The sequence below is a fragment of the Providencia sp. PROV122 genome, assembly GCF_028482365.1.
GTDB lineage: Bacteria > Pseudomonadota > Gammaproteobacteria > Enterobacterales > Enterobacteriaceae > Providencia > Providencia stuartii.
This window is the reverse complement of the sequence record NZ_JAMPQI010000017.1, coordinates 1-57671: the sequence shown is the minus strand read 5'-3', so window position 1 is coordinate 57671 and position 57671 is coordinate 1. Positions and strand designations below refer to the sequence as shown.

The window sequence follows — 57671 nt, the reverse complement described above, 5'->3', positions numbered from 1 at the left end:
GGTGGATGAACTGAAAAAAGCACTACCAGAAAAAAACTTTGACCATCTGTTAAAACAACGCGGTATGTTTAGTTACACAGGCTTCTCGAAAGAGCAGGTTGCGCGTTTGAAAGATGAGTTTGCTGTCTACTTAGTGGGTACGGGGCGTGTTTGTATGGCTGGTGTAAACCGTCATAATGTTCAACGTATTGTTGAAGCGTTCGCTGCTGTAAGCAAATAATTCGTGAATTATTGATTAAAAAACGCGGGTTTTGCCCTAATGCTTGTCAGTTAAGTCATTAATATCGCCGTAACGGATACCGTTGCGGCTTTTTCTTTACTGCTCGGGGTAATGCCTTTGTCGCCTACTAGGTAGTACAAAACTTCCAGCCATAGCCAATATCATCATTGATGAATTTCGGTATTTTCCCCGGAGCTACTGCGGAAAGTAGGCTTAGTTGAGCACTCAGGTATAGCGCAGTTTGTTTAAATCCCATCTGATACGGTTCTGTATCTTTCAGGCTGTATGCCATCTGTGCCATCATAAATCGCAGTAAGTTATACGCGAGTACTATTCCCCATAATTCTTGATTTACCAATGCTGGCTTTTTGCTCCTCAATGTGAGTTCATTATTCAACATATGCTGTTTCATTTCCCTGAAGCCATGCTCTATTTCCCAACGATGCCTATAAAGGTCTGCAATATCGGCTTTGGGGTATCGAAGTGGCTCACTCATTGATGTTAATATCTGAACACCCTTTCCATTGATATTTTTTGTTATTAATCGGGCTCTCAATGTCATTGGGGAGTTAGCCCACTTTTTGCGTGCTTGGGGTGTAAAAGGGTTAAAGCAATCTGGCACACGGATATTTGAAGAGAGTTATACACCAATGAGAACGCAGTATCCGATCGAACGAGAAGAGGCGTTCACGGTGCCTGTTTCATTCCAGAATTATTTGGATGGCAAGAAAAATAATTTTTAGAAGCTTGATGTCATTGAAGTCACAGGTGATTTCCATAAACAGTATCCAAATATCGACAATCTCACGCCATCAGATAAAGGAACTATGATTCTATTTTTTGAATTTGCCACATCGTCAGCGAAAATAGGCGGAGAGGCAACAAGTTTTGATGGTGGTGAGATGGGGGGCGGTGTCTTAGGTAGCACTTATGATAAATAGAACGTTTTTAAGATGGTTTTTGACTATTTTGTTGGTTTTATTATTTTATTTAGGCTTGGGCATTTTTGAATTCGGGTTTAGTTCAAGCTTTACATACAACTACACAGTGATAGGTAATGATGATCCAGTTACCGTTTGGTGCGCTTTCGTAGAGAGTTTGCGAATGTATCATGACACTGCAATGGCTTATGTTATTTTTGGCACTCCTATTTTGCTAATATTGTTATTTCTCATTCATAAAAAGATAAGATAGCAACTGTCATGACAGCTTTGGTGAGGGGGCACCCTCATCGGTATCGTTCGACCGCATTGAACCGTTTGACCAGGTCCGGTAACGATTCAGTAAGCCCATGATAGGCAATGGCCTTTTCACTTGCAGTTTTCCCCATTATCCCACTTTCCACAACGAGAAAAGCCACTGTTCCGCGTATATCGTTAACTGAAATGCGCAGGAATATCTCTGGAGCCGTGGAGTATGCGCTCTATGCGCACTTCAGCTTCCAGTACGCGGAAAAATAACAGGTATCGGCCATAAGCACAGCTTCTCAAGCCTGGCAAAATTTCTGGGCGTTCAGCATAGAGGGTCGGAGAGTCTGCAATAAGAAGACATTTTTGATACAGCTCTTCAATAAAACTCAGGGCCCTAATGGGATTATCCTTTGCTATCCAGTCACCGATCGATTCTAAATCCTGTACTGCCAGCGGTGATATACCCAATTTCATTTGCTACCGTTATCCTCAGCCAATGTGGCATACTTACTTGATAAACGGCTAAATACCGCGCTCGCATCTTTACTTTCACCGCTATTAATACCGTCAACTATTGCCGTTTGAAGTGCGGCAAGTTTTAATTGATTTTCCTGCTCTTCTAAAGCGCGAAGTCCTGCACGGATCACTTCACTTGTATTATTATATCGCCCGCTCTTAATCTGACTTTGGATAAATTCCTCAAAGTAAGGGCTTAAAGCTACACTCGTTGACATGGTTAAAATCCCTACTAGTTACCAACTATTATTAACTATTAGTATAAACCCGTTCTTATTTTTATCAATATCGAACAATCAACAATACCGTTCACCTGCATTATAACGGCGGATAAGATCTGGCAAGGACGTTTCCAAACCATAATAGGTGACCGTATGCGCACTGGCGGTCTGGCGCATAAAACCGTTCTCAACAGCAACGAATGCACTGATACGTGCAAAAATGGCGTTTTCGTCATGGTTAACTTCGACGAGAATGCCAGGTTCGATCAGCACACGTCGTTTCTTTCCCGTTTTACGACTCGTTGAACAGTGCTCGCCTTTAACGGTACTGGCACTCCTCGGCATAAATTGACCACCTTTGTAATACTCGCCATTGACGCCTAATTCCCCTCCTTTCTTTGCTTGGCCTTTCATTGGAACCCCCTTATTAAAGAAAGCCGGGGTTAGCCCGTAATGCTTGTCAGTTGAGTTATTAATATTGCCGTAACGGATACCGTTACGGCTTTTTCTTTACTGCTCGGGGTAATGCCTTTGTCGCCTACTAGGTAGTACAAAACTTCCAACCATAGCCAATATCTCATTGATGAATTTCGGTATTTTCCCCGGAGCTACTGCGGAAAGTAGGCTTAGACTTGAGCCATGGAAAGAGAACGAAAAAGAGAGATTTCCATTACAGCCCATACCATCATTCCCATCGGAAGACGGCGTTTTCTTATTGTAACAGCCCCAGTATCCACGAGACATTCGTCAATGAGTTCAGCGGAAAGGAGCTCAGAAAGGGCTGTAAATTATTTTGGCGAGAAAGCCTGAACAGTCTTGAGAGCTTGACTAAGTAACATAAAAAAATCCGTAATCTTGGGATGATTACGGATTTTTACAGCACTGTAGGATCGTTCAACCTATTATTGAGTTCTTAACTGACTGATCGGCATTAGGGTTTTGCCCGCGTTTTTCGATTTCAAAATAAGGCGCTGTCACGCTTGTGGTTAGTAGCCCCGTGCTAAGATGGGTTTTAAGAAACGAGCAGTATGCGATTTTTCACATTCAGCCACTTCTTCAGGTGTACCAGAAATCAAGATTTCACCGCCACCACTTCCCCCTTCAGGGCCTAAATCAACAATCCAATCAGCGGTTTTGATCACATCTAAGTTATGTTCAATGACGACAATCGTATTGCCTTGGTCACGTAATTGATGTAGTACCGTCAAGAGCTGCTGAATATCGGCAAAATGCAGCCCAGTGGTTGGCTCATCAAGGATATAGATGGTTTGCCCAGTACCGCGTTTCGATAGCTCACGAGCCAGTTTCACACGTTGTGCTTCACCACCGGATAAGGTCGTCGCTGATTGGCCTAAGCGGATATAGGATAACCCCACATCCATCAAGGTTTGCAGCTTACGAGCCAGTGCTGGCACAGCATCAAAGAAATCACGAGCCTCTTCGATAGTCATATCAAGCACTTCGTGGATACTTTTGCCTTTATATTTTATCTCTAATGTTTCGCGGTTATAGCGCTTACCTTTACATTGATCACAGGGCACATAAACGTCAGGTAAGAAGTGCATTTCAACTTTGATAACACCATCACCTTGGCAGGCTTCACAGCGCCCCCCTTTAACGTTAAAGCTAAAACGACCTGGATTGTAGCCACGAGTACGAGATTCCGGTACACCAGCAAATAACTCACGAATCGGTGTAAACACCCCTGTATAAGTCGCTGGATTTGAGCGAGGCGTTCGCCCGATAGGGCTTTGGTCGATATCGATGACTTTGTCAAAGTGTTCAAGCCCTTCAACATCAAGATAAGGTGCTGGTGTAATTGTGGTGGCACCATTCAATTGACGTTGTGCGATAGGGAATAAGGTATCGTTGATCAATGTGGATTTCCCTGAACCCGATACCCCAGTGATACAGGTAAATAGGCCAACAGGAAGCTTTAAGGTCACATTTTTCAGGTTATTCCCTTTAGCGCCAAACAGTTTGAGCATCTTGTCTTTATTGACGGGAACCCGTTTTTTAGGGATATCAATGCGCCGCTCGCCACTTAGGAACTTGCCTGTTAAAGAGTCTGTATTGGCGACAATATCTTCTAAGGTACCTTGTGCAACGATTTGACCACCATGGACGCCAGCCCCCGGACCAATATCAATGATATGATCTGCGGCGCGAATAGCATCTTCATCGTGCTCTACCACAATAACGGTATTACCTAGATTGCGTAGATGAATGAGGGTTTCCAACAAGCGATCATTATCGCGTTGATGGAGACCGATCGACGGTTCATCCAGAACATACATGACCCCGACAAGGCCTGCACCAATTTGGCTAGCGAGACGGATACGTTGCGCCTCACCGCCCGATAAAGTATCTGCCGAACGAGAAAGCGTTAAGTAATTAAGACCAACATTCACCAAAAATTTTAATCGGTCACTAATTTCTTTAAGGACTTTTTCTGCAATTTTTGCCCGTTGCCCGCTGAGTTTAAGATTTTGGAAAAACGCCATCGCATGACCAATACTGTAGTCAGCAATTTCAGGCAACGTGGTATTTTCGACAAAAACAAAACGCGCCTCTTTACGTAAACGTGTTCCGTGACATGTCACACAAGGGCGATTGCTAATGTATTTGGCGAGTTCTTCCCGTACCGCCGTTGATTCCGTTTCTTTATAGCGGCGTTCCATGTTATTGAGCACCCCTTCAAAAGGGTGGTGACGAACCGTAATATCGCCGCGATCATTACGATATTTGAACTCAATCGTCTCTTTACCTGAGCCGTACAGAATAATTTTCTGAATGGAAGGACTCAGAGAATCATAAGGGGCTTCAACATCAAATTTATAATGCTCAGCAAGGGATTGCAGCATTTGGAAGTAGTAGAAGTTCCGGCGATCCCAGCCGCGAATAGCCCCACCTGCGAGTGATATCTCGGTATTTTGGATCACCCTTTCAGGATCAAAAAATTGTTGAACACCAAGGCCATCACAGCTCGGACATGCCCCGGCGGGGTTATTAAAGGAGAATAAGCGAGGCTCTAATTCCACCATGCTATAGCCGCATACCGAGCAGGCAAAATTGGCTGAAAACACTAACTCTTCTGCGTCGGGATCATCCATATCGGCAACAATCGCGGTACCGCCGGATAGCTCAAGAGCGGTTTCGAAAGATTCAGCGAGGCGCTGTGCGATATCATCACGGATCTTAAAGCGGTCAACCACAACTTCAATGGTATGCTTCTTTTGTAACTCCAACGTTGGAGGATCGGACAGATCACACACTTCACCGTCGATACGTGCACGAATATAGCCCTGAGAGGCCAAGTTATCTAACAATTTGACATGTTCACCTTTGCGGTCTTTCACGACAGGGGCTAATAACATCATGCGACGATCAACAGGCTGTGCTAGCACGTTATCGACCATTTGACTCACGGTTTGAGCCGCTAGCGGAATATCGTGATCTGGGCAGCGTGGTTCACCTACACGGGCAAATAATAAACGTAAGTAGTCATGGATTTCGGTGATTGTGCCCACCGTTGACCTTGGGTTATGAGAGGTGGATTTTTGTTCAATCGAAATAGCGGGTGATAACCCTTCTATATGATCAACATCGGGTTTCTCCATCAGTGAGAGAAATTGCCTTGCATAGGCGGATAAGGACTCTACATAGCGCCGTTGACCTTCTGCATAGAGTGTGTCAAAAGCTAATGATGATTTCCCTGAACCTGACAACCCCGTAATAACTATCAGTTTGTCTCGGGGGATGATGAGATTGATGTTTTTCAGATTATGAGTGCGGGCACCGCGTACTTCGATATTATCCATTTACCACTTCCCGGATGATTTGATAGTGAACAATCATAAGTGAATCATTATCGCACAATTCAGACTGAATGAATATACAGTGTTTTATTAAAAAACAGATTATAATCATGTGATCTTGAGTTGTCGCGTTGTTGATTATATTCATTCGCACTGAACAAGGCTGGTGTTTGCATTGTCGAATTATTAATGTATCGCGTAGCTGCACAGTAAATTATTCAGGTTGTCAGTTTGTGAACCTTCAAGAACGATACAATTTAAATTTTCAAAGCTGCTCGCAACTTGAGCAAGCTACATCTATTTTAGTATGCAATTCGTATGCATTATGGGTTGGTCGTGCTAAACTTCACGACTAATACAGAGATTAAATTTAATGGATCAGGAGTGTTTAAATGGCCAGCAGAGGCGTAAATAAAGTAATTCTTATCGGTAACTTAGGGCAAGATCCTGAAATCCGTTACATGCCTAACGGTGGTGCTGTTGCAAACCTGACTCTGGCAACTTCTGAAAGCTGGCGCGATAAGCAAACTGGTGAAATGCGTGAGAAAACAGAATGGCATCGTGTCGTGATTTTCGGCAAATTAGCTGAAGTTGCTGGTGAATATCTGAAAAAAGGTTCTCAAGTCTATATTGAAGGTTCTTTGCAGACTCGCAAATGGCAAGACCAAAGTGGTCAAGACCGTTACACCACTGAAGTTGTGGTTAACATCGGTGGCTCAATGCAAATGTTAGGCGGTCGTGGTGGCGAATCATCAGGCCAAAGCCAAGGTGGTCAAAGCGGTTGGGGTCAGCCTCAGCAACCAGCGGCTCAGCAATTCAGTGGCGGCGGCGCCCCAGCGCGTTCACCAGCACCTGCGCCACAAAGCAGCGAACCACCAATGGACTTCGATGACGATATTCCGTTCTGATTGGAATAAAAATCGAATTAAAGTAGATCTGAGGTTTTTTTAGCCGTCTGATTTACAAAGTGCAGAAAACAAACTTCAGCCTTCTAAGTGTGAGAGCATTTAGAAGGTTTTTTGTTTTAGACAAATGTTGGGTGTTGAATAAATACTAAAAATATTATTTTTTATTTAGGTAAATAGTGGTCGTTCCCTCTCTTTTCACCAATCAGAATCATTCCATTAGACTGAAAGATAATTCCCTAAAAGAAGCTATATGTAATGGCTAACAATACGGAAAGAGTGTTTGTGCTTTTACCAAATGAATTTATTGTTTCAGAAGCATTTTAATATCAATAAATTGAACAGAAATTTGAGAACGTTCGCAGTTTTTTACCTCCGGCTGGAAAAGGTAAAATGTGGCTTTATTATGCAGTTCATGAAGCGAGAAAATAATAATGGAAGTCGTGCTATTGCCTTTAAATATAAATAATATTAATGCAGTTGATATTTTTTGTTTCCTATTAGCTTGAATGAATACACGTGATATTCAGGTTGAAAATCGATGCTCTAAATTATCAGGCTGTTTGAATATAGCGAACATTATGTAATTTCACGACTTGTTGCTACCCAAACTTATCAACGGTGAACTTACCGAATAAATTAAGGAGTAATAATGAACCGTGCCGAAGCCCTACAACTACTAAGAACCGCTCTAGCTAGCCCTACTGCCGAATTTCGAGATGGTCAGTGGGAAGCGATTGATACACTAGTAAATCATCGACAGAAGTTACTCGTTGTACAGCGAACAGGTTGGGGGAAGAGTTCGGTTTATTTTATCAGTACGAAGATTTTCCGCGATAGAGGTATGGGGCCAACGATTATTGTATCGCCATTGTTGGCCTTGATGCGCAACCAAATTGAATCAGCGGAACGTTTGGGGATTGTGGCTGAGACGATGAACTCAACTAACCAAGATGATTGGCAAAGTGTTACGCAGCGTATTCACAATAATCAAATTGATTGTTTGTTGATTTCACCTGAACGGTTAGCTAATGATAGTTTTATTGAAACAGTACTTCAGCCTATTGCAGATCGTATCGCTTTGATGGTGATTGATGAAACTCATTGTATTTCCGATTGGGGGCATGATTTCCGCCCTGACTACCGTCGCATTGTGAATATTTTGCGTCAGTTACCTGCAAACACCCCAGTATTAGGCACCACTGCGACGGCTAATAATCGTGTTGTCGATGATATTCAGGCCTTACTTGGTCATATCCGGATCCAGCGTGGTTCATTGATCCGAGAGAGCCTTGCATTGCAAACCATGGTTCTGCCCGATCAAAGTTCTCGTCTAGCATGGCTAGCTCAGGTAATTCCCAATTTGCCGGGTACAGGCATCGTTTACACATTAACAGTACGTGATGCTGAACAAGTTGCTGAATGGCTAAATCGTAACGGTATCGATGCGAAGGCTTATCATAGCAGCGTTGAAAGTGATGATTTTGAAAATAGTAATGTTTACCGTCAACATTTAGAGGAATTACTATTTAATAATCAATTAAAGGTGTTGGTGGCGACGACCGCGTTAGGCATGGGTTATGATAAACCCGACCTAAGTTTCGTCATTCACTATCAAGCTCCGGGGTCTATTGTCGCTTATTATCAGCAAGTAGGGCGTGCTGGCCGTGGTATTGACCATGCAGTAGGCGTATTAATGTCTGGTGTAGAGGATCGGGACATTCATGAATTTTTCTGGGGCTCAGCGTTTCCATCTGAAATGCAAGTCAATGAGGTTTTACAGGCGCTAGAACAGGGTGATGGTTTATCAATACGTAATATCGAGGAGAAAACTAACCTGCGCTACGGGCAGATTGAGAAGGTACTTAAATTATTGAGCGTGGAAAACCCGGCGCCCGTCATTAAAAATGGCAGCCGCTGGGTAAGGACGCCTGTACATTACCAAATGGATCATGCGCGTATTGAACATTTAACAGGACAGCGTGTTCAAGAGTGGCAAGAAGTACAGGCCTATTTGAAAGACAGTGGATGCAAGATGACCTTTCTGCGCAAAGCTCTAGACGACCATGATCCGACTCCTTGCGGTAAGTGTGCATCCTGTATAGCACGCCCAGTTGTCAACCAAGCCATCGACCCCGCTTTGGTTCATCGGGCGGGAACTTTTCTTAAGCACGCCGAGATGGCGATTAAACCTAAAGCACAGGTTGCCGCTAATGCTTTCTTGGAGTATGGCTTTAAAGGTAGTCTGCCACAAAATCTCCGTGCTCAAGAAGGACGGGTTTTATCACGTTGGGGGGATGCTGGTTGGGGGCGTTTAGTTGCAAACAACAAATATGCTGGGTATTTTAGTGATGAATTAGTCGAAGCGATGGCAGAAATGATCCAAAACCGCTGGAAACCAACCCCTGCACCACAATGGGTCTGTTGTGTACCATCGCGAAACCATCCAGAATTAGTACCAAGTTTTGCTCGCCGTTTAGCCTCGCGACTAGGCTTGCCATTTGTGAATTCTGTGAGCAAAATTAAAGATAACCAGCCACAAAAAAGTCAGCAAAATCGTTTCCACCAGTGCCAGAATTTGGATGGCGCATTTGCTATTACAGAATTATTATGTGGGCAGCCCGTACTTTTGGTCGATGACATTGTGGACTCCGGCTGGACGCTAACAGTCATCGCGGCATTATTACAGCAGGCAGGTAGTGGTATGGTATATCCAGTTGCACTTGCCTCTTCTTCGGTAAAAGACTCATGAATGTATCTAGCTCATTGTCACCAACAGCGCAAGCGACTTTATTACTAACTAGCTATTTTTCCAAGGCGAGTAGTGAAGCCGTCAAGCCGCTCACTAATACGGAGTGGGGGCGGTTTGCGTTATGGTTGAAAGAAAAATCAACGACACCAGCAGACCTTTTAGTCTCTGATCCGAAGGCACTACTCAGTGGGTGGCACGATGCTCGTATTAGTACAGAACGGATTGTGGAGCTATTGAACCGTGGGCATAGCCTTGCTCTTGCCATAGAGAAATGGCAACGAGCGGGTTTGTGGGTGGTTACGCGTTCTGATCCTGAATACCCAAAACGTTTAAAACAGCGGTTAAAAACAGATTCTCCCCCCGTGTTATTTGGTTGTGGGAATAAAGCGTTATTGAATATGGGGGGATTAGCCGTTATTGGTTCACGTAATGCAAGTGTGTCTGATCTCACTTATACAGACCAAATTGGTGCTAAAGCAGCATCCGATAATGTCGCGATTATTTCAGGGGCAGCACGTGGTGTCGATGAAACGGCAATGTTAGGCGCTATGCGGCAAGGTGGCGTAATTATTGGTGTGGTGGCGGATAATTTACTAAAAGCCGCAACGAGTAGTAAATGGCGTAAAGGGCTAATGGAGGGGCATGCGGTATTAGTATCACCTTTTTATCCAGAAGCGGGTTTTAGCACCGGTAATGCGATGGCTCGCAATAAGTATATTTACTGTTTAGCAGATAGCGCTCTTGTGATCCATTCAGGTAAAAAAGGGGGTACGTTAAGTGGTGCTGAAGAAAATCTAAAAAAAATGTGGGTGCCTCTATGGGTCAAGCCGACAATTGACAAAAGTGCTGCTAATGCTGATTTGGTCGCTAAAGGCGCGCGCTGGTTAACGGATGATGTGCAACACTCTAATATTGCAGAACTTATTAGAAATGACGTCAATAGTGTTGAGCAGGTAAAAGAAGAACAGCCTGATCTTTTTTCATCTGCCGTTCCTGAACAACCAGAATTATTTGCAGAGCCTAATCCAATATTAGAAGCCAACCTGCCAGAGATAGAGAGCAATGTATCAAGTGGTGTGGAGCAAACAGACAGTTTGGTCGTTTCAAAGCAGTCTATAGAGATTGAGGAGCTGCGTTCAACCCCTGTGGATTTTTATCAATTATTCACAATGGAACTTCAAGGGTTGGCTAAAGAACCAATTTCACTTGATGAACTTATTGCAAAGACAGAATTACACAAATCACAATTAAATGAGTGGTTGAAGCGCGCAGAAAAAGATGGCTTAGTAAAAAAACTCAAACGGCCAGTCCGTTATCAAGCGGTAATTGAGAAAGAGCAGGGCTAAATACCACGTAGTGGAACAAGGATGTTTTACTTAATTGGTAACAATTGAACGAGTGATGGCAGAGTAAGGGGGATTTATAGCATTGATAAACAATATCGCCTAATATGCCGATGATCCAATGGGGGAAGCTATTACAATATAGGAGATTAATACTGAATATCATATTATTGTGATTTTAATGTAGAAAATGACACTAATATTATCACCGTATGCAATAGGTTTAGAAAAACATCTAAATATAAAAAGTTTCTAATTAATATGGTTTTTTATTTAACCTAATAATGAAAGTTTGTCTTTTTATATCAATTATAAAATATTTATCGAGGATGAACATTAAGGGTTTCTTAATATTTAATCAAAAGGAAAAAGGATAACAAATGGATTTAAATAAAAATAAAGCTCCAGTAAGTATTATTACTAGGAGCTTATTAGTCAGTAATACAGTAATGCGTCAAATTTCGATGTTTTTTCATATTCAATGGTTAAGCGACCTTAGGCTCTAGTAACAAGAGGTCATTATAACCAGTGTCGGAAAGACGATATAAAGAAGGTGAAATACCTAAATAAGCCTTAAACCTTTTGGCAAAGGATTGCTGGGAGTCAAATTGGTATTTCAAAGCAATATCAATTACTTGAAGGTTTGTGGTTTGTAGCTCTTTCGCCGCTTCACAGATCCGTCGACGGCGTATATATTCCCCTAAAGGCATACCGACAATTTTACGAAATACCCGTTGTAAGTGCCATTTGGTATATCCAGAATGTTGTGCAATATCATCTAATGATAATCGATTAGTAAGGTTCCCTTCTATCCAAACTAGGATTTCAGAGATAATAGAGGACTGAAATTGAGTATGTTTTCTGCTATATGAAATGGGTAATTTATTATACATAATACATTTCCTATTTGTTAGATTATAAGCATATTACTCATCGGATAGCTTTTGAATAAATAAAACTTAAACAGGTTATAATACAGTGTATTCCACTATGGCAGACGACGATTACACCTGTATATATAAAATTAAATACCTATCTTATTGTTTAATTCATTGCGTAATATGTTTTTTTAAAGCAATACAAAAAACAAGAATGAAAATTGAAATGACCATTGACAGGACATTCATCAATTGCCAACCGAGCGAGAAAAATAACACACCGGCTGCAAGGCTACCTAAAGCACCAAAAGAATAAATAAGAAAATCTGTCATACCTTGCACTTTTGCTCTTTCGTGATCTTCATAGCCGAGAGGTAATAGTTGGGTGGTACTGATTAAAATAAAATTCCACGCGACACCAACGAATATGCCTGATAGTAGATAGTGATAAAATTGGCTTCCCAGCAGGTTTATTGTGGCAGAGAGAAACAGCAACAAAATACCGATAACGATGATCTTTTTTGTTCCAATACGATGAATAAGGTGCCCTGTAAAAAAAGAGGGTGCGAACATACCGAGTACATGGCACTGGAATACAAGAGCTATTAAAGAGAAGGGGAAATTGTGTTGTTTCATAGAGAGTGGAATGGAAGCGAAAGTCAATACCACTAACGCATAGCCAACCGCACTTACGATAGTAATTAATTTTAATATCGGTTGTGAATACAGTTGTTTATAACTACGTTTCGCTTTGCTATGGTTTTGCCTTTGTTGTTCGACTTTTTTCAAAGGCACTCTTAATAATAAAATAAAAGCGATAACATAGATGAGCGTTAATGCACTAAAGGGGCCAGCAAAAGGGTATTCAGTGAAAAAGCGCTGTGTCATAACGGCCAACGTTGGGCCGATTAAGGCGGCTGCAATTCCTCCACTCATCACTAACCCAACCGCTTTAGCATGTAAAGCTTTAGGAGCTTCTTCGAGCGCTGCAAAACGAAATTGTTGTGCTGTACCAATGGCAATTCCTGTAAAGAATAGGCCAATTGAGAAATAGGTTAAGTTGTAATAAATAATACCAACAATGGATAGAATGGCTCCGATCATCCCAGAAAAACTCCCCAGTATAAAGCCGAGTTTTCTTGAGTATTTCTGCATTAAATATGCAATAGGAATGGTTGCCATAATTAAACCAATATATTGGCTCAGGAGTGGAACCGTAGAGTAAGTCGGATCTACGGAAAGTTTCTCGCCGATCACGACTGCCACTGAAAGTACAATAGCATTCCCCGTTGTAAACAGTGCTAATGCGATAGCTAACCACCAAACATTTTTAGGCATAATACCCTCTAAAAATAAAATAAACTAATAGAAATAATCAGTTAAGCTGAGTTTGCTTTGCCAATTTATTGTTGTGAAATACAGGAAATGTGCAGCTTACAACTTCAAGTCAACTTGAAGTCAAGAGGGAATATCAGTCAATTTAAGAGCCTGGTTGTTATCTCGGTTTAACGAGTGGATAAAACCAAAAAATAACTAATTGCCAGTTAAATGCTCTGGTAAGTTAGTAGTGTGATATTGATCGCGTTTTAAATGTGAGATGAATAAAAATGGAAAAAATGATTGTCATTGTGAACAAGATGTGTTTTCTTAAATGCACTTACACAAAATAATGATTAATAATTTAAACCAAATTAATATCGACAGACAGGAATAACCCGTGAACATGACTCTTCATCATTCAAACCTACTACTAACCGCGCCACGTGCCGCGGTGGTCGTGCGTGTGGTGGTGGTCGTGGGCTTAGCGCCGTAACGGGAACAATCAACGCAGATTAAAAACCCCGCCGGCGCAAACCGAGCGGGGTTTTTTTATGAATCGCCGCTCGAATCTCACCGGCTAGTGTGAAGGATAAGATTATGAGCGAATCGGGTACAACATCATCAGATAAAACCTGCTACACAGGTGCAGAACTGATAGTCCATTTGTTAGAAAAACATGGCATTACCATTGTTTCAGGGATCCCTGGCGGTGCAGCCCTCCCTTTTTATGATGCTTTAGGTAAAAGCAAGCAAATCCGCCATATTTTGGCGCGTCATGAACAAGGTGCTGGCTTTATTGCACAAGGTATTGCGCGTACAACCGGAAAAGCGGCAGTGTGTATTTCATCGAGTGGCCCAGGGGCAACGAATTTAGTCACGGCCATTGCGGACGCTAAGCTTGACTCTATTCCACTGGTTTGTATTACAGGCCAAGTTCCTTCTTCAATGATTGGCACCGATGCTTTTCAGGAAGTTGATACTTATGGGATTTCTATTCCTGTCACAAAACACAACTATTTAGTTCGTAACATCAATGAATTACCGCAAGTAATTTGTGACGCCTTCCGAATCGCAGAGTCCGGTCGTCCCGGCCCAGTATGGATTGATATTCCTAAAGATGTGCAGACGGCAACGATCGAATTAGACGCATTGCCAGATATTCAGCCAAAAGATAAGGCGCCGAACTTTGAGATGGAAAAAGTGATCCAAGCGGCGGAAATGATTAATCAGTCGAAACGTCCTGTACTTTATTTTGGGGGCGGCGTGATTAGTTCAGGCTCCACAGAAACGGCGATTGCGTTTGCAGAGAAAGCGACATTACCAACGACGATGACACTGATGGCATTAGGGACTATTCCTATGCGCCACCCGCTCTACTTGGGAATGTTAGGAATGCATGCGGCGCGTAGCACGAATATGGTGATGGAAGAAGCTGATTTGCTAATTGTTATCGGTGCTCGCTTTGATGACCGAGCGATAGGTCGTGCAGAAAAATTCTGTCCTAATGCCAAAATTATTCATGTAGATATTGATAAAGCAGAGATCAGTAAAATTAAACGACCTGATATTGCTATCAATGCAGATGCAGGGCAAATTCTCGAGTTATTACTGCCGTTAGTTGAAAAAAATCAACGTGAAGAGTGGATGACAAGAGTTAATCAATTAAAGCAGGACTACCCATTAAATTTAAGCGAAGCCGATAATCCATTAAGCCATTACGGCTTAGTGCTTGCTGCTGCAAGAGCCGCGGGCGAAGAAGCGATAGTGACCACTGACGTTGGGCAGCATCAAATGTGGGCGGCACAGGTTTATCCGCTATCACGTCCTCGCCAGTGGTTAACATCTGGCGGTTTAGGCACGATGGGCTTTGGCCTTCCTGCCGCGATTGGTGCGGCATTGGCGAACCCAGAGCAAACCATCGTATGTTTCTCTGGTGACGGCAGCTTGATGATGAATATTCAAGAGCTTGCCACCGCAGTTGAGCACCAATTAAATATCAAAATTGTTCTGATGAATAACCAAGCATTGGGGATGGTGTATCAGCAACAAGAGCTGTTTTTTGATAACCGCATATATGCCGCAGCTTATCCATATCAAACAGATTTTATTAAAATTGCGGCGGGGTTTGGTTTGAAAACCTGTGATTTAAATACGGAAGCGGATCCTGAAATGGCATTAGAAGCGATTATGAACACGAAAGGTCCTTGCTTAATTCATGCCCTGATCGATGTGAATCAAAAGGTTTATCCAATGGTTCCACCGGGTGCAGCAAATATTGATATGATCGGAGCGTAATTATGGTTTTTGAACATCACCCAATTGCATTAGAACTTATTGTCCGCAACCATCCTGGTGTTATGTCGCATATTTGTGGCCTGTTTGCGCGTCGTGCTTTTAATGTGGACGGCATTTTATGTATGCCAATAAAAGATAAAGATGAAAGCCGAATTTGGCTATTAGTACAAAAAGATGAGCGCTTGTCACAAATGGTGAATCAAGTTGAAAAACTAGAAGATGTTAGGGAAGTCCGTTTTAGTGATGACCTAAGACTATTTGAGACAATGCAAAACTATTTGCAATAACATTGCATCGCCACTGGCTCTCTATATTCAACCTACATTTATCCTGTAGGTTGAATTTTTTATTTGGTTTGAACGCACAATTTAAGCACATTTGTTTGTTTTAGTGTTCTATTGTTTCTTAAAGTGAACAATGGTGGTATAACAAACTCAGCATTACGCTGTAAAGCATCAACAAATAAGTGGGGCATTTTATGCAGAATAATATTTATCTGACTGATACTTATCGCTATGAAATTCAAACAACTGTACTTGAAAAAGGCCAAGATGATGAGGGGCAATGGGTTGCGCTAAGGGATAATATTTTTCATCCACAAGGCGGAGGTCAACCAGCCGATGCCGGGTGGATCAATGATCAGCCTGTTCGTATTAAGAAACACCCAAATGGCTGGATAATTGCTTATTTAGCGCCGGATCAGAATTTGAATGTTGGTGATGCTGTCAGTGCGAAAATTGATAAGGTACAGCGCCAATATCATGCGGCTTTGCATACGACGGGGCACTTATTAAGTTGGGAAATGGCTTGTTTTGGATGGAAGGGGCAAAAAGGGCACCATTTTCCGAATGAGTCACGAGTAGAGTTTAGTGCAATTAGTGATAACCCCACCCCCATTGAACAACTAGATGAAAGGGAAATAGAAGCTTTAGTCAATCAACGCTTGTACAGTGACTATCCTGTATCTGTTGAACAACGAGGAGAGTTACGCCTTTGTCGCGTTTCTGAAGGTGATGAGGTGCCTTGTGGCGGCACTCATGTTGATTCACTCGGTAAAATTTGCCAGTTTGTGATTAAGTCGATGAAATATAAAAAAGGGATCTTGCGGATCAGTTATGATGCGAAGCATGTCGAAGTTTAGATACTGTCACTAAGATGCGAGTACGTCATCACGACTGTTGCATTTAATTCCCCCTCCATGCAGAGATAGGAGTGGGGAAAATCACAACTAAAGGCATAAAAATCCCCTTCTTCTAATAACACGGTTTGTTCATCTTTTAAGCGTAACATCAATGAACCAGTATGCAGCATGATATGTTCATGAGTTCCGCTCATATGTGCGGGGCTATTAATAATGGCGCCTCGTTTCATATTCAACTGCCATATTTCAGAAATATTGCCCATATTGATACGAAATTTAAATTGTTGTGAATAATCCCCTTGCTGAGGAGCTGACTTCACAAAGTAGGGGTAGGCTTCATGCTGTAATGTAAATAGATCACTCAATGGGAAGCGTAATGCGATGGCGATGGCTTCTAAGGTATCAACTCTTGGGTTTGAATCGCCAGACTCCAGTTTAGAAAGAGCCGCTTTTGAGATCCCTGATAAACGTGCTAGTTCATTCAAGGAGAGGTTCCTTGCTTGCCGGAGTAAGCGTACTTTTTGACCAATTTTAATGTTGATTTTTTTATCCACCCTGTGTCTTCCTTGAAAGTTAAATTATGCTGCTAATTCTACCATCATAACAACGTTATGTCAGAAACGTACTGATAAAGGCATAATATTTCGACAATGGAAGAAAATGAAGATGGCAACCTGATTTAATAATCAATCCGTTCACTTAGGTAATAAAAACAGGGCTTTTTTATTTATTCAGAAAAAATTATAGTGAACAAAAATACTCCCTGTAAGGGCTAATTATGCCGTTTGATTTTTTCTCGCTAGAAATGGCGATCTGTTTTTTTACACTACTGTGCGCTTATTTAGTTTTTGGGATGGCTGGGTTTGGATCCGCTTTGATAGCCACGCCTGTATTAGCAATGTATCTTCCTTTAAATATGATCGTGCCTATATTAGCACTGATTGATTTAACGGCGGCGCTGATCAATCTAGTAAAAGATGGTAAAAACGCGGATTATCAAGAAATAAAATGGATTATTCCACTCATGGTTGTGGGGAGTTTAATTGGTGCGGCTATCTTACTAAAAACACGCCCAGATATTCTGATTTTATTACTTGGTATATTTGTGATTTTTTATGTTATGAACGCCTTTTTTTCAAAGAAAGGCCAATCGCATTTTTCTAAGATATTAGTTGTTCCTTTCAGCTTGATCGGCGGTATTTTTAGTGCGTTATTTGGTAGCGGTGGCTTTATTTATGCTATGTACTTATCAAGCCGCATAGCCGATAAACAGCGCTTTCGCATCACCCAAATGACATTAATAGGCTTTAGCACGTTAACGCGTGTCACAATCTTTTTAGTGATGGGTGTCTATGTGAATGTCGATATTCTGCTGATGGCATTAGCGTTCTCACCCGCAATGTTGATTGGTATTTGGGCTGGGCGCCATATTACCTTGAAAATATCGCGAGAATCTTTCCTGAAAATTATCAATATTATTATTTTAATTTCAGGTATTGCCTTGCTATATCGTTATTTTTTTATTTTGTAACTCACGTCACTGTTAAAGATTTATCAGTATAAAATATAAAGCATGATACAATTACCTTTCGTCATCTTCGGTAATTCCAGATGATGAAGGGTTTTTATATTGTGTTTAACGTTAATAAATAGAATTTAAAATGGAAGCTTTCATTAATGAAAGCAGATTAATATCAAAATGAGCTCTGATAATCAGCGTTTACAGCATTTTCGTCGTACCCCTTCGTTCGCTATTTTTACCATTACAACCAGTATTGCTGTCATTGGTATCGTTATTGGTTTAAGTATCCCAATGGTCGCTTTGCGATTAAATAACTATGGTGTTAGCGAACTCTATATTGGCATTATTTCAGCTGCACCTGCTTTAGGGATGTTTTTAATTGCCCCTATGGTGCAACGGATTGTTCGTTGGTGTGGGAAACGACAAGCAATGCTTATCGCAACCATTATTTCTGCAATAAGTTTGCTACCGTTACTGAGTTCGTTACCATTGTGGCTGCTCTTTCCATTACGTTTGATTACAGGGTTAGCCAGCGGTGTACTGATTTGTTTAGGGGAAACATGGATTAATGAACTTAGCCCGGAAAGCAAGCGAGGCCGTATCCTCGCCATCTACACCACCGTTTTTACCGTGAGCCAACTACTCGGCCCCTCTTTTATTGCTTACTATGGCGTAGAAGATAAATCTCCATTATTGATTTGCACCTTACTTCACCTGATATCTATAGCACTCTTTTTAATTATGGAACAAAAGGTGGGTGACCGTATTTCCGCGACAGCCAGTGAATCACGTTTTTCAATTATTCAGTTTGTTAAAGTCGCTCCGGGTATTTGTGCTGGTATTCTATTTTTCGCTTTTTTTGATGGCACGATTTTATCGATGTTTCCTATTTATGGTATGGGAATGGGGCATACTGAGGCGATTGCCGCGATGATGATCAGTGCAATTTTAGCGGGGGATGCGGTGATGCAAATGCCATTTGGATGGTTAGCGGACCATATGAACCGTGAAAAACTGTATCGGATTTGCGGCGTTGTCACATTAGGAGCGAGTTGTTTATTACCTTTCTTGATAACTCACCATTATTTAATTTGGGTCTTGTTATTTGTTTTGGGGGCAACAGCCGGTGCTATTTACACCATTGCGCTCGTGCAAATTGGTCAATATTTTAAAGGCAATGACCTAATTATTGCGAATGCCGCTGCGGCTATGTTATGGGGAATTGGTAATTTGTCCGGGCCGTTATTAGCTGGCGTCGTGACATCTCTTTCGCTGGCGGGGTTACCCGTATTACTCATTTTTATTGCTACAGCATTTTTGTGGTTTACGCGTGAAAAATATAGCGCCCAAAGCACGCAACAAGCTTAACTAAAAAATAGTGTGCCAGTGGTGATAAACTGGCACAGATTTTTCATTTCTCTACTCAATGCTTTTATAAACAACTAAGTTTTCGGTGAATTCATCGGGGCGGTGGTTGCTCCAAAATAGCGTCATACCTGCGGGAGCTGGCTTGATCTGTTTTGATAACACAATTAACCAGCGGCACTGCTCTGGTTTTTCAAAGCGATCTTGCCGTTGATGTAAGATCTTTGTGTAGTAGTACAGCATAGGGGCTTCGGATTCACCGATATTATCGGATGCCATACAGTCATTAGCATGATAATGGCCTTTTAGATGTTGTTCTAAATCGACAAAGACATCTTTAAACCCTTTGGTATAGTCTATCCAGCCCAAAAATAAGCTGAATGTGATCCCCCATACGATACATATGCCTAGCGTCCAGTTTTGCATGGCACGTAAGGTAATCTGTCGGCTCAATAACACTCCGCGTAAAAACCAGATGGCGGTGAGGATTGTCGCGACTAGCAAAGCAACTATCGAAAATGGCATTTGGTAACTCATCGGTAGCCATTTACTAAAAGGTGTAAGCCACGCCTGCGTCTGACCCGAAAGGGCGATAAAATAGCAAACCCACAGGAAAATAATAAGTAGTGACCATAGCGTAGCCGCAAAGCATGAGAAACCGCGTAGCACTTTTTCAGGAAGCGCAAGCACGGTTTGGGTCCCTAAGATTGCAAGTGGGGCGATGAAAGGGAGCAAATAGAGCGCTCTACCTGTTGCTGAAATTTGTAAAAATACAATCCCAAGTAGCGGGAAAATGGTGACTAAGTACTCGTTACGGCTACGTAATCGTTTTAACGGATTTCTAATAAAATAGAGGGTAGCCAGTATGCCTGCTGGCAGTGCAAATAGCAGCACGGATGCTGGTACACGTGTTAAGTTCGCTTTGGCACCTAATTTTTCAACAGAGAAGCCTAGAAAACGACCGATATTATTTTCCCAAAACCAAGTCATAAACAGATCGGGATGTTGGCGATAGAGTAAAATAGGCCAAGGTAAAATCAAGATAAGAGCAGCGAGACCGGCGATGATTGCAGGTAGCCAAAAAAGCTTTTGGCGGCAGTGTGGTAGAAAAATCGGGGCTAGCAGTAAGCTTAACCATAACACACCCGGAATAAACACCCCTTTTGATAGCATGGTGATCACTGTGCCAAACATTAGCCATAATGCGGACATCGCAACCTTTTCTTGGCGTATTAGCCCAAGAATGCCGTACAAACCGATAGTAGCACCTGTAATGAGTGCAACATCCGTAAACATATCATGGCTATGCCTTAAAATGCCGGGGGCGCAAAGGTAGAGTGCGAATGCAATCCAAATGCGTTTATCACTAATATGGTCTGTATTGAAGGCACGGCGAGCAAGTAGAATAAAAAATGAAAAGTTAATCACTGAAAATAACAATGTCGCACTGCGCGCCGCATCATAAAGCGGCATAAAGCCAGATAGCAAATGGGCACTGATGGTGGCGACCCAATAGTACAGTGGTGGCTTCTCCATAAACGGTTCGCCAGCATTCGTTGGTACGAGCCAATTACCTGTTTCGAACATAGTTTGGATAATACCAAAGCTATAGTTTTCATCTTGCTTCCACGGAGTGTGCCCGTAAATACCAGGTAAAAGATAGATGGCGAGAAAGCCAATAAATAAAATTAATGACTTTTGATTAGGTGTTAATTTTTTTTGCATTGTTCTTGCAGTGAATATATGTCAGTAATTAATAATTTTATGTGATATTTAATTTTAACGAGATCAAATATAATTAATGTTTACACATAAAAATTGTTAACATAATGAAATTAAAGTTGATTTTTATTTAAATTCTCGTTGCCAGATTATATTTTTGCAGCATTATATTCTATGTAAGAAATGCGATTTAAAAAATAAGTTATTTGTCATCCTCTCGCTAATACCCCTCACTATTATTTAGCGAAGCAACACTTAACTCTAACAAAATATTTATTAACTGTAGCTAAACGAAAAGAAAATCCATTCACAATAGAGAGGGTTAATAAGTCGGATAGTAAGGATGCCAAATTCGGTAAAACCTCCTCACTGTGCTAGGGATAAAATCTAAAAATTTATGTTAAGTTTGCTTTGTTGTGTGCGATTGCCCCATGTAACTTGAAAACACTTGATCAATACGTCGATTTCGATTGATAATTGCCCGCTTCATAGTCTGCCATCTCTATTGTTAAAGCCAAACGATTGCGTGAGAGTGGGGAGTGAGTAAATCACTCGCTCAATCAGTTTTTTCTAAAAACGTAATCGTTTTCGTCAGTGAGATTAGGCGCTTTTTGTCATATTTAGCAGGGGTATTTCCATGTCTGGCCAACAGGCTTCAACCAATTGCAAATTGGATAAATATTTTAAAATTTCTGCGCGTGGCTCTTCGGTTCGTCGTGAAATTATTGCAGGGTTAACGACATTTTTGGCGATGGTGTATTCCGTCATTGTCGTTCCGGGAATGTTAGGGCAGGCAGGGTTCCCTCCTACAGCTGTCTTTATTGCGACCTGTTTAGTGGCGGGTTTTGGCTCACTATTGATGGGGCTGTGGGCTAACCTGCCAATGGCGATTGGTTGTGCGATTTCACTTACCGCATTTACGGCTTTTAGCTTGGTGTTAGGCCAGAAAATCAGTATCCCTGTTGCTTTAGGGGCCGTGTTTCTTATGGGGTGCCTGTTTACTATTATTTCGGTGACAGGAATTCGTAGCTGGATCCTGCGTAATATGCCTATGGGGATTGCGCACGGTACTGGGATTGGTATTGGGTTATTTTTATTACTGATAGCCGCAAATGGTGTCGGGCTGGTCGTTAAAAACCCAAATGAAGGGCTACCTGTTGCACTTGGCGATTTTACCTCTTTCCCTGTATTAATGGCATTAGCGGGTTTAGCGGTTATTTTTGGCTTAGAGAAGCGTCGCGTGCCCGGTGGTGTTCTGTTGGTGATTATTGCTATTTCAATCATAGGGTTAATTTTTGACCCTGCCGTTAAGTACCAAGGTTTCTTTAAGCTTCCTTCATTAGGTGAAGATGGTTTATCACTGATCATGAGCATGGACATTATGGGAGCCTTGCAACCTATCGTGTTACCAAGCTTATTAGCATTGGTCATGACCGCAGTCTTTGATGCGACAGGAACCATCCGTGCGGTTGCTGGTCAAGCTAACTTGCTGGATAAAGATGGGCAAATTATTAATGGTGGTAAAGCATTAACCGCGGACTCGGTAAGCAGTATCTTTGCTGGAGCGATTGGGGCTTCTCCTGCTGCGGTTTATATCGAATCTGCTGCTGGTACTGCTGCTGGTGGTCGTACGGGGCTTACTGCGGTGGTCGTTGGCCTGTTGTTCTTATTGATTCTATTTTTATCCCCCTTGTCTTATTTAGTACCTGCGTATGCGACGGCGCCAGCTTTGATGTATGTCGGTCTGTTGATGTTGAGTAATGTTTCTAAACTGAACTTTGATGACTTTGTCGATTCGATGTCCGGTTTATTATGTGCTGTGTTTATTGTTCTGACCTGTAACATTGTTACTGGCATTATGTTAGGTTTCGCCGCATTGGTGATTGGACGTATCTTTGCGGGTGAGTGGCGTAAGCTGAATATTGGAACCGTGGTTATTGCTGTTCTATTAGTGGCATTTTATGCTGCTGATTTAGCGATTTAAGATTCGTTGTTCTGTGGGGGCTGGCGCATCGGCTGCCCCCTAATGTATTATCGCGATTAATCTTAAAGTTTGAATTATTTTCCCGCCTAGTAGTTAGTTAAGGATAGAATAGACAAAAGGCGGTGAAACATGTGAAATCCGCGGGTTTTCACGAGTTGCTGGCTTTACTGAAAAATTTCATGGCCTGACGAGCTACCTAATATTCTGCTGCGACGGGTCATATTTGGGTTTGGTTCATTTCGTTAATCAGTAAGGGCAACATGGAAATTTTCTTTACTATTCTCATCTTAATTTTGGCAGTTTCTGTTTCAGGTGTGGTGACAAAAGTCATCCCTGTTCGCGTTCCATTACCCTTAATTCAAATCGCGATTGGTGCATTGCTTGCATGGCCTCAGTTTGGATTACATGTCACGTTTGACCCTGAACTCTTTATGGTTCTATTGATCCCGCCATTGCTATTCGTTGATGGCTGGAAAACGCCAACACGTGAATTTTTCCAAAATGGTCGTGAGATTTTCATCCTAGTATTAGTACTGGTATTGGTAACCGTTGTGGGTATCGGTTATCTCATTTACTGGTTAATGCCGGGTATTCCTTTGATTGCTGCATTTGCACTTGCTGCTGTCCTTTCGCCAACGGATGCGGTAGCGCTCTCTTCGATTGTCGGTAAAGGTCGTATACCTAAGCGTATGATGAGCGTGTTGGAAGGCGAAGCATTGATGAATGACGCTTCAGGTCTGGTTGCATTAAAATTTGCGGTTGCGATTGCAATGGAAACCATGATGTTCTCAGTGTCTGGCGTCACGATTGAATTTTTTAAAGTGGCGATAGGTGGTTTGCTATCCGGTATCATTGTGACTTGGGTTTACAGCAAGTCATTGCGCTTAATGAGTCGCTGGAGTGGCGATGATCCTGCAACCCAAATTGTCTTTATGTTATTGCTGCCTTTTGCCTCTTATATGATTGCGGAGCATATCGGTTTCTCAGGCATTTTGGCTGCGGTGGCTGCGGGGATGACAATCACCAAATCTGGGGTGATCCGTAATGCGCCATTAGCGATGAGACTGCGTGCTGACAGCGTATGGTCAATGTTAGAATTCGTATTTAACGGTTTGGTGTTTATCATGCTTGGCTTACAATTGCCGGGGATTTGGGAAACATCAGTACTGCAAGCGGAACTGGATCCTAGCGTAGAAACGTGGATGTTGTTTGCGGCAGTCGCCATTATCTACTTTGCCTTGCTAATTTTGCGTTTTTGTTGGTTATGGCTCATGAAAAGGTTTAGCCGCCTGTTCCTGAAAAAAAGGCCACTGCAATTTGCTAACTATACGGTACGTGAGCTGTGGCTAGCTTCTTTTGCGGGAGTTCGTGGGGCGATTACCTTAGCCGGTGTGCTTTCAGTACCCCTCTTTTTAAGTGATGGTTCACCTTTCCCAGCGCGTTATCAATTAGTCTTTATTGCGGCAGGGGTGATTTTATTCTCAATATTCGCGGGCGTCATCGCGTTACCGCTGTTGCTGCGCAACTTTAAAGTCGGTGATAAAGAAGCGGATATTAACGAAATTCGTATGGCGAAAGCCGCAATGGCTGAAGTCGCCATTGTGAGTTTAAACAAGATGGAAGAGCGTTTATCGGCGGATGTTGATGAAAAATTAGACCCAGAGGATATTAGTGAAGTGGCCTCAAGGGTTACGGGGCATTTGCGCCGACGTACCGCTAGCCAAGATGAAATCGAACATAACTTACAGATTGAAGATTTAGAGCGGCGCTTTAGGCTAACCGCATTACGTGCTGAACGTGGTGAGTTATATCACCTGCGTGCAACGCGTAAAATTAGCAATGAAACGCTGCAATCCTTACTGACGGATCTCGATTTGTTGGAAGCTGTATTGATTGAAAAAGAGCATTAATTGAGAACAATACAATAATGTGGTTACTTGTGATTACGACGCTGCTTTGGGCAGCGTCTTTTAGTCTTATTGGTGAATATCTCGCTGGGCAAGTGGATAGCTGGCTATCCGTCCTAATACGTGTTTCTTTAGCGGCATTGGTCTTCTTGCCATTTTTACGTTGGCGAGGGCTGGGATTCAAAGTGATTGTGCTGTACATGATTGTTGGTGCATGCCAACTCGGTATTATGTATTTCTTTGTGTTCCAAGCGTATCGCCATCTCACCGTCGCGGAATTTTTGTTATTTACGGTACTCACCCCTCTGTATGTGACGCTTATTTATGATCTATTGGAGCGCCAACGTTTACGGATGGGCTATTTGTTTAGCTCGCTACTTGCCGTTATTGGTGCAGCCATCATTCGTTATGACCATCTTAGTGAATCTTTCTGGGTAGGTCTGATATTTGTGCAATTAGCTAATATCTTCTTTGCTGTCGGTCAGGTGGGATATAAGCGTTTGATGGAAATATATCCTATCCCTCAGCATCAAGCTTTTTCATGGTTTTATATCGGTGCAACGCTGGTCGCACTGTTCGGATGGGGGCTATTTGGGGATAAATCGCTAGTGCCAACCACACATGTTCAATGGTGGGTTTTACTGTGGTTAGGTGTTGTGGCTTCTGGCATCGGTTACTTTATGTGGAATTATGGCGCCACAAAAGTAGACGCCGGAACCCTTGCTATCATGAATAATATGATGGTTCCAGCGGGGCTACTGGTTAATTTTGCCATCTGGCAACAGCATCCAGATTGGTTGAGTTTTACCATTGGAGCGAGCCTGATTGTCGCGTCTCTGTGGGTACATAGGCGTTGGATACTTTCACCGGTTTCACGTAAGACAGATTCTCAACGGCATGATTAGTGGCCGTTTTGGTAAAAGCTTCAATAGCGGGTTGGCGTTGCTCTCCTTCACGGCATGCAGCGTACAACCGGCTCCACAAACCACTCCCTAATGTTTTTATACTAATTAACCCCTGTTTTTCAAACGAATCCACCGCCCAATGTGGTAATGCGGCGATCCCCATTTTAGCTGCCACCATCTGTATTAAAATCAATGTATTATCAACGGCTTTCACCTTTGGTGAAACCCCGGCTGGCTGTAAGAAATGGCGCCAAACATCAAAGCGATGACGTTGTACTGGGTAAATTAGTAAGGTCTCATCGGCGAGATCATGAGGCTCGATAATCGGTTTTTTTGCTAAAGGGTGATCATTAGCCACAATTAATTTTACTTCATAATCAAACAGCGGCGTGTAGTGGATCTCTTTATCAGCCAAGATATCTGAAGTCAGTACAATATCCAGCTCTCGTGAAAGTAATTCGGGCTGCGGGTCAAAAGTCACTCCCGATTTAAAATCCACTGAAACTTGCGGCCATGTTTGCCTAAATTGCTGTAATGCAGGTGTTAGCCATTGAATGCAGCTATGGCATTCGATAGCGATACGTAGCGTCGACACGCCCGGTTCATTACAAATACGAATAGCATCTTTCACCATTGGTAATACTTGGTGTGCCAGTTGCAATAGCACTTCCCCTTGCGGTGTAAATCGTAATGGCTGGCTTTTACGAATAAATAGCTTAAAGCCCAAACGATGTTCTAAGTCACTAAATTGATGTGACAATGCTGACTGAGTCTGGTGCAGGTAAGTTGCAGCCGCTGCCAATGAGCCATGTTGGCTGAGCGCATGCAATGTTTTTAGATGTTTTAATTCGATCATGAGAAACCTTCAAGATGACAATGAATAATTTGCGCTTGTGCTTTATACAGTACCTGTTGATTATAGATGTGTAAACATCTAGACGGCTAAAAATTTTAAGGGGTCAATATGTCTGTTATAAATCATACACTTGGATTTCCTCGTGTCGGTCTGAAAAGGGAGCTAAAACGCGCACAAGAAGATTATTGGGCTGGAAAAATTGACCAAGCAGCGCTTTTAGCAACGGGTCGTGAATTACGTGCTCGTCACTGGCAACAACAAAAAGATGCCGGTGTGCAACTATTACCGGTCGGTGATTTTGCTTGGTATGACCAAGTATTAACGACGAGCTTATTGCTGGGGAATGTACCTCCACGTCATCAAAACGAAGATGGCTCAATTGATTTAGATACACTATTTAGAGTGGCTCGTGGCCGCGCGCCAACAGGAAAGCCAGCAGCGGCAGGCGAGATGACTAAGTGGTTCAATACCAATTACCACTACATCGTACCTGAGTTCCAAAAAGGGCAGAAATTCAGCTTATCATGGACACAACTGTTTGAGGAAGTCGATGAAGCGTTAGCACTAGGCCATACTATCAAACCTGTTGTAATTGGTCCGTTGACTTACCTATGGTTAGGCAAAGTAAAAGGTGAATCATTCGATCGTTTATCATTATTGAATGATCTGCTACCGGTCTATCAAGAAATTCTTGCACGTTTAGCGCAAAAAGGAATTGAGTGGGTACAAATTGATGAACCAGCACTGGTGTTAGATTTACCAACAGAGTGGCAGCAGGCGTATCAAACGGCTTATCAAGCGTTAGCTGGGAAAACCAAACTGTTGCTGACAACCTATTTTGATGGCATCAGTCACCATCTGGATCTGATTAAACAGCTACCAGTACAGGGATTGCATGTTGATGTTGTCGCTGGGCAAGATGACATCGAAAAATTACACCAAGCGCTACCACAAGATTGGGTGCTCTCATTAGGCATTATCAATGGTCGTAACGTATGGAAAGCTGACTTAGGTGAAAAGTTTGCACGTATTAAGCCGTTGTTAGGCCAACGTAATTTGTGGGTCGGCTCATCGTGTTCACTACTCCATAGCCCTATCGATCTCAACGATGAGACTCGCTTAGATGAAGAAGTGAAAAGTTGGTTTGCTTTTGCGCTACAAAAATGTGCGGAATTAGCATTACTAAGCCAAGCGTTAAATGAGCCAACGGCAGAGCATCTTGCTGGATTAGAACAATACAGCGCTCCGGTTCGTGCTCGTAAGACATCAACTCGTGTCAATAATGCGGCGGTCAATCAGCGTTTGCAAGGGATCCGTAAAGGGGATGCTGAACGTAATAGCCCATATGAAATACGCGCTCAACGTCAACGTGAACGCTTTAATTTGCCATTATGGCCAACCACAACAATTGGTTCGTTTCCACAAACGAGTGAAATTAGAACACTGCGCCTTGATTTCAAAAAAGGTAACTTAGATAAAACGCACTATCGTACCAGTATCAGTGAACACATTAAGCAGGCGATTAAAGAGCAAGAACTGCTTGATATTGATGTGTTAGTGCATGGTGAAGCCGAACGTAACGACATGGTTGAATACTTTGGTGAGCATTTTGACGGTTATGTCTTTACACAAAATGGCTGGGTACAAAGCTATGGTTCGCGCTGTGTGAAACCTCCCGTCATTATTGGAGATATTAGCCGACCAGAAGCTATCACGGTAGAGTGGGCGAAATACGCACAATCGCTGACTGAAAAGCCAGTCAAAGGGATGTTAACGGGGCCTGTGACTATCCTATGTTGGTCATTCCCGCGTGAAGACATTAGTCGTGAAACAATTGCCAAACAAATTGCTTTGGCGCTACGCGATGAAGTGGATGATCTACAAAAAGCGGGGATTGGCATTATTCAAATCGATGAGCCTGCACTTCGCGAAGGCTTGCCATTACGTAAGGATGAGTGGGCTGAATATTTAAATTGGGCAGTAGAAGCATTTAAACTCAGTGCGGCAATTGCCGATGATGACACTCAGATCCACACCCATATGTGTTATTGCGAGTTCAATGACATCATGGATTCGATTGCTGCGCTGGATGCTGATGTGATCACGATTGAGACTTCGCGCTCTGACATGGAATTGTTGGATGCTTTCGAAGACTTCCATTATCCCAATGAAATTGGCCCAGGTGTATATGATATTCACTCACCAAACGTGCCAAATGTTGAGTGGATTGTGGCGCTACTGAGAAAAGCTGCTAAACGTGTTCCGGTTGAACGTCTGTGGGTGAACCCTGACTGTGGCTTGAAAACCCGTGGTTGGACAGAGACACGTCAATCATTGGCTAACATGGTGGAAGCTGCTAAAAGGTTAAGAAGCGAATACTAAGCTAAATATTGGTGAGTGGTAGGTTAGCATGTTGGTTAACCTACCACTTTTGCTTTGATGAGGCAGTATTAACCAAACAACTTTTCTTTCAGCATATTCATGCCAACTGCAGACAAATCAACGTGTTCTGGCAGAACACCTTCTGGTGTAGCTTGATTAACGAGTTTTGGGAGATATTTGGCGATCAATTCTGTCGTTTCTTGCGGGTCAATACCCACTTTTTGAGCTAATTGTTGGATATCTAAGTTACCAAAAACTTGAATTAATTGGTTAACGCTCACAGGTAGGTTCTCAGAGTTACTGATCCATGATTGAATAATGTCACCTAAGCCTTGTTGGTTAAATTTATCAACAACCCCTGCTAACCCACCTTGTTTATCAATCCATTCAATTACGGATTGAAACTGGCTCATTTTATCACCGGCAACCATGGTGATCAGTTGATCGAACAAACCCATTTAATGCTCCTCATTATTTCTCAAACTGTGGGCTTCAACAGCGTGTTCAGTGCGTTAAAGGATCCCTAAAAATTAAGTAATCGGCTATTTTGGTCAATTTCAGCGAGGCGTCAATCAAAAATGATGCTATTGCGATTTAACTGAACGGAAAAGCGGAAAAGTTTTATTTTTTACACTTGATAGGTATAAACCACGCTCTCATCACATTTTTTATCACATTGCGATGTGAATTGTTTTGTGAATTACCAAAAATTAAAAATACATTAAAAACAATAAATTAAAATAATATTGGTGATTTTTTATATTATTAATAATGTGATATCCATCATGTGTTTGTGAATTTTGTTATGTGAGAATTCACATCAATAACAAAGATTAACAACATCAGGGGTTGTTATGGGAAATTTCGTTAAGAACGTCGGTGTTATTGGCTTAGGCTCAATGGGTATGGGGATCGCTAAATCCCTAATAAAAAATAATATTCCTACCTATGGCTTTGACCTAAACCAAGATGCCTGCCAAACCTTAAAGCAAGCCGGTGCTGTCGCAGTAGGCCAAAATGCGGCGGAGTACGCTCAACATCTGCAAGCTTTACTGTTAGTTGTCGTCAATGGTCGCCAAGTCGAGGCAATCCTATTTGGTGGCGATAAGCCTCTGGTAGAGCAGTTGCAGCCAGGCACTATTATTATGTTGCATAGTACGCTATCTGCTGAGCAAACAAAACAGATTGCTCAGCGTTTGGCGCAATATCAGTTACCACTGATGGATGCACCTATTTCAGGCGGCGCGCTGAAAGCGGCAGAAGGCAAACTAACGGTGATGGCATCTGGCGCTCCGATCTTGTTTGAACAGCTTAACGAAGTTTTTGAGGCGATAGCTGAGCGTTTATATCGTGTCGGTGATGAGGTGGGGTTGGGGTCGACAGTAAAAACCATCCATCAACTACTTGCTGGGGTTCATATTGCGGTTGCTGCCGAAAGCATGGCATTAGCCGCCAAAGCGGGTATCGACCTGAATATGATGTATGACATCGTGACACATGCAGCGGGTAACTCGTGGATGTTTGAGAACCGTATGCAGCATGTTCTTGATGGTGATTATACGCCCAAATCGTCCGTTGATATTTTTGTGAAAGACTTAGGGTTGGTCATGGAAACAGGGAAAGCCTTGAACTTCCCATTACCTATCGCGGCCACTGCTCATCAAATGTTTATCTCTGCAAGTAACGAAGGTTTTGGCCTTCAAGATGACAGTGCTGTGATCAAAACTTTCAAAGGCATTGCTTTACCGGAGAAAAAAGTATGACTGTGAAATTAGGTGTGATTGCCGATGATTTTACTGGTGCAACCGACATCGCAGGATTTATGGTCCAGAACGGCTGGCGAGTCGTTCAATTATTGAATGAACCAGATGACAATACAGTCGTACCACACGATGTTGATGCGATTGTTATCAGCCTAAAAAGCCGTTCTTGTCCTGTAGATGAAGCAATTAACGCATCGTTAAACGCATGTCGTTGGTTAAAGCAACAAGCACACTGCCAACAAATTTTCTTTAAATATTGCTCCACATTTGATTCCACTGACAAAGGCAATATTGGCCCAGTGACTGACGCGTTGATGAAGCAGCTTGATACTCAAGTTGCACTGATTTGTCCTGCACTGCCCATTAATGGCAGAACCGTGGTTCACGGGCATTTATTTGTCAATGGTCAGCTGCTCAATGAAAGTGGTATGCAGCATCACCCCGTGACGCCAATGACGGATGCTAACTTGATGAGGGTGATGGAAAAGCAATCTGAAGGTAAAGCTGGGCTGATCCCATTATCTGATATTCAGCAAGGCAGCACGCTAATTAAACAGCGTTTAGCAACCTTAGCCGAGCAAGGTGCGAGTTACATCGTTGTTGATTCATTAACAATGAATGATTTGTTACCGATCGCCAAAGCGGTAAAAGAGATGCCTTTACTGACAGGCGGTTCTGGGCTTGGGGCGGCATTAGCCAATGTGGATACCGGATGTGAATGGGGGGCAGGTGGTAGCCGTGGTGAAACGCCTAGCCGCCAAGGCCGTCAGACCGTGATTTTATCTGGCAGTTGCTCAGCAATGACCAACAAACAAGTGCAAAACTACCAACAAATTGCACCAGCTAAAGTCGTGGATGTCGGGGAGTGCATTGATAACCCTCTCTATGCCCAACAATTAGCAACGTGGGTTCAAGAGCAAAAATTAACAGGACTCGCACCACTATTATATGCGACCCAACCACCTGAAATTCTGAGAAAAATTCAAGAGACGTATGGGGCAGATATAGCGAGTAGCGCAGTGGAAAATGTGTTTGGGGAAGTGGTAAAACTCTTACAAGCACAAGGTTATAACACCTTTATTATTGCGGGTGGCGAAACATCCGGCAAAGTCGTTCAAAGCCTAGGAACCGAGCAATTAAGCATTGGTGCGCCAATCGCACCGGGCGTTCCATGGGTTCAAGATTTAACAAGCGGTCACTGGTTGGCACTCAAATCGGGTAATTTCGGCCAAGAGAATTTCTTCCAGTACGCACAGGAGATGTTTAATGAGTGAAGAAAAGGCACTACGCCAAGAGCTGGCTGATTGGGCTAAATCGATGTTTAACCGTGGCTATAGTAGTGGCGGAGCTGGAAACATCAGTGCCAAACTTCCGGATGGGAACATTATCGTCACGCCAACTAACTCCAGCTTTGGGGATTTAGATCCTGAAAGACTAAGTAAGTTGGATGCAGAAGGGAACTGGATCGATGGCGATAAGCCCACTAAAGAAGTCTCTATGCATATGGCGATGTATCGACAGCGTCCTGATTGCCGAGCGGTGGTTCACTTACACTCCCCTTGGCTAACCGCACTGTCGTGTTTATCAGGGCTTGATAGCAGCAATTGCTTGCCGCCAATCACGCCTTATTACGTGATGCGAGTCGGCAAATTGCCATTAATTCAATACTTGCCACCGGGGGATGACCGTATTGGTGAAGAAATTGAAAAATTGGCTCCTAACCATAACGCAGTACTGCTATCGAATCATGGACCCGTAGTTGGCGGTAAAACCTTAAGGCAAGCTTTCTTCAATGCTGAAGAGTTGGAAGATACGGCGCGTTTATATATCACATTACGCCAGCAAGGTTTTACAACACTCACTGAAGAGCAAGTTAACGAGCTAGAAAGCCGTTATCCAAAGAAATGAGGCACCTGATATGGCTAAATTTGCAGCAAACCTCAGTATGATGTTTAACGAAGTTCCTTTTATTCAGCGCTTTGAACGCGCTGCACAAGCGGGCTTTACTGGCGTTGAATATCTTTTCCCCTATGAAGAACAACCTGAAGCGATAGCTGAACAGTTGGAAAAATATGGTTTAACTCAAGCGCTGTTCAACATGCCAGCGGGCGATTGGGCGGCGGGTGAACGCGGCATGGCATCTATTCCGGGTCGTGAAGATGAGTTCGCACAAGGCGTACAGACGGCACTGAAATATGCCAAAGCGTTGGGTTGTAAGCAGGTGCATGCGATGGCAGGTAAATTGGATGCCCGATTTACCCCTGAACAGCAGCAAGCGTGTTTTATTAAAAATATTCAATATGCCGCAGATATTATGGCTGAGCATGGCATTCGTGTATTAATTGAGCCTATCAATACGCGTGATATGCCGGGTTACTTTTTGACTACGCAAAAGCAAGCTGAGGCATTGCTACCAAAGATCGCACGTGAAAATGTGTTTATTCAATTGGATCTCTATCACTGCCAAATTATGGAAGGTGATTTATTGAAAACAATTGAGCGTTTATGGGGTAAATTTAGTCATATTCAGATAGCTTCAGTTCCTTATCGTCATGAGCCTGATAGTGGTGAAGTCAATTACCCATGGATTTTCAAACAATTAGATGAAATGGGATATCAAGGTTGGCTTGGATGTGAATATCACCCCGCAGGTCGTACCGAAGACGGTTTAGGTTGGCTGAAGCAAGCACAGTCTTAAGCAGGAGAGCCTATGATCCCTTCAGAGCGTCGTGATTTTATTTACCGTTACGTCCATGAGTACCAAACCGTGTCGATTAACGACTTGGTGGAGCTAATGAATGTGTCGCATATGACGGTAAGACGTGATATCCGCATGCTAGAAGAGGAAGGGAAAGTCGTTGCAATAAGCGGTGGTGTTCGGTTAAACGATGCGTTACGCCAAGAGCTTCCTTGGAGTGAGAAAGCGCGTTTACATCACCGAAGCAAACGTGAAATAGGTAAATTTGCCTCATCGCTCGTTGAAGATGGGCAAGTGGTTTATCTCGATGCGGGAACAACGACATTTGAGATAGCCCGTGTGCTGGGTGAACGGTTTAATTTGACGATTGTGACTAATGATTTTTCTATCATGCAATATTTGATGAACAAATCACAACTCAATCTGTATCACACGGGGGGGCAAGTGGATAAACGTAACCATTCGTGTGTTGGCAATACCGCCGCAATGATGCTGAAAACCCTAAATGTTGATGTGGCATTTATTAGCACTAGCTCTTGGGATTTACTGCATGGGGTTTCCACGCCTCATGAAGAAAAAGTACAAATAAAACAAACATTACTGGATGTTGCTCGGCGCTGTGTGCTGGTTTCTGACAGTAGCAAATTTGGTAAATATGGCATGTTCCGTGTTTGCCCACTAAATCAATTGCACGACATTATTTGTGATGATCAGCTACCAAACGATGCTGTGCAGCGGATAACAGAACAAAATATAAAACTTCATTTAATAAAGACATAAATAATCTTACCTAATGATGAATAGCTCAAATTAGGGCTATTCAAGGAGAATAACAATGAAAGTTATCATTACAGGCGGCGCTGGCTTTTTGGGTCAGCAGCTAGCCGCTGCTTTACTTAAAAACAGCCAGGGTTTTAAATTTGACCAACTCGTTTTAGCGGATATTCAGTGCCCTACATCGCCAATTGAAGACGCTAGAGTGAGTTGTGTTGCAACAGATTTAACTCAGCCGGGTGCCGCTGATAAGCTGATTGATGCGCAAACCGACATCGTTTATCACCTCGCTGCTATTGTGAGTAGTCATGCTGAAAGCGATTTTGATTTAGGCATGAAAGTAAATTTCGAAGCGACTCGCCAATTATTGGAAGTGGCTCGTGCTAAAAACCCTGCAATGAAGTTTATCTTTACCAGTTCATTAGCAGTATTTGGCGGTGAACTACCTGACGTTATCACCGACCTTTGTGTGGTTAACCCGCAATCATCGTATGGTGCACAAAAAGCGATGTGCGAATTGATGGTTAATGACTATTCACGTAAAGGCTATGTTGATGGACGTGTGTTACGCCTACCAACAATCAGTGTGCGCCCTGGCGTTCCGAACAAAGCCGCTTCTTCATTTGCCAGTGGCATCATTCGTGAGCCATTAAATGGGGTTGAGAGTGTTTGCCCTGTTTCACCTGAACTTGCGTTGTGGCTCTCGAGTCCAGAAACGGTTGTCAGTAATTTCATTCATGCTGCAACCATTTCAGCAGAGCAATTTGGCTTGTCTCGTACGGTTAACTTACCGGGGATCACTGTGACAGTTCAAGGGATGATTGATGCTCTACGTGATGTCGCAGGCCAAAAAGCGGTTGATCTGATCCGTTTTGAACCGGATGAAGCCATTAACCGTATTGTCGCAAGTTGGCCGGGTAAATTCGATATTAGCCGTGCTTTAGGCCTTGGTTTCCGTGCAGATGGTTCGTTTGCTGATGCAATTCGTTCATTCATCACTCACCACGGCTCACAGCAATAGGGGATAAGCTATGTCCTATATTCCTATTATTGGCCTCGCGGTGGCCATATTTGTCCTGATCTTCTTGGTATTGCGAACGCGTATTCATGCGTTACTTGCCATGTTGATTGCAGCAGCTATTGCAGGTATCTCAGGTGGGTTAACCGCCGCAGAAACCGTCTCTGTAATTACAAAAGGTTTTGGTAGCACACTCGGTGGTATCGGTATTGTTATCGGTCTCGGGGTAATGATGGGAAGGGTACTAGAAGTTTCTGGTGCCGCTGAACAAATAGCGTATAGCTTTATTCGTTGGTTAGGGAAAAAACGCGAAGAATGGGCGCTGGCTATCACAGGTTATATCGTCAGTATTCCAATTTTCGTTGACTCCGCATTCGTGATCCTCTACCCATTAGCGAAGGCATTAGCGAAAAATGGTAAGCGTAGTCTGCTGACACTTGGTGTCGCATTAGCTGGTGGCTTAGTGGTTACTCACCACACTGTGCCGCCGACTCCGGGTCCTTTAGGAGTTGCTGGGATCTTCGGTGTGGATATTGGTGCCATGATCTTAACGGGGATGACCCTTGCTATCCCTTGCGTTATTGGGATCGTATTTTACGCGAAGTGGTTAGCTGTTAAATACCCTGAGTTTATGCCCGATGAAAGCAACAACGCAGATCTGAAAGAAATTCACGACCGCTATATGGAAGAAAAGGCGAACAAGCCGTTACCAAGCCTCTTCTTATCTGTATTACCTATCGTAACACCGATCTTGTTGATCTTTATCAATGCGGTCAACGGGTTATTGCTAAAAACCGACGCCTTTCAAGGGATGGAGAATAATTGGTATTTCCAAACCTTTGAATTCCTTGGTGCACCAATAATTGCTCTGTCTATCAGTGTGTTGATTGCCGTTTATACGCTGATGCCAAAAGCGACGAAAGAAGAAGTCATCGACCGCATGGAAGAAGGCTTACAGTCAGCCGGGATCATCTTACTGGTAACAGGTGCGGGTGGTGCGTTAGGTGCGGTTTTACGTGACAGTGGTACGGGGAATATTTTAGCGGAGCATGTGGCGAGTTTACCAATCACTCCAGTGTTGATCCCATTTATTATCGCCACATTGGTACGTTTAATTCAGGGTTCGGGCACCGTCGCGATGATCACAGCGGCATCGATTTCTGCTCCCATTATTAGCCAGATCCCTGATATCAATCTGCTTGTTGCGGCTCAAGCTGCGACAATGGGGTCACTGTTCTTTGGTTATTTCAACGACAGCCTCTACTGGGTTGTTAACCGAATGATGGGTATTAAGGACGTTAGACAACAGATGATGGTTTGGTCTATCCCAACAACGATAGCTTGGGCCATTGGTCTAGTAGGCGTTCTGATCCTTGATGTAGTTCTCTGATAGATAAACTATCTTTTATTTCTGCCAATAATTCAAAGCGCCTTCGGGCGCTTTTTCGTGACTTTCTTTCATATCGTCTATACTGATTGCATATTTGTATTTAAAACAATTAATTTGTGATCTAAATCACCATTTAATGAAATCTAGATAAAATCATTTCCATTAAAAGTGACTATGGTCACTAAATTGACATGGGTTTACCGCTATATTAATCACAACGTATAAATTCAATGATGCCATTGTGTAAAGGAGTTTGATATGTCTGACGTATTCCACTTAGGTCTAAAAAAGAGCGACTTACAGGGTGCAACCGTTGCAATTGTTCCCGGTGATCCAAATCGTGTCGAGAAAATCGCACGCCTGATGGATAATCCGGTACATCTCGCTTCTTTACGTGAGTTCACCTCTTGGCGTGGTGAGCTTGATGGTAAAGCAGTCATTATTTGTTCAACGGGAATTGGTGGTCCTTCAACCTCTATTGCTGTAGAAGAACTTGCGCAGCTAGGTATTCGTACTTTCTTGCGTATTGGTACTACAGGGGCTATTCAAGAAAATATTAATGTTGGTGATGTGTTAGTGACAACCGCAGCCGTAAGATTAGACGGTGCGAGCCAACATTTTGCGCCATTGGAATACCCAGCCGTTGCTAACTTTACTTGTACGAATGCACTCTATGATGCAGCGAAAGAAGCGGGTGCAACAGTCCATGTGGGTGTGACTGCTTCATCGGATACCTTCTATCCAGGCCAAGAGCGTTATGACACCTATACTGGTCGTGTGATGCGCCATTTCAGAGGTTCAATGAAAGAATGGCAAGATATGGGCGTGATGAACTATGAGATGGAATCAGCGACGTTGCTGACCATGTGCTCAAGCCAAGGCCTACGTGCGGGTATGGTTGCAGGTGTGATTGTTAACCGTACTCAACAAGAAATTCCAGACGAAGCACTGTTGAAGAAAACAGAAAGCAATGTATTAAGCATTGTTGTTGAAGCTGCGCGTCGTCTACTTTAATTTCTCCTATTACTGGCTCGTTTACTTTGATGTTCGCTCGGTTGTGAATAAACCGTAGACGAGCCCAGTTTTCTTTCTCTTTTTCGATATTGATTACATTTCAATGCACTCTTTTATGAATACCTGCTTAACGGCGGGTATTTTTTCTGATTTTTTTCCGGTCATAATCTGTTATGGTTTTAGTCATAATCAATATCATAGGTAGCGATAATTATGACAAAAACACCTTATTTACACCCTTCAGTATTACCGTTAAAAGGTGGAATTAACTTCCGTGACCTCGGCGGAAAAAAATTAGCCAATGGCAACAAAATAAAATCAGGCGTGCTATTTCGTTCAGGAGCTTTGAACCATTTAACGACAGAGGATTTGGCCGTTTTACAATCACAAAACCTTTATCAAATCTTGGATTACCGTGATGTGGCGGAAACAAAAGCAAAACCAGATATGATTTGGGATGGTGCTCATTATGTTAATGCCCCAGCGAACCCTATGGCAAAGGAGGTCAGTGCCGACTTAGGTCAACTGACACCAGAGTCACTTGAACAGTTTGACCCTAAAATATTTATGGGGCGCCTTTACGAGCTATTGCCTTTAAATAATCCTGCTTACCATCAACTTGTGAGTATGTTAAAGCAGCCTGAAAAAGGGGGGATCGTTCAGCATTGTGCGGTCGGTAAAGATCGTACTGGTGTTGGCGCCGCTTTGGTACTATTTGCGCTGGGTGCAGACTTAGATACCGTCATGGAAGATTACCTACTGACAAATGAAACCCTCGCGCCATTCCGTAAGCATTTATTGGAAGAGCATGCACAAAGGATGAGTGACAGTGTGGTGAAAAAGTTTGAGTATGTCTATTCTGTGCGTGAAGAATTTCTTATGACAGCCATAAATAGCATAAAAACACATTATGGTAGTATTGATAAATGGCTGGAGAGTGATTTTGGACTGGATAATGCTGGCAGAAGCTTACTTCAAAGTTATTTTCTCGAATAATTAGTTTAAGATTGGTTTATTACATATTAGTTAATGTATTAAACCAATCCATTATAAGGGAGAAAGGCTGTGACGTTGAATGAAATCGTCCATACCGTGACCGAATTTACCCGTGAACATGAAATATGGGCGCTGCCAATCATCTTCTTTCTAGCATTTGGTGAATCTTTAGCCTTTTTATCTTTGCTGTTGCCTGCAACTGTCATCCTGTTAGGTTTAGGTGCCCTCATCGGCGAAAGTGGTATTACATTCTGGCCTGTATGGCTTGCGGCAACGTTAGGGGCATTTTTTGGTGATTGGCTCTCTTATTGGTTTGGTTTTCACTATAAAGATAACGTCCGTAAAATGTGGCCGATTTCTCGCAAACCTCAAATGATTGATAGAGGGCAGCACTTTTTCAATCGTTGGGGCATATGGAGTGTCTTTTTAGGGCGTTTCTTCGGGCCATTCAGAGCTGTCGTACCTTTAGTGGCTGGGATTTGTAAAATGCCTAAACGCTATTTTCAGGCGGCAAACCTAGTGTCTGCGATGATTTGGGCATTTGGTATATTAGCGCCAGGTGCATTTGGATTACGTTGGCTAGCTCAGTGGATGGGCTAAGCTGCGAATCGTCTCGCAATTTAGGGCTTGTTTTAAATTACTTCTGGACTGATATACAGTATCCGATTACCTTACCCTAGATCTCGTCATGTAAGGATTTAACAGTGGATACCTCTCTTTTATATGGGGTTATTGGCGCCCTTGGCGGTATATTAATTGGCGGCTTAGCCGTTTGGCTGTTTATTGCGCAAAAACTTAATCAAAAAGAGCAAGAACTCCAACACATTAATCGTCAACTTGCGGCCAGTGATGAAAAAAACATCCATCTTTCTGAGTGGAAAATGGAATATGAACGTCTCGATCAAGAGTTGCGAACACTCAGAGATATTAATCGTGAGCAAGAAGCTGAATTACGAGAAATCACAACACGTTTTGAGCAAAGCCAGCTAGCCAATGAAGAGAAACAGCGCCTGCTGCAAAACAGTGAGCAGCGGTTAACGATTCAATTTGAAAATTTAGCCAACCGAATTTTTGAGCAGAATGAGCGTAGGGCATCAGAGCAGCAGCAAAAAAGCTTGATTGCCATGCTATCCCCATTTCGTGAACAGCTTGAGGGGTTCCGCCAACAGGTACAGCAAAGCTTTGGTGAAGAAGCCAAAGAGCGGCATACACTGGCGTATGAAATCCGTCAGTTACAGCAGCTAAATACTCAAATGACCAAAGAAGCGGTTAACCTGACTCGAGCCCTTAAAGGAGATAACAAGATCCAAGGAAACTGGGGAGAAACCATTCTGACGCGGATCTTGGAAGCTTCTGGTTTACGCAAAGGGAGTGAGTTTGAAACACAAGTCAGTATTAATACCAGCTATAACAGCCGTTATCAGCCTGATGTGATTATCCGCTTGCCTGAAGGTAAAGACGTGATTGTTGATGCAAAAATGTCACTGGTCGCTTATGAAAGATATTTCAATAGTGAAGACCCTGACGAACAAACTCAGGCTATCAAAAACCATGTAGCTTCAATTCGTAATCACATGCGTATGCTAAGTCATAAGGACTATCATCAACTACCGGGGATACGCTCTTTAGATTATGTATTGATGTTTATTCCAATTGAACCGGCTTACTTATTGGCTTTAAAAGAATCGCCTGAGCTACTTGATGAAGGTATAAAACAGAATATCATGTTAGTTTGCCCTTCCACATTATTAGTGGCGGTGCGAACAATTAACAATTTGTGGCGCTATGAACGCCAAGGGCAAAATGCGCAAGAAATTGCCGCAAAAGCCGCAAAAATGTACGACAAATTACGCCTTTTTGTTGATGACATGCAACTTTTAGGGGCAAGCCTTGATAAAGCGGATAATGCTTACCAATCCGCAATGAAAAGGTTGGCTGAGGGGCGTGGTAATTTAATTAGTCAGGCAGAAAGCTTTAAAGAAATGGGGGTTGAGGTAAAACAGCCTATTTCACCACAGCTCGTTGAAAAGTCAGATAAGCCATATTGTGCGGAATCTTAGACTTCTTGATAGGGTTTTACCTCAAAGACTGTTACACTTCCTACAAAAGTTTGAATTATAAACAGGCATAATAGAAATGACAGAACCATCAAAAGAAACTATTGATTTTGGTTTCCGTACCGTAGGCAAAGAAGATAAAGTTGGCCTTGTGGCTAATGTTTTTCACTCTGTAGCATCAAAATATGACTTGATGAATGATTTAATGTCTTTCGGCATTCATCGTGTCTGGAAACGTTTTACGATAGAAGCCAGTGGTGTACGTCGTAACCAACGTGTTTTAGATCTTGCTGGTGGTACTGGTGATTTAACCGCGAAGTTTTCTCGTCTTGTCGGTGAAAAAGGTGAGGTGATCCTCGCTGATATTAACGACTCTATGTTAAAAATGGGACGTGAAAAATTACGTGATCTTGGTATTGTTGGTAATGTTAGCTATGTTCAAGCCAACGCAGAAGAACTGCCATTCCCTGATAACTATTTTGATTGTATCACCATCTCTTTTGGGCTACGTAATGTGACCGATAAAGACAAAGCTTTACGCTCAATGTTCAGAGTGTTAAAGCCAGGTGGTCGTCTGCTAGTACTTGAATTCTCTAAGCCTGTTATTGAGCCGCTTAATAAGGCTTATGACGCGTATTCATTCCATGTTCTACCTCGTATTGGTCAAGCTGTGGTTGGGGATCCTGATAGCTATCGTTATCTTGCAGAATCTATCCGTATGCACCCAGACCAAGAAACACTGAAATCAATGATGGAAAATGCAGGCTTTGAACAAGTCTCCTATACCAATATGACAGGTGGTATTGTCGCATTGCATAAAGGGTTTAAATTCTAAGATGGAAGCCACATCAGCACAGGCTGAAAGCCAAAATACAGTGTTATATTCTTTAATGACGGCATTCATGGAAACATGTTTGAATCATATGTTATTTAAAGAATCGGTCTTAAAACCCGCTAGAGCACGCTTAGCGGGTAAAGTCATGTCTATCGATTTGAAAGAGCTGAATAAAACATTGACGTTGATTTTCAGTGATAACCATGTCGATGTTTTAAGCCAATGGCATGAGCCTGCTGATTGTACAATCAAAACATCCCTCTTTACGCTAATTAAGCTAAAAGACAAACAACAGTTATCACAGCTAATCAATAGTGGTGAAATTGTTATTGAAGGTGATATGCAGGTTGTACAGCATTGGTCGTCATTATTAGATATGGCAATTTGGGATCCTGCACACTATCTATCCCCTTACTTAGGCGATGTCGCAGCACAAGGTATTAGCCAAGTACTACGCAAGGGCGCGAGTTTAGCTTCACATTTAGCATGCAGGCAAAAAAACTATATCAAAGACACACTGCTTGAAGAGTGGAAAATGGCTCCAAACCCACTCGAACTGGCTTATTTTAGTGATGAAGTAGAACAAGTTTCTGATTCACTAAGTGAGCTAGAAAAACGATTGAGCCAGTTGGAGGAGTATAATGACGCCCGGTGAAATAAAACGTCTCTACTTTATTATTCGGGTATTCCTTTCGTATGGTTTGGATGAGCTCATCCCAAAAGTAAAGCTGACGCTACCGCTGCGTATTGGTCGTTTTGGTTTCTTTTGGATTAAAAACCAGCATAAGGGCAAAGAGCTTGGTGAGCGTTTACGTTTAGCTTTACAAGAATTGGGGCCTGTCTGGATCAAGTTTGGGCAGATGCTATCTACCCGACGCGATCTGTTTCCACCCGCTATCGCTGACCAACTCTCTTTGCTGCAAGATAAGGTCGCTAGCTTTGACGGCAAACTGGCTCGTCGTTACATTGAAGAATCATTAGGCGGCCCACTCGAACAGTGGTTTGATGATTTCGATGAAAAGGCACTAGCGTCAGCTTCGATTGCTCAAGTACATACCGCAAAACTCAAAGAGAATGGTAAGGAAGTCGTTTTAAAAGTTATCCGTCCTGATATCCTGCCGGTTATCAAAGCGGATGTAAAACTCATGTATCGTATCGCTAATTGGGTGCCTTTACTGCCTGATGGTCGCCGTCTACGCCCTAAAGAAGTGGTTCGTGAATATGAAAAAACCTTGATCGATGAGCTAAATCTCTTACGTGAATCGGCTAATGCTATTCAGCTTCGTCGTAATTTTGAGAATAGCTCAATGCTATATGTACCAGAGGTTTATGCCGATTATTGTCGCGAAAACGTTATGGTCATGGAGCGTATCTATGGTATTCCTGTTTCCGATATTGCGGCTTTAAAAGCGCAAGGGACAAACATGAAAATCTTGGCGGAAAGGGGCGTGAAAGTCTTCTTTACTCAAGTTTTTCGTGACAGCTTTTTCCATGCAGATATGCACCCCGGCAATATTTTTGTCAGCTATGAGCACCCTGAAGATCCGCTGTATATCGGCATCGATTGTGGTATTGTTGGTTCACTGAATAAAGAAGATAAGCGCTATCTTGCAGAGAACTTTATTGCTTTCTTTAATCGTGATTACCGCAAGGTCGCTGAACTGCATGTCGACTCAGGTTGGGTGCCAGCAGATACTAACGTTGAAGATTTTGAGTTTGCTATCAGAACCGTTTGTGAACCTATTTTCGAAAAACCGTTAGCTGAAATTTCATTTGGGCATGTGCTATTAAACTTATTTAATACTGCGCGCCGTTTCAATATGGAAGTGCAGCCCCAACTTGTACTGCTACAGAAAACCTTACTCTATATTGAAGGCTTAGGCCGTCAGCTTTATCCTCAATTGGATCTATGGAAAACGGCGAAACCATTTTTAGAAGATTGGGTACACAGTCAAGTCGGTATTCCTGCAATTACCCAAGCGTTAAAAGAGAAAGCCCCTTACTGGGCCGAGAAAATGCCTGAAATTCCAGACTTAATTTATGGTGCTTTGCGTCAACATAAGTTCTTACAGTCCAATATCGAACAATTGTCAGAACAATTAAAACAGCAACGTAATAAACAGCGTAAGTCTCAATACCTATTAGGAATTGGTGCAACACTGATTCTTTGCGGGAGTTTATTCTTTATTTCCGCTTCAAATAGAATGGCTATAGCATTTATGTCTGCTGGCGCGTTATCATGGATTATAGGCTGGTATAAATCGGGGAAAAGTTAAGTAAACCTTGTTTTGCGACAAGTTTATAAGCCTGTGAATATTTCCGTATTGTGAGCAGGTTGTATATAATGGGATAAATAACTATTGATCCCACTTTTACAGAGGTATAAACAATGGAATCAACTATTGCAACGGCCGCTTTTGGTAGCCCTTGGCAACTTATTATTATTGCTCTACTTATTATTTTAATTTTCGGCACCAAAAAATTACGTTCTCTGGGGTCGGATTTAGGTGAATCATTGAAAGGCTTTAAAAAAGCGATGAACGATGATGAAGCTGCTAAGGCTGCAAAAGAAGAGCAAGAAAAACAAGATGCTGACTTTGCACCTAAAAATATTACAGAACAGCAACAGGCTGCTGACAAGAAAGACAGCCCAGTTGAGAGCAAAAATAAAGAGCAGGGTTAAACCGTGTTTGACATAGGTTTCAGTGAACTGCTGCTTGTTGCAGTTATTGGTCTTGTCGTCTTAGGCCCTGAGCGCCTACCAGTAGCAGTGAGAACTGTTGCTGGTTGGATCCGTGCGATGCGTTCATTAGCCTCCAATGTGCAAAATGAATTGTCACAAGAACTCAAATTGCAAGAGTTACAAGACACGTTGAAAAAAGTTCAGGAAAAAGCGGGTATGGAAACGCTTTCCCCTGAACTGAAACAATCTATGGATGAGCTTCGCCAAGCTGCACAATCATTAAAAACAGGATATCACTCGACAACAGAGAGCGCTGCAAGTGAGCTACAAAAAGCAAAAGAGTTAACTGATAACTACGACAATGCAGTTAAAGATGCTCAAAATAAAGCTTCGCAACCTTCAGAGTCTGAATCGGATCCTGATCCTGAATATGCAGCAAAAATGGCAGCTGTCGTCGATGAGCCGACAAAGCCATCGCTAAACAATGACAGCGACCAGCAAAATGGCGTTACAGAGAAAAAAAATCCTAATCAGACAGAAAGCGAAAAATAGAACATGGCTGTAAATGATACACAACCACTTATTAGCCACCTCATTGAACTCAGGAAGCGGCTGTTAAACTGTTTGATTACGGTTTTGATTGTGTTCGCTGCCTTAGCTTACTTTTCAAATGATATATATCGGCTAGTCGCCGCACCTTTGATTGATAAGCTTCCTGTTGGTTCTCAAATGAGTGCGACAGATGTGGCATCAACCTTTTTCACTCCAATTAAACTGACCATGATGGTATCGGTATTTATTTCGATACCGGTGATCCTATACCAAATTTGGGCCTTTATTGCGCCAGCGTTATATAAGCACGAACGTCGGCTGATGCTGCCTTTATTGGTCTCCAGTAGCTTCCTTTTCTATTTAGGGATGGCTTTTGCTTACTTTGTTGTCTTCCCATTAGCCTTTGGTTTCTTTGTCAAAACAACACCGGATAGCGTCAATTTCATTCCTGATATTAGTAAATATCTCAGTTTTGTAATGACCTTATTTATGGCATTTGGTGCGGCCTTTGAAGTACCGATTGCTATTATTCTGTTGTGTTGGACCGGCGTCACAACCCCTGAATCACTAAAACGCAAACGGCCTTATATTTTAGTCGGTGCATTTATTGTGGGGATGTTTTTAACGCCACCAGATGTACTTTCTCAAACGTTACTTGCCGTGCCAATGTATCTGTTGTTTGAGCTCGGTGTGCTTTTATCTAACTTTTATGTGGGTAAAGGTCGGCGAGATCGGGAAAATAATGAAGAAGACGATGAAGAGAAAGAAGAGTCTTAATTTATCGTTATTCAGTCTATAAAAACTCGATTTATAACTGCACTCAACAGGTTGGTAGCCAACCCAATTAAGGTGCAGTTTTTTTATGTGGGTTAAGATAGCTTTTTAAACTGAGTATTATCGAGTACTTTAGACACATTTTTATTTAAAATATTCAGTAATAAGATTGAGCGTGATTCACCATTAGGCTCATCATAAATTGCCTGAATACCTGCAAAAATGCCTTCGGTAATCAAGACATTATCACCATGAGTTGGCGTTTCGGGATCGACGAGATGCCCAAGGGGCGCTTGTTGCAAAAGTTCGATAATTTCGTCTGGTACAATGGCGGGGTGTAGGCCAAAACGGACAAAATGGCTGACACCGCGAGTGGATTGTATTGTAGTGGTATGGATTTCGTTATGATCGAACTTCACGAACAGATAATTAGGGAATAGCGGCTCTTGTACTTTTGTTCGCTTTCCTCTAACCACTTTTTCTATTTCTGTCATGGGAGTCATGCAGATCACATTTTGCCTATTTAGGTGCTCTATGGCCCTATCAATTTGGCCACGTTTACAATATAGCAGATGCCATTTTTCCATTTCTTAAACCCAATACAACAAAATTATGCTCATCATAACAAATTAAAGTATAAAAATGTGACTAATCGACAAAGTAAGAATAGCATTTAGAATCAGAAATATATACTAACTAAAAATCAATAAATTATAGTTAGTGATAATGTAATAACAGGTTATCTAGGAGACAGCATGGAAATTTTTTTATTGAGTAACGGTAAGCTTCCAAACAATCCAGTATGGCTAAGTTATGCCTTACCTCGTATCCATGAAATGATCGCGCGTAGGAACATTACATCAGCGGTATTGGTGCCTTATGCGATATTACGGGATCCTCATGATGAGCGAGCAGAGCAATTAAGCGAAGCTTTAGGTATTAAAGTTACGTCAATTGAACATTTTTCCAGCCCTGTCGAAGCGATTGAACAAGCAGAATGTATCCTTGTAAGTGGGGGCAATACATGGTGGTTAAATAAATGCCTGCATGAAAATGGGTTGATTGTTGCTATCCAGCGCGCGGTTAAAGAGCGTGATGTTCCCTATATTGGTTGGAGTGCGGGTTGTAATGTGGCTACACCAAGTATTCGTACGACCAATGATATGCCTGTGAGTAATGCGGTGATTATGCCGTCTTTGGGGTTGTTTCCCGTACAGATAAATCCCCACTATATCGATTCTCATATCTCAGGTCATATGGGGGAAACGCGAGATGAGCGATTACAAGAGTTTTGTGTCATCAACCCTCATGAAGTCGTGGTTGCACTGAGAGAAGGTAGTGGATTACAGATTAAAGGCAACACATTGACTTATTTCAGTGGTAAAAATGAAGGTTTTAAACTCTTTCAGCACAACCAATCATTCCCTGAACAGTTTGATACTTTATCATTAAAAGCATTGGTTCCATTCGATTGCCAGTAAAATAAGATGTTTTTGACTATAACCATATTGATTATGAATAGTTTTTATGGGTAACTTGTAACCTTGGCCGGACGTCTTATAATGAGACTCCCTCTGTAATAGTAAAAGATGACAATGAAATACCGTGACCTAAGAGACTTCATTGCCCAGCTTGAAAAGCAAGGCGAACTAAAACGTATTACGATGGAAGTCGACCCTTACCTCGAAATGACGGAAATAGCTGATCGCACGCTTAGAGCAGGGGGCCCTGCCTTATTATTTGAAAACCCTAAAGGCTATGATATGCCCGTTTTGTGCAACCTATTTGGCACAACCAAACGTGTTGCGATGGGAATGGGGCAGGAAGATATCAAGGCACTACACGATGTTGGTAAGCTGCTTGCTTTTCTAAAAGAGCCGGATCCACCGAAAGGTTTTCGTGACCTGTTTGATAAATTACCTAAGTTCAAACAGGTACTCAACATGCCAGCAAAACGGCTAAGCTCAGCCCCTTGCCAAGAGCAAATTTGGGCGGGGGATGACGTCGATTTAACCAAAATCCCTGTTATGCACTGCTGGCCTGAAGATGCTGCGCCGCTGATTACATGGGGATTAACGGTAACAAGAGGCCCTAATAAAGAGCGTCAAAACTTGGGTATTTACCGCCAACAGGTGTTGGGGAAAAATAAAGTGATCATGCGTTGGCTCTCTCACCGCGGTGGTGCGCTGGATTTTCAAGAGTGGTGCCAACAGCATCCGGGGGAAAAATTCCCTGTCGCAGTAGCGCTTGGTGCGGATCCTGCAACTATCCTAGGTGCGGTGACTCCGGTTCCTGATACGCTGTCTGAATATGCGTTCGCCGGTTTATTACGTGGTAATAAAACGGAAGTCGTTAAATGTATCTCGAATGATCTTGAAGTACCTGCGGGCGCTGAGATTATCTTAGAAGGCTACATTGAACCTGGTGAGCTCGCGCCGGAAGGGCCTTATGGTGATCATACTGGTTATTATAATGAGATAGATAGTTTCCCTGTCTTTACGGTAACCCATGTTACTCAACGCCGTGATGCGATTTACCATTCTACCTATACAGGCCGGCCACCCGATGAGCCAGCTGTACTGGGGGAAGCCCTAAATGAAGTCCTAGTACCTATTTTACAAAAGCAGTTTCCAGAAATCGTCGATTTTTACCTTCCTCCAGAAGGGTGCTCATATCGTCTTGCTGTTGTTACGATGAAAAAACAATACGTAGGCCATGCAAAACGCGTCATGATGGGTGTTTGGTCTTACCTCCGTCAATTTATGTACACAAAATTTGTTATTGTGTGTGACGATGATATCAATGCGCGTGACTGGAAAGATGTGATCTGGGCGATAACCACTCGTATGGATCCTGCTCGCGATACTGTTATGATGGAAAATACACCTATCGATTATCTTGATTTTGCATCACCAGTCTCTGGTCTAGGGTCAAAAATGGGGCTAGATGCAACAAATAAATGGCCCGGTGAGACAAACAGGGAATGGGGTAGGCCAATTGTTATGGATGAACAAGTGAAGTCGCGAATTGATGATATTTGGGATCAATTGAATATTTTTGAAAAATAAGAGGGGAGCCATGGCAACTTTGAGCTGTAAAGTCACATCTGTTGAGTCCATAACTGACACAGTATATCGGGTTATTTTGTTGCCGGATGGTCCTTTTCATTTTAAAGCAGGTCAGTACCTTATGGTGATCATGGATGAGCGTGATAAGCGCCCATTCTCAATGGCATCTACACCTGCTAATAACGAAACAATTGAATTACATATTGGCGCTTCAGAAATCAATCTTTATGCCATGGCGGTGATGGATCGAATTTTAGATCAACGCCGTATCGATATTGATATCCCACATGGCAAGGCATGGTTTAGAGAAAATAGCCAAAACCCAATGATCTTAGTTGCAGGAGGCACGGGGTTTTCTTATACGCATTCGATCCTACTCGCGGCTCTCATGGAAAACCCTTCTAGAGATATTACCTTCTACTGGGGGGGGCGTCAGCTAGAGCACCTTTACGACTTAGGAGAGCTGCAAGCGCTTAGTGAACGTTATCCTAATCTAAAAGTGATACCTATCGTTGAACAACCGGATGAACAATGGAGAGGGCGCTCAGGAACGGTTTTAAGTGGGGTATTGGAAGATTTTGGTGATTTGTCCTCCTATGATATTTACATAGCAGGGCGTTTTGAAATGGCAAAAATCGCCAGAGAACGTTTTTGTGCAGAGCGTAATGCAAAGCCTGAACAATTATTTGGTGATGCCTACGAGTTTATTTAAATGATAATTTACTGAATATTTGAATCGATGGCCTGTGGCATGATTGAGCGTATATGTGCCACTTTCCTTGTTGGTGATGACATTGATTGGTTGTTTTAGACAGTAACTTGTCAGTTAAACTTTGCCCAAATGGATAAACCAAGTGGCAAAAAAGAAAAAGCCCGCCCCTGACTAGGCGGGAATGTTGACAACATACAACAACACTACGGCAACTCGCGGCTATACCCTTTATATTTCAATTGGCGCAGGTTTAGCTGTTTGGCATTGCTCAGATAATACCGTTTTTGAGCTTATCCTTTTGGCAAACATGCGCTTGAACGACTTAGGGTATAGACACACTATACACGCTCAATGATCGTGGCAATGCCTTGCCCAAATCCGATACACATTGTTGCTAGGCCAAATTGTTTATCCTTCAGCTCTAACTGATTGAGCAATGCCGTTGTAATCCTTGCCCCAGAACAACCCAGAGGGTGGCCCAATGCAATAGCACCGCCATTAAGGTTGACTTTTTCATCAATAAGGCTTTCTGGCAGTTTCAGCCCTTTTAAGCAGGCAATGGATTGAGCGGCAAATGCTTCATTTAATTCAATAATATCGATATCCGCTAATGATAACCCCGCGCGTTTTAGCGCTAGCTCTGTAGCAGGAACTGGCCCAAAGCCCATGATTGAAGGATCACAGCCAACAACGGCCATTGAGCGAACTTTGGCACGTGGCTTGAGCCCTCGTTCTTTAGCGTAGCTTTCGCCTGTGATGAGCATTGCTGACGCCCCATCTGAAAGGGCAGAAGAGTTACCTGCCGTGACGGTACCACTTACGGGGTCAAAGGCGGGGCGCAATGATGCTAGGCTTTCGAGGCTTGCATCAAAACGGATAACTTCATCATAATCCACGGCAAAGAGATTGCCTTGGCTGTCATGCCCAGCTACGGGCGCTATTTCATGTTTAAATTGACCATTTTTAGTGGCTTGGGCAGCACGTTGGTGCGATCTAAGGGCAAACGCATCTTGCTCCTCACGGCTAATTTTGTACATTTTAGCCAGCATTTCTGCGGTTAGGCCCATTGCACCAGCCGCTTTTGCGACACGTAACGTTAATTTAGGGTTGAAATCAATACCATGTGTCATGGGAACATGACCCATGTGCTCCACACCACCGATTAAGACTGAGTTTGCATCGCCTGTCATAATAAGTCGGCTAGCATCATGCAGAGCTTGCATTGAAGAGCCACACAAACGGTTAACTGTGACCGCAGGAACTGTATGTGGGATATCAGTCAGTAACGCAGCGTTTTTAGCGATATTGAACCCTTGTTCAAGGGTCTGTTGCACACAGCCCCAAATAATATCATTGAGTTCTTTTTTGCTTGCGTTAGGGTTGCGTTCAAAAATCACATTCATCAGGTGTGCTGAGAGGTCTTCCGCTCGGACATGGCGAAATACACCGCCCTTTGAACGCCCCATTGGTGTACGTATTCCATCGATAATAACGACATTTTCCATACTATTAGCCTCTCGCAACTTTTTTAATATCAATTGCCACTACAGGTGGCTTCGCATAATAACTGGAATTGGCCTGAGATTTTTCTTTGAGACCCGCAGGAATTTGATACAGAGGGCTTAACTGAGCATAGGCCTCCGCTGTCTTAGCATAAGATTGTGTGCCAACGGTATCTAAGTAGCGGAAGACGCCTCCTCGGAAAGGAGGGAATCCAAGGCCGTAAACTAAAGCGATGTCTGCATCGGCAGGGCTTTGAATGATGCCCTCTTCTAAGCAACGAACGACCTCATTGATCATCGGGATCATCATACGTGCAATGATCTCTTCTTTTGTAAATGAGCGCTTGCCTTGGCTGATTGAGGCGAGTAACGCATCTGTGGCGGGGTCATCAACTTTCTTTGGCTTTCCTTTTTTATCTTTTTCATATTGATAAAAGCCTTTACCATTTTTTTGCCCAAACCGTTTTTCTTCAAACATAACATCAATAGCATTTTTGCCTGTTTTACTCATGCGCTCAGGGAACCCTAATGCCATTACATGCTCTGCATGGGATGCGGTATCAATACCAACTACATCAAGAAGATATGCAGGTCCCATCGGCCAGCCAAATTCTTTTTCCATGACTTTATCGATTTCTCTGAAATCTGCACCATCTTGTAGCAGTAAGTTAAAACCTGCAAAGTAAGGGAAAAGAACCCTATTGACGAAGAAACCAGGGCAGTCATTAACGACAATGGGGGTTTTACCCATTTTGTTGGCGTAAGCGACGACTTTGGCGATGGTATCCTCTGAGGTTTTTTGACCACGAATAACCTCAACAAGCGGCATGCGATGCACAGGGTTGAAGAAGTGCATACCACAAAAATTTTCGGGACGTTTTAACGACTTCGCTAGCTCAGTAATCGGTATGGTCGACGTATTAGACGCTAAAATTGTTTCTGGGCTAACTAATGCTTCAACTTCCGTCAGCACAGCGGCTTTAATTTTGGGGTTTTCAACGACCGCTTCCACGATCACTTGTGAATTTTCGATACCCGCGTAAGAAAGCGAAGGATGAATCGATGCGAGTGTTTTCGCCATTTTTGAGGCATTGATTTTCCCGCGCTCAAATTGACCATTTAATAGTTTATGAGCCTCTTCGATGCCTAAATCTAAAGATTTTTCATTAATATCCTTCATGAGCACAGGAACGCCTTTACTTGCGGACTGGTAGGCTATTCCACCTCCCATAATTCCTGCTCCTAGTACTGCGGCATGTTGAGGGGCTTCAACGTGACGAGAAAGCTGTTTGCTTGTTGATTTAACTTGCTGATCATTTAAGAAAATACTAACTAATGAGCGAGCAACATCGCTATGAGCAAGTGGAACAAAAGCTGCTGTTTCATGTTTTAGGGCTTCAGTACGAGCACAGTTGGCTGCTTTTTCAATGGTATTGACTGCCGTCATAGGGGCGGGATAGTGTTTTCCTGCAACCTTATACACCATACCTTTTGCAACATTAAAGCTCATGCTCTGTTCAATAGGGCTAAGTTGTAATGGTTGTAACTTAGGTTGACGTCTTTGCTGCCAATTAATCGCTCCTGCGATTGCTGATTCAATGAGGGCAAGGGCTGATTCTACAAGTTTGTCCGTCTCAACAACGGCATCAACCAAGCCGAATTTGAGTGATTCTGCGGCACTAATGTCTTTGCCTGCGGTAATAATTTCTAGGGCGCTATCTAAACCGATTAATCGAGGTAAACGAACAGAGCCGCCAAAGCCCGGCATAATACCGAGTTTCGTTTCAGGTAACCCAATACGCGCATCTGGAGTCGCAATACGTAAGTCAGTAGAAAGAATACATTCACAGCCTCCACCTAGCGCATACCCATTAATGGCGCTAAGAGTAGGAACAGGTAAGTCTTCGATACGATTAAAAATACCATTTGCGTAGCCTAACCACTCGCTTAGGGTCTCTGCTGGTGCTTCAAAAAGTGAAAGAAACTCTTTGATATCTGCCCCAACAATAAATGCAGGCTTGTCAGATCTTAGAATAACGCCTAATAGGCCTGATTGCTGTTCAAGTACAGCAACTGCTTCATCAAGTGAAGCAACGGTATGAGTATCCAATTTATTTATTGGCCCAGGCGAGTTAAAAACGAGTTCTGCAATACCTGTTTTCAACCATTGAACATAGATTGTTTCACTTTGATAAAGCATGCCGTTCTCCTTATGATGATTTTATCATCTGGTACGACCAGATAGAGTTGAGTGTGACTAGAATGTTAAAGGAATGCAAATAATTGATAACAAAACTGGAACGTTGATCACAGCAAATAAGTGAAATATAGGAGAGGGAAAATAGTATTCTATTTAATAATCAGTTGATTAAGTGGATTTCCCCTCAGATTGCATACCAGTCAATTCAAGAACGTGCTAAGCTTGGATTTTCTAATAAAACTGAAAGGTTGAATGAAATGGAAAAACTGACTGCACTCTACGCTGACCATATTAAAACTTTGCAAACAACAACTCAGCAGGTCTTACAACGCAGCAAGCTAGACGCCATACTGATTCATTCGGGTGAACCTCAACGTATTTTTCTTGATGACAGCGACTATCCTTTCAAAGTGAATCCTCACTTTAAAGCATGGGTGCCTGTCACCGATGTTCCACATTCTTGGTTATTAGTGGATGGTGTGAATAAACCTAAACTTTGGTTCTATTCTCCCGTTGATTATTGGCACAGCGTTGAGCCATTACCAAATAGCTTTTGGACCAAAGAAGTTGAGCTTATTCATTTAAAAAATGCAGATGATATTAGTGAGTTTTTAGCGAATATACCTAAAGAAAATATTGCCTATATTGGTTCTGCTAAAGCTAGAGCGGAATCACTGGGTATTCGCCTACAAAATATTAACCCAAAACCTGTCGTTGATTTCTATCATTTCCATCGTTCTTATAAAACAGATTATGAAATGTATTGCATGCGTGAAGCGCAAAAAATGGCGGTAAATGGTCATTTATCGGCATTCGAGGCTTTCCAAGCAGGCATGAGTGAGTTTGATATCAACATCAGTTACTTACAAGCGACAGGGCATCGCGATACAGATGTACCTTATGGGAATATTATTGCACTCAATGAAAATGCAGCCGTATTGCATTACACTAAATTACAGCAACAAGCACCGAATGAAATAAGAAGCTTTCTGATTGATGCAGGGGCTGAGTATAACGGCTATGCTGCTGATATAACTCGTACTTATGCCGCAAAAGGCAAAAGTGAGTTTGCTGCTCTTGTTGCCGATATGAATAAAGAACAGTTGGCCTTGATTGATACCATCAAAGCAGGTGTACGTTATACCGATTACCACGTCGATATGCACCATCGAATTGCTAAGCTATTGAAAAAACACTCAATCATTAAGGGAATTAGCGAAGAAACTATGGTGGAGCAAGGGCTAACCACGCCATTCCTACCCCATGGGTTAGGCCATCCTCTAGGTTTACAAGTTCATGATGCTGCTGGTTTTATGCAGGATGAAGATGGAACACTGCTTGCTGCACCGAAAATGTATCCTTTCCTTCGCTGCACTCGCGTACTGGAACCAAGAATGGTGCTGACTATTGAACCCGGCCTTTATTTTATCGAATCGTTACTGTCATCTTGGCGCGCAGGCGAATTTGCTCAACACTTTAATTGGGAAAAAATTGAGCAGTTCAAACCTTATGGGGGTATTCGTATTGAAGATAACATCATCATTCATCATAATCGGATTGAAAATATGACGCGAGATTTGCAACTACCGTAATGAAACCTTATTTAATACCGGCTGAATCTATCTGTTATACAGAAGAAATTAAAAAAAGCCGTTTTATTACCTATCTTGCACATACAGAAGGTATTGATGCCGCAAAGGAGTATATTCAATCCATTAAAGCTCAATACCCAGATGCTCGGCACCATTGCTGGGCATTTGTTGCAGGACGCCCGGATGATTCTCAGCAGTTAGGTTTTTCCGACGATGGTGAGCCAACAGGAACGGCCGGAAAGCCAATAATGGCACAATTGCTCGGCAGCAATCTTGGGGAGATCACCTGTGTTGTTGTACGTTATTTTGGTGGTATCAAACTAGGGACAGGCGGTTTAGTTAAAGCTTATGGTAATGGTGCTCAGCAAGCACTTAAGTTATTACCAACACAAACAAAAGTACCGCAAAAATTTTTCCAGCTAGTTTGTGATTATGCATTTATTAATACGGTTGAGCAGCTAGTTACGCAGGTCAACGGGATGATTTTACACAGTGAATATAACGAATCTGTTTCCCTACGAATTGCAATTCCTGCTACCTTAGAGCAAGAAGTCAATGATAAATTACGCGATATGAGTCGCGGGGCTTTAGAACTCATACCTGAATCTGAATAGTCAATTGGTTAGCAAGGAACCTGCCGAATGCATTTTCGTGCAATAACCCGTATTGTCGGGCTACTCGTTATTATCTTCTCTTTTACCATGGTTGTGCCGGGTATTGTTGCGCTTATTTATCGTGATGGAGCAGGTCGAGCATTTAGTCAAACGTTTGTTACGGCTTTAGTGCTCGGATTACTGTTATGGATCCCAACGCGCAACAGCAAGCATGAACTTAAAGCAAAAGAAGGGTTTCTTATTGTCGTCTTGTTTTGGACCGTGCTAGGAAGTGTGGGGGCATTACCTTTTATTTTTTCTGAAAAGCCAAACCTTTCCATAACCGATGCTTTTTTTGAATCCTTTTCTGGGTTAACCACAACAGGAGCGACAACGTTAACTGGGCTCGATACGCTCCCGAAAGCCATCTTATTTTATAGGCAAATGCTACAGTGGTTAGGTGGGATGGGGATCATCGTACTTGCTGTGGCGATCCTGCCATTACTCGGTGTTGGGGGAATGCAGCTTTACCGTGCTGAAATGCCTGGGCCGCTTAAAGATAATAAAATGCGACCGCGTATTGCAGAAACGGCAAAAACCCTTTGGCTCATCTATGTATTGCTGACGATTGTATGTGCGATTGCGCTGTGGATAGCAGGTATGGATGTGTTTGATGCCATCTCTCATAGTTTTTCTACAATAGCGATTGGTGGTTTTTCAACGCATGACGCGAGTGTGGGGTATTTCAATAGCCCAGCGATAAATACCATTATTGCGGTTTTCTTAATTATCTCGGGTTGTAATTTTGGTCTGCACTTTGCCGTGCTTACTGGGCGTAGCTTAGGTATCTATTGGCGCGATCCTGAATTTAAAACATTCATTAGCTTCCAGTTAGCCCTCGTCATTATCTGTACACTGGTTTTACTTTATCACTCAGTGTATGGCTCTTTTGGGCAAACATTAGATCAGGCATTTTTCCAAGTTGTCTCAATGGCAACAACTGCAGGTTTTACAACAGATAGTTTTGCCGGATGGCCTTTGTTCCTGCCGATGCTTCTTCTATGTGCCGCATTTGTTGGCGGTTGTGCTGGTTCAACAGGAGGCGGATTAAAAGTTATCCGTATCTTGCTATTGTTTTTGCAAGGATCTCGGGAATTAAAAAGGCTTGTTCACCCAAATGCCGTTTACACCATAAAGTTAGGGCAAAGAGCTTTACCTGAAAGGATCATCGAAGCGGTATGGGGCTTCTTTTCAGCATATGCGCTCGTTTTTATCGTCAGTTTACTTCTATTAATTGCAACGGGTGTCGATGAATTTTCTGCTTTTTCAGCTATCGCAACAACGTTAAATAACCTAGGGCCAGGCCTTGGCACTGTCGCTGATAACTTTACATCGATGAACCCAGCAGGGAAATGGATACTGGTAGTGACTATGCTGTTCGGTCGTCTTGAAGTCTTTACATTATTAGTGTTATTCACGCCAACCTTCTGGCGCGATTAATAAGATAGGATCAAGAATGAGTTACTTACTTTTGCATTCGAGCACAGATGGACAAACTAAAAAAATTGTTTTGAAAATGGCGGAGCAACTACGAAGTGTAGGGCGCCAATGTGATATTCGAGATTTAAATAGCGAAAAAAATATCAATATTACATCGTATGAAAAGGTGTTAGTTGGAGCGTCTATTCGTTATGGTCACTTCAATAAAGCACTGATGCGGTTCGCAACGATTCATCAAAGCCAATTAAATACAATGAAAACCGCTTTCTTTGGTGTGAACTTAACTGCGCGCAAAGAAGGCAAAGATACTCCTGAAACGAATGCCTATACGCGCAAGTTTCTGGAGAAAAGCCCTTGGCAACCAACACTAAGCTCAGTATTTGCTGGCGCATTGTTCTATCCACGTTATGGTTGGTTCGATAAGACGATGATTCGACTTATTATGAAAATGACAGATGGGCCAACCGACCCAAATACAGAGATAGAATATACGGACTGGGAAAAAGTGAGCAAGTTTACACAGGAATTTGACTGTTTATAGCTCATATCTTTAACGATAAGTGGTGTTTTTAAACGATTTGTTTAATGTTTCATCGGTTGAATTAAAAAGTTTAAAAAACACTTGCTAGAATTTTCTGACTCCCTATAATGCGCATCCGTTGTCACGACAAACCGCTTCGGTGGTCAGGTTAGAAAAGAAACCAGTGA

Annotated in this window: 52 protein-coding genes and 1 pseudogene (1 of these 53 running past the window's edge); 38 read left to right on the top strand and 15 right to left on the bottom strand. The window is 42.6% G+C overall.

Annotation, left to right across the window (positions count from 1 at the left end; translation table 11 throughout):
- Positions 1 to 220, top strand: the 3' end of a protein-coding gene (locus PSE69_RS13420; protein WP_014656877.1) for an amino acid aminotransferase. 977 nt of this gene lie to the left of the window's left edge; only the last 220 of its 1197 coding nucleotides appear in the window; its start codon lies off the left edge, out of view; its stop codon occupies positions 218 to 220.
- A 58-nt stretch (positions 221 to 278) separates the two neighbouring features.
- On the opposite strand, the pseudogene PSE69_RS13415 reads toward PSE69_RS13420, so the two are convergent.
- The 6 genes and pseudogenes from PSE69_RS13415 to uvrA all read right to left on the bottom strand — a co-directional run.
- Positions 279 to 818: pseudogene (locus PSE69_RS13415) on the bottom strand (transposase); the annotation flags it as partial.
- Positions 819 to 1596: 778 nt separating this feature from the next.
- Entirely contained in the window at positions 1597 to 1884 is a 288-nt protein-coding gene (locus PSE69_RS13410; protein ID WP_014656874.1) for a type II toxin-antitoxin system RelE/ParE family toxin, read from the bottom strand.
- Positions 1881 to 2144 (bottom strand): type II toxin-antitoxin system ParD family antitoxin, encoded by a 264-nt coding sequence (locus PSE69_RS13405; RefSeq protein ID WP_004924521.1) that lies wholly within the window; start codon positions 2142 to 2144, stop codon positions 1881 to 1883. The genes PSE69_RS13410 and PSE69_RS13405 overlap by 4 nt, the downstream gene beginning before the upstream one ends.
- A gap of 78 nt (positions 2145 to 2222) precedes the next feature.
- Positions 2223 to 2561 carry a hypothetical protein gene (locus tag PSE69_RS13400; protein ID WP_004924517.1) on the bottom strand — a complete coding sequence of 113 codons (339 nt, stop codon included), beginning with the start codon at positions 2559 to 2561 and terminating at the stop codon, positions 2223 to 2225.
- Positions 2562 to 2773: 212 nt separating this feature from the next.
- On the bottom strand, positions 2774 to 2884 hold the full coding sequence (locus PSE69_RS19910; RefSeq protein ID WP_350244674.1) for a transposase domain-containing protein: 111 nt from the start codon (positions 2882 to 2884) through the stop codon (positions 2774 to 2776).
- Positions 2885 to 3133: 249 nt separating this feature from the next.
- On the bottom strand, positions 3134 to 5968 hold the full coding sequence (gene uvrA, locus PSE69_RS13395; RefSeq protein ID WP_014656873.1) for an excinuclease ABC subunit UvrA: 2835 nt from the start codon (positions 5966 to 5968) through the stop codon (positions 3134 to 3136).
- Positions 5969 to 6357: 389 nt separating this feature from the next.
- Between uvrA and PSE69_RS13390 the strand changes: the two genes are divergently transcribed.
- The 3 genes from PSE69_RS13390 to PSE69_RS13380 all read left to right on the top strand — a co-directional run bounded on the left by PSE69_RS13390 (position 6358) and on the right by PSE69_RS13380 (position 10968).
- Positions 6358 to 6873 (top strand): single-stranded DNA-binding protein, encoded by a 516-nt coding sequence (locus tag PSE69_RS13390; RefSeq protein WP_004924506.1) that lies wholly within the window; start codon positions 6358 to 6360, stop codon positions 6871 to 6873.
- Positions 6874 to 7522: 649 nt separating this feature from the next.
- Positions 7523 to 9622 carry a RecQ family ATP-dependent DNA helicase gene (locus tag PSE69_RS13385; RefSeq protein ID WP_004924500.1) on the top strand — a complete coding sequence of 700 codons (2100 nt, stop codon included), beginning with the start codon at positions 7523 to 7525 and terminating at the stop codon, positions 9620 to 9622.
- Positions 9619 to 10968 (top strand): DNA-processing protein DprA, encoded by a 1350-nt coding sequence (locus PSE69_RS13380; RefSeq protein ID WP_102780980.1) that lies wholly within the window; start codon positions 9619 to 9621, stop codon positions 10966 to 10968. Before PSE69_RS13385 ends, PSE69_RS13380 begins: the two co-directional genes overlap by 4 nt.
- A 482-nt stretch (positions 10969 to 11450) precedes the next feature.
- Here the strand turns inward: PSE69_RS13380 and aarP are convergent, their stop codons facing one another.
- Positions 11451 to 11858, bottom strand: a complete 408-nt coding sequence (gene aarP / locus PSE69_RS13375) for an HTH-type transcriptional activator AarP (protein ID WP_004924490.1) — start codon at positions 11856 to 11858, stop codon at positions 11451 to 11453.
- A 156-nt stretch (positions 11859 to 12014) separates the two neighbouring features.
- Positions 12015 to 13181 carry an MFS transporter gene (locus PSE69_RS13370; protein ID WP_004924485.1) on the bottom strand — a complete coding sequence of 389 codons (1167 nt, stop codon included), beginning with the start codon at positions 13179 to 13181 and terminating at the stop codon, positions 12015 to 12017.
- Positions 13182 to 13566: 385 nt separating this feature from the next.
- On the opposite strand from PSE69_RS13370, the gene ivbL reads away from it, so the two are divergent.
- The 4 genes from ivbL (at position 13567) to PSE69_RS13350 (ending at position 16599) form a co-directional block, all read left to right on the top strand.
- On the top strand, positions 13567 to 13656 hold the full coding sequence (gene ivbL / locus PSE69_RS13365) for an ilvB operon leader peptide IvbL (protein WP_154598840.1): 90 nt from the start codon (positions 13567 to 13569) through the stop codon (positions 13654 to 13656).
- A gap of 104 nt (positions 13657 to 13760) precedes the next feature.
- Entirely contained in the window at positions 13761 to 15458 is a 1698-nt protein-coding gene (gene ilvB / locus PSE69_RS13360) for an acetolactate synthase large subunit (RefSeq protein WP_014656869.1), read from the top strand.
- Positions 15459 to 15460: 2 nt separating this feature from the next.
- On the top strand, positions 15461 to 15745 hold the full coding sequence (gene ilvN / locus PSE69_RS13355; RefSeq protein WP_004924476.1) for an acetolactate synthase small subunit: 285 nt from the start codon (positions 15461 to 15463) through the stop codon (positions 15743 to 15745).
- A 191-nt stretch (positions 15746 to 15936) separates the two neighbouring features.
- On the top strand, positions 15937 to 16599 hold the full coding sequence (locus PSE69_RS13350; RefSeq protein ID WP_121874949.1) for a hypothetical protein: 663 nt from the start codon (positions 15937 to 15939) through the stop codon (positions 16597 to 16599).
- On the opposite strand, the gene PSE69_RS13345 is transcribed toward PSE69_RS13350, so the two are convergent.
- Positions 16596 to 17153, bottom strand: coding sequence for a helix-turn-helix domain-containing protein (locus PSE69_RS13345; protein ID WP_004924471.1), 558 nt, complete (start codon positions 17151 to 17153; stop codon positions 16596 to 16598). The genes PSE69_RS13350 and PSE69_RS13345 overlap by 4 nt on opposite strands.
- 224 nt (positions 17154 to 17377) lie before the next feature.
- Between PSE69_RS13345 and PSE69_RS13340 the strand changes: the two genes are divergently transcribed.
- Both PSE69_RS13340 and PSE69_RS13335 read left to right on the top strand, forming a co-directional pair.
- The gene (locus PSE69_RS13340; protein ID WP_014656867.1) at positions 17378 to 18130 is read left to right on the top strand and encodes a sulfite exporter TauE/SafE family protein; all 753 of its coding nucleotides are present in this window, start codon (positions 17378 to 17380) and stop codon (positions 18128 to 18130) included.
- Positions 18131 to 18298: 168 nt separating this feature from the next.
- Positions 18299 to 19489 carry an MFS transporter gene (locus tag PSE69_RS13335; protein WP_121874950.1) on the top strand — a complete coding sequence of 397 codons (1191 nt, stop codon included), beginning with the start codon at positions 18299 to 18301 and terminating at the stop codon, positions 19487 to 19489.
- 51 nt (positions 19490 to 19540) lie between these two features.
- Here PSE69_RS13335 and PSE69_RS13330 read toward each other — a convergent pair whose 3' ends face one another.
- Positions 19541 to 21211: an ArnT family glycosyltransferase gene (locus PSE69_RS13330; protein ID WP_121874951.1), complete on the bottom strand. Its 1671-nt coding sequence runs from the start codon at positions 21209 to 21211 to the stop codon at positions 19541 to 19543.
- A 634-nt stretch (positions 21212 to 21845) separates the two neighbouring features.
- On the opposite strand from PSE69_RS13330, the gene PSE69_RS13325 reads away from it, so the two are divergent.
- The 3 genes from PSE69_RS13325 (at position 21846) to PSE69_RS13315 (ending at position 26004) form a co-directional block, all read left to right on the top strand.
- Positions 21846 to 23192 (top strand): NCS2 family permease, encoded by a 1347-nt coding sequence (locus PSE69_RS13325; protein WP_004924678.1) that lies wholly within the window; start codon positions 21846 to 21848, stop codon positions 23190 to 23192.
- A 260-nt stretch (positions 23193 to 23452) separates the two neighbouring features.
- A complete protein-coding gene (locus PSE69_RS13320; RefSeq protein ID WP_004924681.1) occupies positions 23453 to 25102 on the top strand; it encodes a Na+/H+ antiporter in 1650 nt (549 codons plus the stop codon).
- A 17-nt stretch (positions 25103 to 25119) separates the two neighbouring features.
- Positions 25120 to 26004, top strand: a complete 885-nt coding sequence (locus tag PSE69_RS13315) for a carboxylate/amino acid/amine transporter (protein ID WP_014656864.1) — start codon at positions 25120 to 25122, stop codon at positions 26002 to 26004.
- Here the strand turns inward: PSE69_RS13315 and metR are convergent.
- Complete coding sequence (metR, locus tag PSE69_RS13310) at positions 25904 to 26860, bottom strand: HTH-type transcriptional regulator MetR (RefSeq protein WP_004924682.1); 957 nt, start codon at positions 26858 to 26860, stop codon at positions 25904 to 25906. The two genes, PSE69_RS13315 and metR, sit on opposite strands and share 101 nt — an antisense overlap.
- A 108-nt stretch (positions 26861 to 26968) precedes the next feature.
- Here metR and metE point away from each other — a divergent pair, with 108 nt between their 5' ends.
- Positions 26969 to 29242 carry a 5-methyltetrahydropteroyltriglutamate--homocysteine S-methyltransferase gene (metE, locus tag PSE69_RS13305; RefSeq protein WP_053110155.1) on the top strand — a complete coding sequence of 758 codons (2274 nt, stop codon included), beginning with the start codon at positions 26969 to 26971 and terminating at the stop codon, positions 29240 to 29242.
- 68 nt (positions 29243 to 29310) lie between these two features.
- Here the strand turns inward: metE and PSE69_RS13300 are convergent, their stop codons facing one another.
- Positions 29311 to 29700 carry a YidB family protein gene (locus PSE69_RS13300; RefSeq protein ID WP_004924685.1) on the bottom strand — a complete coding sequence of 130 codons (390 nt, stop codon included), beginning with the start codon at positions 29698 to 29700 and terminating at the stop codon, positions 29311 to 29313.
- 396 nt (positions 29701 to 30096) lie between these two features.
- On the opposite strand from PSE69_RS13300, the gene ltnD reads away from it, so the two are divergent.
- The 17 genes from ltnD (at position 30097) to tatC (ending at position 45799) form a co-directional block, all read left to right on the top strand.
- A complete protein-coding gene (gene ltnD, locus PSE69_RS13295; RefSeq protein WP_004924688.1) occupies positions 30097 to 31005 on the top strand; it encodes an L-threonate dehydrogenase in 909 nt (302 codons plus the stop codon).
- Entirely contained in the window at positions 31002 to 32279 is a 1278-nt protein-coding gene (otnK, locus tag PSE69_RS13290) for a 3-oxo-tetronate kinase (protein WP_014656862.1), read from the top strand. The genes ltnD and otnK overlap by 4 nt, the downstream gene beginning before the upstream one ends.
- Positions 32272 to 32913 carry a 3-oxo-tetronate 4-phosphate decarboxylase gene (gene otnC / locus PSE69_RS13285; RefSeq protein ID WP_004924692.1) on the top strand — a complete coding sequence of 214 codons (642 nt, stop codon included), beginning with the start codon at positions 32272 to 32274 and terminating at the stop codon, positions 32911 to 32913. Before otnK ends, otnC begins: the two co-directional genes overlap by 8 nt.
- Before the next feature lie 10 nt (positions 32914 to 32923).
- Entirely contained in the window at positions 32924 to 33703 is a 780-nt protein-coding gene (otnI, locus tag PSE69_RS13280; protein ID WP_004924693.1) for a 2-oxo-tetronate isomerase, read from the top strand.
- A gap of 12 nt (positions 33704 to 33715) precedes the next feature.
- The gene (locus PSE69_RS13275; protein WP_004924695.1) at positions 33716 to 34483 is read left to right on the top strand and encodes a DeoR/GlpR family DNA-binding transcription regulator; all 768 of its coding nucleotides are present in this window, start codon (positions 33716 to 33718) and stop codon (positions 34481 to 34483) included.
- A 55-nt stretch (positions 34484 to 34538) separates the two neighbouring features.
- Complete coding sequence (gene denD, locus PSE69_RS13270; protein WP_004924696.1) at positions 34539 to 35498, top strand: D-erythronate dehydrogenase; 960 nt, start codon at positions 34539 to 34541, stop codon at positions 35496 to 35498.
- Between the two features lie 10 nt (positions 35499 to 35508).
- A complete protein-coding gene (locus PSE69_RS13265) occupies positions 35509 to 36885 on the top strand; it encodes a GntP family permease (RefSeq protein ID WP_004924699.1) in 1377 nt (458 codons plus the stop codon).
- 258 nt (positions 36886 to 37143) lie between these two features.
- Positions 37144 to 37899, top strand: a complete 756-nt coding sequence (udp, locus tag PSE69_RS13260; protein WP_004924702.1) for a uridine phosphorylase — start codon at positions 37144 to 37146, stop codon at positions 37897 to 37899.
- A 213-nt stretch (positions 37900 to 38112) separates the two neighbouring features.
- A complete protein-coding gene (locus PSE69_RS13255; RefSeq protein WP_004924704.1) occupies positions 38113 to 38895 on the top strand; it encodes a tyrosine-protein phosphatase in 783 nt (260 codons plus the stop codon).
- A gap of 69 nt (positions 38896 to 38964) precedes the next feature.
- Positions 38965 to 39495, top strand: a complete 531-nt coding sequence (locus tag PSE69_RS13250; protein ID WP_004924706.1) for a DedA family protein — start codon at positions 38965 to 38967, stop codon at positions 39493 to 39495.
- Between the two features lie 104 nt (positions 39496 to 39599).
- Complete coding sequence (gene rmuC, locus PSE69_RS13245) at positions 39600 to 40955, top strand: DNA recombination protein RmuC (RefSeq protein ID WP_004924708.1); 1356 nt, start codon at positions 39600 to 39602, stop codon at positions 40953 to 40955.
- A gap of 76 nt (positions 40956 to 41031) precedes the next feature.
- Positions 41032 to 41787 carry a bifunctional demethylmenaquinone methyltransferase/2-methoxy-6-polyprenyl-1,4-benzoquinol methylase UbiE gene (ubiE, locus tag PSE69_RS13240; protein ID WP_004924710.1) on the top strand — a complete coding sequence of 252 codons (756 nt, stop codon included), beginning with the start codon at positions 41032 to 41034 and terminating at the stop codon, positions 41785 to 41787.
- 1 nt (position 41788) lies between these two features.
- A complete protein-coding gene (locus PSE69_RS13235; RefSeq protein ID WP_004924712.1) occupies positions 41789 to 42442 on the top strand; it encodes a ubiquinone biosynthesis accessory factor UbiJ in 654 nt (217 codons plus the stop codon).
- The gene (gene ubiB, locus PSE69_RS13230; protein ID WP_004924714.1) at positions 42429 to 44063 is read left to right on the top strand and encodes a ubiquinone biosynthesis regulatory protein kinase UbiB; all 1635 of its coding nucleotides are present in this window, start codon (positions 42429 to 42431) and stop codon (positions 44061 to 44063) included. Before PSE69_RS13235 ends, ubiB begins: the two co-directional genes overlap by 14 nt.
- Before the next feature lie 113 nt (positions 44064 to 44176).
- On the top strand, positions 44177 to 44470 hold the full coding sequence (tatA, locus tag PSE69_RS13225) for a twin-arginine translocase TatA/TatE family subunit (RefSeq protein ID WP_004924718.1): 294 nt from the start codon (positions 44177 to 44179) through the stop codon (positions 44468 to 44470).
- Positions 44471 to 44473: 3 nt separating this feature from the next.
- Complete coding sequence (gene tatB, locus PSE69_RS13220) at positions 44474 to 45022, top strand: Sec-independent protein translocase protein TatB (RefSeq protein ID WP_121874952.1); 549 nt, start codon at positions 44474 to 44476, stop codon at positions 45020 to 45022.
- Between the two features lie 3 nt (positions 45023 to 45025).
- On the top strand, positions 45026 to 45799 hold the full coding sequence (gene tatC / locus PSE69_RS13215; RefSeq protein WP_004924722.1) for a Sec-independent protein translocase subunit TatC: 774 nt from the start codon (positions 45026 to 45028) through the stop codon (positions 45797 to 45799).
- 92 nt (positions 45800 to 45891) lie between these two features.
- On the opposite strand, the gene rfaH is transcribed toward tatC, so the two are convergent.
- Positions 45892 to 46383 (bottom strand): transcription/translation regulatory transformer protein RfaH, encoded by a 492-nt coding sequence (rfaH, locus tag PSE69_RS13210; protein ID WP_004924724.1) that lies wholly within the window; start codon positions 46381 to 46383, stop codon positions 45892 to 45894.
- Between the two features lie 168 nt (positions 46384 to 46551).
- Between rfaH and pepE the strand changes: the two genes are divergently transcribed.
- The 3 genes from pepE to fre all read left to right on the top strand — a co-directional run bounded on the left by pepE (position 46552) and on the right by fre (position 49576).
- Positions 46552 to 47277: a dipeptidase PepE gene (gene pepE / locus PSE69_RS13205; protein WP_004924726.1), complete on the top strand. Its 726-nt coding sequence runs from the start codon at positions 46552 to 46554 to the stop codon at positions 47275 to 47277.
- A 114-nt stretch (positions 47278 to 47391) separates the two neighbouring features.
- A complete protein-coding gene (gene ubiD / locus PSE69_RS13200) occupies positions 47392 to 48864 on the top strand; it encodes a 4-hydroxy-3-polyprenylbenzoate decarboxylase (RefSeq protein ID WP_272675277.1) in 1473 nt (490 codons plus the stop codon).
- 10 nt (positions 48865 to 48874) lie between these two features.
- Positions 48875 to 49576 carry an NAD(P)H-flavin reductase gene (fre, locus tag PSE69_RS13195; RefSeq protein WP_014656858.1) on the top strand — a complete coding sequence of 234 codons (702 nt, stop codon included), beginning with the start codon at positions 48875 to 48877 and terminating at the stop codon, positions 49574 to 49576.
- A 338-nt stretch (positions 49577 to 49914) separates the two neighbouring features.
- Here fre and fadA read toward each other — a convergent pair whose 3' ends face one another.
- Together fadA and fadB are read right to left on the bottom strand one after the other, a co-directional pair.
- Positions 49915 to 51081, bottom strand: a complete 1167-nt coding sequence (gene fadA, locus PSE69_RS13190) for an acetyl-CoA C-acyltransferase FadA (RefSeq protein WP_014656857.1) — start codon at positions 51079 to 51081, stop codon at positions 49915 to 49917.
- A gap of 4 nt (positions 51082 to 51085) precedes the next feature.
- Positions 51086 to 53278 (bottom strand): fatty acid oxidation complex subunit alpha FadB, encoded by a 2193-nt coding sequence (gene fadB / locus PSE69_RS13185; RefSeq protein ID WP_014656856.1) that lies wholly within the window; start codon positions 53276 to 53278, stop codon positions 51086 to 51088.
- A gap of 257 nt (positions 53279 to 53535) precedes the next feature.
- On the opposite strand from fadB, the gene pepQ reads away from it, so the two are divergent.
- From pepQ to hemG, 4 genes are read left to right on the top strand one after another with little or no spacing between them, the layout of a single operon-like run.
- Positions 53536 to 54870: a Xaa-Pro dipeptidase gene (pepQ, locus tag PSE69_RS13180; protein ID WP_121874953.1), complete on the top strand. Its 1335-nt coding sequence runs from the start codon at positions 53536 to 53538 to the stop codon at positions 54868 to 54870.
- On the top strand, positions 54870 to 55484 hold the full coding sequence (locus tag PSE69_RS13175; RefSeq protein WP_004924737.1) for an IMPACT family protein: 615 nt from the start codon (positions 54870 to 54872) through the stop codon (positions 55482 to 55484). The genes pepQ and PSE69_RS13175 overlap by 1 nt, the downstream gene beginning before the upstream one ends.
- 27 nt (positions 55485 to 55511) lie before the next feature.
- The gene (gene trkH / locus PSE69_RS13170; protein WP_004924738.1) at positions 55512 to 56963 is read left to right on the top strand and encodes a Trk system potassium transporter TrkH; all 1452 of its coding nucleotides are present in this window, start codon (positions 55512 to 55514) and stop codon (positions 56961 to 56963) included.
- Positions 56964 to 56979: 16 nt separating this feature from the next.
- Positions 56980 to 57504: a menaquinone-dependent protoporphyrinogen IX dehydrogenase gene (gene hemG / locus PSE69_RS13165; RefSeq protein ID WP_004924740.1), complete on the top strand. Its 525-nt coding sequence runs from the start codon at positions 56980 to 56982 to the stop codon at positions 57502 to 57504.
- The last annotated feature ends 167 nt before the right edge of the window (positions 57505 to 57671 follow it).

What these genes read in the sequence shown, in the direction of transcription:
- rfaH (WP_004924724.1), bottom strand. Translation starts at nt 46,383, where the DNA reads ATGGAAAAATGGCATCTGCTATATTGTAAACGTGGCCAAATTGATAGG.
- ilvN (WP_004924476.1), top strand. Translation starts at nt 15,461, where the DNA reads ATGGTTTTTGAACATCACCCAATTGCATTAGAACTTATTGTCCGCAAC.
- otnK (WP_014656862.1), top strand. Translation starts at nt 31,002, where the DNA reads ATGACTGTGAAATTAGGTGTGATTGCCGATGATTTTACTGGTGCAACC.
- otnC (WP_004924692.1), top strand. Translation starts at nt 32,272, where the DNA reads ATGAGTGAAGAAAAGGCACTACGCCAAGAGCTGGCTGATTGGGCTAAA.
- PSE69_RS13255 (WP_004924704.1), top strand. Translation starts at nt 38,113, where the DNA reads ATGACAAAAACACCTTATTTACACCCTTCAGTATTACCGTTAAAAGGT.
- PSE69_RS13265 (WP_004924699.1), top strand. Translation starts at nt 35,509, where the DNA reads ATGTCCTATATTCCTATTATTGGCCTCGCGGTGGCCATATTTGTCCTG.
- PSE69_RS13275 (WP_004924695.1), top strand. Translation starts at nt 33,716, where the DNA reads ATGATCCCTTCAGAGCGTCGTGATTTTATTTACCGTTACGTCCATGAG.
- otnI (WP_004924693.1), top strand. Translation starts at nt 32,924, where the DNA reads ATGGCTAAATTTGCAGCAAACCTCAGTATGATGTTTAACGAAGTTCCT.
- PSE69_RS13405 (WP_004924521.1), bottom strand. Translation starts at nt 2,144, where the DNA reads ATGTCAACGAGTGTAGCTTTAAGCCCTTACTTTGAGGAATTTATCCAA.
- ilvB (WP_014656869.1), top strand. Translation starts at nt 13,761, where the DNA reads ATGAGCGAATCGGGTACAACATCATCAGATAAAACCTGCTACACAGGT.
- udp (WP_004924702.1), top strand. Translation starts at nt 37,144, where the DNA reads ATGTCTGACGTATTCCACTTAGGTCTAAAAAAGAGCGACTTACAGGGT.
- tatC (WP_004924722.1), top strand. Translation starts at nt 45,026, where the DNA reads ATGGCTGTAAATGATACACAACCACTTATTAGCCACCTCATTGAACTC.
- ubiE (WP_004924710.1), top strand. Translation starts at nt 41,032, where the DNA reads ATGACAGAACCATCAAAAGAAACTATTGATTTTGGTTTCCGTACCGTA.
- PSE69_RS13175 (WP_004924737.1), top strand. Translation starts at nt 54,870, where the DNA reads ATGAAACCTTATTTAATACCGGCTGAATCTATCTGTTATACAGAAGAA.
- PSE69_RS13325 (WP_004924678.1), top strand. Translation starts at nt 21,846, where the DNA reads ATGTCTGGCCAACAGGCTTCAACCAATTGCAAATTGGATAAATATTTT.
- fre (WP_014656858.1), top strand. Translation starts at nt 48,875, where the DNA reads ATGGCAACTTTGAGCTGTAAAGTCACATCTGTTGAGTCCATAACTGAC.
- metR (WP_004924682.1), bottom strand. Translation starts at nt 26,860, where the DNA reads ATGATCGAATTAAAACATCTAAAAACATTGCATGCGCTCAGCCAACAT.
- ivbL (WP_154598840.1), top strand. Translation starts at nt 13,567, where the DNA reads ATGACTCTTCATCATTCAAACCTACTACTAACCGCGCCACGTGCCGCG.
- ubiD (WP_272675277.1), top strand. Translation starts at nt 47,392, where the DNA reads ATGAAATACCGTGACCTAAGAGACTTCATTGCCCAGCTTGAAAAGCAA.
- fadA (WP_014656857.1), bottom strand. Translation starts at nt 51,081, where the DNA reads ATGGAAAATGTCGTTATTATCGATGGAATACGTACACCAATGGGGCGT.
- tatA (WP_004924718.1), top strand. Translation starts at nt 44,177, where the DNA reads ATGGAATCAACTATTGCAACGGCCGCTTTTGGTAGCCCTTGGCAACTT.
- ubiB (WP_004924714.1), top strand. Translation starts at nt 42,429, where the DNA reads ATGACGCCCGGTGAAATAAAACGTCTCTACTTTATTATTCGGGTATTC.
- uvrA (WP_014656873.1), bottom strand. Translation starts at nt 5,968, where the DNA reads ATGGATAATATCGAAGTACGCGGTGCCCGCACTCATAATCTGAAAAAC.
- PSE69_RS13335 (WP_121874950.1), top strand. Translation starts at nt 18,299, where the DNA reads ATGAGCTCTGATAATCAGCGTTTACAGCATTTTCGTCGTACCCCTTCG.
- aarP (WP_004924490.1), bottom strand. Translation starts at nt 11,858, where the DNA reads ATGTATAATAAATTACCCATTTCATATAGCAGAAAACATACTCAATTT.
- PSE69_RS13320 (WP_004924681.1), top strand. Translation starts at nt 23,453, where the DNA reads ATGGAAATTTTCTTTACTATTCTCATCTTAATTTTGGCAGTTTCTGTT.
- PSE69_RS13410 (WP_014656874.1), bottom strand. Translation starts at nt 1,884, where the DNA reads ATGAAATTGGGTATATCACCGCTGGCAGTACAGGATTTAGAATCGATC.
- PSE69_RS13380 (WP_102780980.1), top strand. Translation starts at nt 9,619, where the DNA reads ATGAATGTATCTAGCTCATTGTCACCAACAGCGCAAGCGACTTTATTA.
- PSE69_RS13390 (WP_004924506.1), top strand. Translation starts at nt 6,358, where the DNA reads ATGGCCAGCAGAGGCGTAAATAAAGTAATTCTTATCGGTAACTTAGGG.
- PSE69_RS13340 (WP_014656867.1), top strand. Translation starts at nt 17,378, where the DNA reads ATGCCGTTTGATTTTTTCTCGCTAGAAATGGCGATCTGTTTTTTTACA.
- PSE69_RS13350 (WP_121874949.1), top strand. Translation starts at nt 15,937, where the DNA reads ATGCAGAATAATATTTATCTGACTGATACTTATCGCTATGAAATTCAA.
- PSE69_RS13330 (WP_121874951.1), bottom strand. Translation starts at nt 21,211, where the DNA reads ATGCAAAAAAAATTAACACCTAATCAAAAGTCATTAATTTTATTTATT.
- ltnD (WP_004924688.1), top strand. Translation starts at nt 30,097, where the DNA reads ATGGGAAATTTCGTTAAGAACGTCGGTGTTATTGGCTTAGGCTCAATG.
- hemG (WP_004924740.1), top strand. Translation starts at nt 56,980, where the DNA reads ATGAGTTACTTACTTTTGCATTCGAGCACAGATGGACAAACTAAAAAA.
- fadB (WP_014656856.1), bottom strand. Translation starts at nt 53,278, where the DNA reads ATGCTTTATCAAAGTGAAACAATCTATGTTCAATGGTTGAAAACAGGT.
- metE (WP_053110155.1), top strand. Translation starts at nt 26,969, where the DNA reads ATGTCTGTTATAAATCATACACTTGGATTTCCTCGTGTCGGTCTGAAA.
- PSE69_RS13385 (WP_004924500.1), top strand. Translation starts at nt 7,523, where the DNA reads ATGAACCGTGCCGAAGCCCTACAACTACTAAGAACCGCTCTAGCTAGC.
- PSE69_RS13315 (WP_014656864.1), top strand. Translation starts at nt 25,120, where the DNA reads ATGTGGTTACTTGTGATTACGACGCTGCTTTGGGCAGCGTCTTTTAGT.
- PSE69_RS13370 (WP_004924485.1), bottom strand. Translation starts at nt 13,181, where the DNA reads ATGCCTAAAAATGTTTGGTGGTTAGCTATCGCATTAGCACTGTTTACA.
- PSE69_RS13300 (WP_004924685.1), bottom strand. Translation starts at nt 29,700, where the DNA reads ATGGGTTTGTTCGATCAACTGATCACCATGGTTGCCGGTGATAAAATG.
- PSE69_RS13400 (WP_004924517.1), bottom strand. Translation starts at nt 2,561, where the DNA reads ATGAAAGGCCAAGCAAAGAAAGGAGGGGAATTAGGCGTCAATGGCGAG.
- denD (WP_004924696.1), top strand. Translation starts at nt 34,539, where the DNA reads ATGAAAGTTATCATTACAGGCGGCGCTGGCTTTTTGGGTCAGCAGCTA.
- pepE (WP_004924726.1), top strand. Translation starts at nt 46,552, where the DNA reads ATGGAAATTTTTTTATTGAGTAACGGTAAGCTTCCAAACAATCCAGTA.
- pepQ (WP_121874953.1), top strand. Translation starts at nt 53,536, where the DNA reads ATGGAAAAACTGACTGCACTCTACGCTGACCATATTAAAACTTTGCAA.
- PSE69_RS13235 (WP_004924712.1), top strand. Translation starts at nt 41,789, where the DNA reads ATGGAAGCCACATCAGCACAGGCTGAAAGCCAAAATACAGTGTTATAT.
- trkH (WP_004924738.1), top strand. Translation starts at nt 55,512, where the DNA reads ATGCATTTTCGTGCAATAACCCGTATTGTCGGGCTACTCGTTATTATC.